Annotated in this window: 55 protein-coding genes (2 of these 55 only partly in view); 29 read left to right on the top strand and 26 right to left on the bottom strand. The window is 72.6% G+C overall.

Annotated elements, in window-relative coordinates; translation table 11 throughout:
• Both ACXNSR_RS31515 and ACXNSR_RS31520 read left to right on the top strand, forming a co-directional pair.
• Positions 1-698, top strand: the end of a protein-coding gene (locus tag ACXNSR_RS31515) for an MDR family MFS transporter (protein ID WP_458638741.1). 1363 nt of this gene lie to the left of the window's left edge; only the last 698 of its 2061 coding nucleotides appear in the window; its start codon lies off the left edge, out of view; the stop codon is at positions 696-698.
• 95 nt (positions 699-793) lie between these two features.
• Positions 794-1456, top strand: a complete 663-nt coding sequence (locus tag ACXNSR_RS31520; protein WP_458638742.1) for a GOLPH3/VPS74 family protein — start codon at positions 794-796, stop codon at positions 1454-1456.
• A gap of 36 nt (positions 1457-1492) precedes the next feature.
• Here the strand turns inward: ACXNSR_RS31520 and ACXNSR_RS31525 are convergent, their stop codons facing one another.
• Together ACXNSR_RS31525 and ACXNSR_RS31530 are read right to left on the bottom strand one after the other, a co-directional pair.
• Positions 1493-2002 carry a nucleotide triphosphate diphosphatase NUDT15 gene (locus ACXNSR_RS31525; protein WP_458638743.1) on the bottom strand — a complete coding sequence of 170 codons (510 nt, stop codon included), beginning with the start codon at positions 2000-2002 and terminating at the stop codon, positions 1493-1495.
• The gene (locus ACXNSR_RS31530) at positions 1999-2616 is read right to left on the bottom strand and encodes a helix-turn-helix domain-containing protein (protein WP_458638744.1); all 618 of its coding nucleotides are present in this window, start codon (positions 2614-2616) and stop codon (positions 1999-2001) included. Before ACXNSR_RS31530 ends, ACXNSR_RS31525 begins: the two co-directional genes overlap by 4 nt.
• Before the next feature lie 66 nt (positions 2617-2682).
• Between ACXNSR_RS31530 and ACXNSR_RS31535 the strand changes: the two genes are divergently transcribed.
• Complete coding sequence (locus ACXNSR_RS31535; protein WP_458638745.1) at positions 2683-3660, top strand: NAD(P)/FAD-dependent oxidoreductase; 978 nt, start codon at positions 2683-2685, stop codon at positions 3658-3660.
• 112 nt (positions 3661-3772) lie between these two features.
• Complete coding sequence (locus tag ACXNSR_RS31540) at positions 3773-5173, top strand: NAD(P)/FAD-dependent oxidoreductase (protein WP_458638746.1); 1401 nt, start codon at positions 3773-3775, stop codon at positions 5171-5173.
• 7 nt (positions 5174-5180) lie between these two features.
• Here ACXNSR_RS31540 and ACXNSR_RS31545 read toward each other — a convergent pair whose 3' ends face one another.
• Positions 5181-6263, bottom strand: a complete 1083-nt coding sequence (locus ACXNSR_RS31545) for an ATP-dependent DNA ligase (RefSeq protein ID WP_458638747.1) — start codon at positions 6261-6263, stop codon at positions 5181-5183.
• Positions 6264-6338: 75 nt separating this feature from the next.
• Here ACXNSR_RS31545 and ligD point away from each other — a divergent pair, with 75 nt between their 5' ends.
• On the top strand, positions 6339-7358 hold the full coding sequence (gene ligD / locus ACXNSR_RS31550) for a non-homologous end-joining DNA ligase (RefSeq protein WP_458638748.1): 1020 nt from the start codon (positions 6339-6341) through the stop codon (positions 7356-7358).
• A 50-nt stretch (positions 7359-7408) separates the two neighbouring features.
• Here ligD and ACXNSR_RS31555 read toward each other — a convergent pair whose 3' ends face one another.
• Both ACXNSR_RS31555 and ACXNSR_RS31560 read right to left on the bottom strand, forming a co-directional pair.
• Complete coding sequence (locus ACXNSR_RS31555; RefSeq protein ID WP_458638749.1) at positions 7409-7816, bottom strand: hypothetical protein; 408 nt, start codon at positions 7814-7816, stop codon at positions 7409-7411.
• Positions 7813-8247 (bottom strand): MarR family winged helix-turn-helix transcriptional regulator, encoded by a 435-nt coding sequence (locus tag ACXNSR_RS31560; protein ID WP_458638750.1) that lies wholly within the window; start codon positions 8245-8247, stop codon positions 7813-7815. The genes ACXNSR_RS31555 and ACXNSR_RS31560 overlap by 4 nt, the downstream gene beginning before the upstream one ends.
• 144 nt (positions 8248-8391) lie before the next feature.
• On the opposite strand from ACXNSR_RS31560, the gene ACXNSR_RS31565 reads away from it, so the two are divergent.
• Entirely contained in the window at positions 8392-9276 is an 885-nt protein-coding gene (locus ACXNSR_RS31565; protein ID WP_458638751.1) for an alpha/beta hydrolase, read from the top strand.
• Positions 9277-9285: 9 nt separating this feature from the next.
• Here ACXNSR_RS31565 and ACXNSR_RS31570 read toward each other — a convergent pair whose 3' ends face one another.
• Positions 9286-9948 (bottom strand): TetR/AcrR family transcriptional regulator, encoded by a 663-nt coding sequence (locus tag ACXNSR_RS31570; RefSeq protein ID WP_458638752.1) that lies wholly within the window; start codon positions 9946-9948, stop codon positions 9286-9288.
• Positions 9949-10082: 134 nt separating this feature from the next.
• Here ACXNSR_RS31570 and ACXNSR_RS31575 point away from each other — a divergent pair, with 134 nt between their 5' ends.
• Both ACXNSR_RS31575 and ACXNSR_RS31580 read left to right on the top strand, forming a co-directional pair.
• The gene (locus ACXNSR_RS31575; protein WP_458638753.1) at positions 10083-10877 is read left to right on the top strand and encodes a VOC family protein; all 795 of its coding nucleotides are present in this window, start codon (positions 10083-10085) and stop codon (positions 10875-10877) included.
• A gap of 57 nt (positions 10878-10934) precedes the next feature.
• Positions 10935-11183 (top strand): WhiB family transcriptional regulator, encoded by a 249-nt coding sequence (locus ACXNSR_RS31580; RefSeq protein WP_458638754.1) that lies wholly within the window; start codon positions 10935-10937, stop codon positions 11181-11183.
• Here the strand turns inward: ACXNSR_RS31580 and ACXNSR_RS31585 are convergent, their stop codons facing one another.
• From ACXNSR_RS31585 to ACXNSR_RS31620, 8 genes are all read right to left on the bottom strand, one after another.
• Positions 11184-11765 (bottom strand): hypothetical protein, encoded by a 582-nt coding sequence (locus ACXNSR_RS31585; protein ID WP_458638755.1) that lies wholly within the window; start codon positions 11763-11765, stop codon positions 11184-11186.
• Positions 11762-13513: a hypothetical protein gene (locus tag ACXNSR_RS31590; protein WP_458638756.1), complete on the bottom strand. Its 1752-nt coding sequence runs from the start codon at positions 13511-13513 to the stop codon at positions 11762-11764. Before ACXNSR_RS31590 ends, ACXNSR_RS31585 begins: the two co-directional genes overlap by 4 nt.
• The gene (locus tag ACXNSR_RS31595) at positions 13506-13808 is read right to left on the bottom strand and encodes a hypothetical protein (RefSeq protein WP_458638757.1); all 303 of its coding nucleotides are present in this window, start codon (positions 13806-13808) and stop codon (positions 13506-13508) included. Before ACXNSR_RS31595 ends, ACXNSR_RS31590 begins: the two co-directional genes overlap by 8 nt.
• Positions 13809-13880: 72 nt before the next feature.
• Entirely contained in the window at positions 13881-14852 is a 972-nt protein-coding gene (locus ACXNSR_RS31600) for an acyl-ACP desaturase (protein WP_458638758.1), read from the bottom strand.
• A 256-nt stretch (positions 14853-15108) separates the two neighbouring features.
• Entirely contained in the window at positions 15109-15501 is a 393-nt protein-coding gene (locus ACXNSR_RS31605) for a hypothetical protein (RefSeq protein ID WP_458638759.1), read from the bottom strand.
• Entirely contained in the window at positions 15494-17137 is a 1644-nt protein-coding gene (locus ACXNSR_RS31610; RefSeq protein WP_458638760.1) for an ABC-F family ATP-binding cassette domain-containing protein, read from the bottom strand. The genes ACXNSR_RS31605 and ACXNSR_RS31610 overlap by 8 nt, the downstream gene beginning before the upstream one ends.
• 180 nt (positions 17138-17317) lie before the next feature.
• Positions 17318-17734 carry a spore wall synthesis regulator SsgD gene (gene ssgD / locus ACXNSR_RS31615; RefSeq protein ID WP_458638761.1) on the bottom strand — a complete coding sequence of 139 codons (417 nt, stop codon included), beginning with the start codon at positions 17732-17734 and terminating at the stop codon, positions 17318-17320.
• Between the two features lie 229 nt (positions 17735-17963).
• A complete protein-coding gene (locus ACXNSR_RS31620; protein WP_458638762.1) occupies positions 17964-19412 on the bottom strand; it encodes a purine-cytosine permease family protein in 1449 nt (482 codons plus the stop codon).
• 71 nt (positions 19413-19483) lie between these two features.
• Between ACXNSR_RS31620 and ACXNSR_RS31625 the strand changes: the two genes are divergently transcribed.
• The 3 genes from ACXNSR_RS31625 to ACXNSR_RS31635 all read left to right on the top strand — a co-directional run bounded on the left by ACXNSR_RS31625 (position 19484) and on the right by ACXNSR_RS31635 (position 23351).
• Complete coding sequence (locus ACXNSR_RS31625) at positions 19484-20197, top strand: TetR/AcrR family transcriptional regulator (RefSeq protein WP_458638763.1); 714 nt, start codon at positions 19484-19486, stop codon at positions 20195-20197.
• A gap of 356 nt (positions 20198-20553) precedes the next feature.
• Positions 20554-22185: an amidohydrolase gene (locus ACXNSR_RS31630; RefSeq protein ID WP_458638764.1), complete on the top strand. Its 1632-nt coding sequence runs from the start codon at positions 20554-20556 to the stop codon at positions 22183-22185.
• Positions 22186-22241: 56 nt separating this feature from the next.
• Positions 22242-23351 (top strand): WD40/YVTN/BNR-like repeat-containing protein, encoded by a 1110-nt coding sequence (locus ACXNSR_RS31635; protein ID WP_458638765.1) that lies wholly within the window; start codon positions 22242-22244, stop codon positions 23349-23351.
• Here ACXNSR_RS31635 and ACXNSR_RS31640 read toward each other — a convergent pair whose 3' ends face one another.
• Positions 23352-23897, bottom strand: coding sequence for a GNAT family N-acetyltransferase (locus tag ACXNSR_RS31640; protein ID WP_458638766.1), 546 nt, complete (start codon positions 23895-23897; stop codon positions 23352-23354).
• 942 nt (positions 23898-24839) lie between these two features.
• The gene (locus ACXNSR_RS31645) at positions 24840-25139 is read right to left on the bottom strand and encodes a YciI family protein (RefSeq protein ID WP_458638767.1); all 300 of its coding nucleotides are present in this window, start codon (positions 25137-25139) and stop codon (positions 24840-24842) included.
• Positions 25140-25165: 26 nt separating this feature from the next.
• Between ACXNSR_RS31645 and ACXNSR_RS31650 the strand changes: the two genes are divergently transcribed.
• Positions 25166-25843, top strand: a complete 678-nt coding sequence (locus tag ACXNSR_RS31650) for an endonuclease V (protein ID WP_458638768.1) — start codon at positions 25166-25168, stop codon at positions 25841-25843.
• 90 nt (positions 25844-25933) lie between these two features.
• On the opposite strand, the gene ACXNSR_RS31655 is transcribed toward ACXNSR_RS31650, so the two are convergent.
• A complete protein-coding gene (locus ACXNSR_RS31655) occupies positions 25934-27133 on the bottom strand; it encodes a saccharopine dehydrogenase family protein (protein WP_458638769.1) in 1200 nt (399 codons plus the stop codon).
• Positions 27134-27476: 343 nt separating this feature from the next.
• Here ACXNSR_RS31655 and ACXNSR_RS31660 point away from each other — a divergent pair, with 343 nt between their 5' ends.
• The 5 genes from ACXNSR_RS31660 (at position 27477) to ACXNSR_RS31680 (ending at position 34309) form a co-directional block, all read left to right on the top strand.
• Entirely contained in the window at positions 27477-28628 is a 1152-nt protein-coding gene (locus ACXNSR_RS31660) for a CaiB/BaiF CoA transferase family protein (RefSeq protein WP_458638770.1), read from the top strand.
• Entirely contained in the window at positions 28628-29653 is a 1026-nt protein-coding gene (locus ACXNSR_RS31665) for an LLM class F420-dependent oxidoreductase (protein ID WP_458638771.1), read from the top strand. Before ACXNSR_RS31660 ends, ACXNSR_RS31665 begins: the two co-directional genes overlap by 1 nt.
• A 9-nt stretch (positions 29654-29662) precedes the next feature.
• Positions 29663-30805 carry an acyl-CoA dehydrogenase family protein gene (locus tag ACXNSR_RS31670; RefSeq protein ID WP_458638772.1) on the top strand — a complete coding sequence of 381 codons (1143 nt, stop codon included), beginning with the start codon at positions 29663-29665 and terminating at the stop codon, positions 30803-30805.
• A 64-nt stretch (positions 30806-30869) separates the two neighbouring features.
• Entirely contained in the window at positions 30870-32084 is a 1215-nt protein-coding gene (locus ACXNSR_RS31675; RefSeq protein ID WP_150260391.1) for an acetyl-CoA C-acetyltransferase, read from the top strand.
• Positions 32085-32137: 53 nt separating this feature from the next.
• Positions 32138-34309 (top strand): 3-hydroxyacyl-CoA dehydrogenase NAD-binding domain-containing protein, encoded by a 2172-nt coding sequence (locus ACXNSR_RS31680; protein ID WP_458638773.1) that lies wholly within the window; start codon positions 32138-32140, stop codon positions 34307-34309.
• A gap of 143 nt (positions 34310-34452) precedes the next feature.
• On the opposite strand, the gene ACXNSR_RS31685 is transcribed toward ACXNSR_RS31680, so the two are convergent.
• Together ACXNSR_RS31685 and ACXNSR_RS31690 are read right to left on the bottom strand one after the other, a co-directional pair.
• Positions 34453-35127, bottom strand: a complete 675-nt coding sequence (locus tag ACXNSR_RS31685) for a maltokinase N-terminal cap-like domain-containing protein (protein WP_458638774.1) — start codon at positions 35125-35127, stop codon at positions 34453-34455.
• Between the two features lie 10 nt (positions 35128-35137).
• The gene (locus ACXNSR_RS31690; RefSeq protein WP_458638775.1) at positions 35138-35911 is read right to left on the bottom strand and encodes a MerR family transcriptional regulator; all 774 of its coding nucleotides are present in this window, start codon (positions 35909-35911) and stop codon (positions 35138-35140) included.
• 85 nt (positions 35912-35996) lie between these two features.
• On the opposite strand from ACXNSR_RS31690, the gene ACXNSR_RS31695 reads away from it, so the two are divergent.
• Complete coding sequence (locus ACXNSR_RS31695) at positions 35997-37838, top strand: AMP-dependent synthetase/ligase (RefSeq protein WP_458638776.1); 1842 nt, start codon at positions 35997-35999, stop codon at positions 37836-37838.
• A 174-nt stretch (positions 37839-38012) separates the two neighbouring features.
• Here ACXNSR_RS31695 and ACXNSR_RS31700 read toward each other — a convergent pair whose 3' ends face one another.
• The 4 genes from ACXNSR_RS31700 to ACXNSR_RS31715 all read right to left on the bottom strand — a co-directional run bounded on the left by ACXNSR_RS31700 (position 38013) and on the right by ACXNSR_RS31715 (position 40392).
• Complete coding sequence (locus tag ACXNSR_RS31700) at positions 38013-38141, bottom strand: hypothetical protein (RefSeq protein ID WP_458638777.1); 129 nt, start codon at positions 38139-38141, stop codon at positions 38013-38015.
• 13 nt (positions 38142-38154) lie between these two features.
• The gene (locus tag ACXNSR_RS31705; RefSeq protein ID WP_458638778.1) at positions 38155-38673 is read right to left on the bottom strand and encodes a glycine-rich domain-containing protein; all 519 of its coding nucleotides are present in this window, start codon (positions 38671-38673) and stop codon (positions 38155-38157) included.
• Between the two features lie 240 nt (positions 38674-38913).
• A complete protein-coding gene (locus ACXNSR_RS31710) occupies positions 38914-39123 on the bottom strand; it encodes a hypothetical protein (protein WP_458638779.1) in 210 nt (69 codons plus the stop codon).
• Between the two features lie 93 nt (positions 39124-39216).
• Positions 39217-40392, bottom strand: a complete 1176-nt coding sequence (locus tag ACXNSR_RS31715; protein WP_458638780.1) for a helix-turn-helix domain-containing protein — start codon at positions 40390-40392, stop codon at positions 39217-39219.
• A 115-nt stretch (positions 40393-40507) separates the two neighbouring features.
• On the opposite strand from ACXNSR_RS31715, the gene ACXNSR_RS31720 reads away from it, so the two are divergent.
• Positions 40508-41041, top strand: coding sequence for a flavoprotein (locus tag ACXNSR_RS31720; RefSeq protein ID WP_458638781.1), 534 nt, complete (start codon positions 40508-40510; stop codon positions 41039-41041).
• A gap of 71 nt (positions 41042-41112) precedes the next feature.
• Here ACXNSR_RS31720 and sph read toward each other — a convergent pair whose 3' ends face one another.
• A complete protein-coding gene (gene sph / locus ACXNSR_RS31725; RefSeq protein ID WP_458638782.1) occupies positions 41113-42102 on the bottom strand; it encodes a sphingomyelin phosphodiesterase in 990 nt (329 codons plus the stop codon).
• A 131-nt stretch (positions 42103-42233) separates the two neighbouring features.
• Between sph and ACXNSR_RS31730 the strand changes: the two genes are divergently transcribed.
• Positions 42234-43130, top strand: a complete 897-nt coding sequence (locus ACXNSR_RS31730; RefSeq protein WP_458638783.1) for an oxygenase MpaB family protein — start codon at positions 42234-42236, stop codon at positions 43128-43130.
• A gap of 57 nt (positions 43131-43187) precedes the next feature.
• Here the strand turns inward: ACXNSR_RS31730 and ACXNSR_RS31735 are convergent, their stop codons facing one another.
• Positions 43188-44735, bottom strand: coding sequence for a M1 family metallopeptidase (locus tag ACXNSR_RS31735; protein ID WP_458638784.1), 1548 nt, complete (start codon positions 44733-44735; stop codon positions 43188-43190).
• A 342-nt stretch (positions 44736-45077) separates the two neighbouring features.
• On the opposite strand from ACXNSR_RS31735, the gene ACXNSR_RS31740 reads away from it, so the two are divergent.
• From ACXNSR_RS31740 to ACXNSR_RS31770, 7 genes are all read left to right on the top strand, one after another.
• Positions 45078-45941 (top strand): SCO6745 family protein, encoded by an 864-nt coding sequence (locus tag ACXNSR_RS31740; RefSeq protein WP_458638785.1) that lies wholly within the window; start codon positions 45078-45080, stop codon positions 45939-45941.
• Positions 45942-46025: 84 nt separating this feature from the next.
• Positions 46026-48455 carry a Tex family protein gene (locus tag ACXNSR_RS31745; protein WP_458638786.1) on the top strand — a complete coding sequence of 810 codons (2430 nt, stop codon included), beginning with the start codon at positions 46026-46028 and terminating at the stop codon, positions 48453-48455.
• A gap of 270 nt (positions 48456-48725) precedes the next feature.
• A complete protein-coding gene (locus tag ACXNSR_RS31750) occupies positions 48726-49226 on the top strand; it encodes a hypothetical protein (RefSeq protein ID WP_458638787.1) in 501 nt (166 codons plus the stop codon).
• On the top strand, positions 49216-50391 hold the full coding sequence (locus ACXNSR_RS31755) for an MAB_1171c family putative transporter (protein ID WP_458638788.1): 1176 nt from the start codon (positions 49216-49218) through the stop codon (positions 50389-50391). Before ACXNSR_RS31750 ends, ACXNSR_RS31755 begins: the two co-directional genes overlap by 11 nt.
• A gap of 7 nt (positions 50392-50398) precedes the next feature.
• Positions 50399-51178: an SDR family NAD(P)-dependent oxidoreductase gene (locus ACXNSR_RS31760; protein ID WP_458638789.1), complete on the top strand. Its 780-nt coding sequence runs from the start codon at positions 50399-50401 to the stop codon at positions 51176-51178.
• A gap of 59 nt (positions 51179-51237) precedes the next feature.
• A complete protein-coding gene (locus ACXNSR_RS31765; protein ID WP_458638790.1) occupies positions 51238-51474 on the top strand; it encodes a hypothetical protein in 237 nt (78 codons plus the stop codon).
• A gap of 54 nt (positions 51475-51528) precedes the next feature.
• Positions 51529-52086, top strand: coding sequence for a hypothetical protein (locus ACXNSR_RS31770; protein ID WP_458638791.1), 558 nt, complete (start codon positions 51529-51531; stop codon positions 52084-52086).
• Positions 52087-52100: 14 nt separating this feature from the next.
• Here ACXNSR_RS31770 and ACXNSR_RS31775 read toward each other — a convergent pair whose 3' ends face one another.
• Positions 52101-53738 (bottom strand): ABC-F family ATP-binding cassette domain-containing protein, encoded by a 1638-nt coding sequence (locus ACXNSR_RS31775; protein ID WP_458638792.1) that lies wholly within the window; start codon positions 53736-53738, stop codon positions 52101-52103.
• 100 nt (positions 53739-53838) lie between these two features.
• Here ACXNSR_RS31775 and ACXNSR_RS31780 point away from each other — a divergent pair, with 100 nt between their 5' ends.
• Both ACXNSR_RS31780 and ACXNSR_RS31785 read left to right on the top strand, forming a co-directional pair.
• The gene (locus tag ACXNSR_RS31780) at positions 53839-54810 is read left to right on the top strand and encodes a GlxA family transcriptional regulator (RefSeq protein ID WP_458638793.1); all 972 of its coding nucleotides are present in this window, start codon (positions 53839-53841) and stop codon (positions 54808-54810) included.
• A gap of 80 nt (positions 54811-54890) precedes the next feature.
• On the top strand, positions 54891-55307 hold the 5' portion of the coding sequence (locus ACXNSR_RS31785; RefSeq protein WP_458638794.1) for a DJ-1/PfpI family protein. 213 nt of this gene lie beyond the right edge of the window; only the first 417 of its 630 coding nucleotides appear in the window; the start codon lies at positions 54891-54893; the stop codon falls past the right edge of the window.

Below are 55307 nucleotides of genomic sequence, written 5' to 3' on the forward strand. Positions count from 1 at the left end.
CCGCGTCCACCCCGGAAGGGGTGCACCGGCTCGATCCGGCGGTCGCCGCCCCGGTGATCGACGCGTACGCGCAGGCCCTGCAGACGGTGTTCCTGTACACCGTTCCGGTCGCCGCGTTCGGTTTCGTCGTGGCGCTCTTCCTCAAGCAGGTGCGGCTGCGCGACAGCGCCCGGGCCGGCTCCACGGACATGGGCGACGGGTTCGGCTCCCCGGCGACGGCCTCGGGGGACTCGGCCAAGCTGCTGGAGCTGGCCGTCGGCAAGCTCGTCCGGAACATGGGCGCGGACACGGCCCGGGGGATCGTCCAGGGCTCCGACACCCGGCTGGACATCGCGGGCGCCTGGGCGGTCATGCAGGTGGACCTGATGACACGAACCGTCGGACACGCCCCCCTCGCACTGATCGCCGGCCGCCGGTCCCTGCCGCCGGAGGTGCTGATCCCGGTCTACGAGCGGATGGCGGACGAGGGCTTCGTCAGCCGCCAGGACGGCTTCCTCACCCTCACCGCGGCCGGGCAGCGGGAGGCCGACGTGATCTCGAAGGCCTGGGGCGAGTGGCTCAAGGACCAGTTGGAGAAGGACCGGGGCCGGCCGCGGAGCGCCGAACTGCGAGTGGCGGCGGACGCCATCGCCAAGCGGTTGCTCGCGGAGGACCTGGAGGAGGGCAACTTCGCGCCAAAGGTGGTGGTGCGGCGGTAGAGCCCGGTACGGAAGGGAACCTCGCGGGTCGGCCGCTCGTCATCCCCTACGAGGCGGTGGGACGGACCGTCAGGCGGACGACGGGGGGCGCGCTCGTGAGGATCACACTGGCCGAGGAGATCATGCTGCTCTCCCTGGACGACGAGTCCGGGGCGGCACGGCAGCGGCAGGCGGTGGGCTGGGCCGTGGCCGGTGCGCTCCTGCTCGAACTCGTCCTGGCGGAGCGGGTGTCGGTGTCGGGCAAGTACCTGGAGCTCAGGAGCACCGAGTCCACCGGAGAAGAACTCCTCGACAGCCGGATCAGGCTGATGGAGGCCTGGCTGCGGGGCCGCGCCAAGCGCCGGGTGACGGACTGGCTGACGAAGGACCAGCCCAAGGCGGTCGGTGCCGCCCTGGAGCGACTGACCGGGCGCGGGCTGGTGGTGGCGCAGGTGCACAAGGTGTTCGGGGTGTTCCCGCAGCGCCGCTACCCCGAGGCGGACGGAACGGTCGAGCGCGCCCTGCGCGAGCGGCTGCGCGAAGTCGTCCTCGGCGGCGCCGAGCCGGACGAGCGCACGTCGGGCCTCATCGCCCTGATCCACTCCGCGAAGATGCACCGGCTCGCCTTCCCCGACCGGCAGCCCGACGAGGTGACCGGGAGGACGGCGGAGATAGCCGCCGGCCAGTGGGCCGCCGAGAGCGTCCGTGAGGCCATCCGGGACATGCAGGCCGCGATGGTGGCCGTGACCGCGGTCACGGTCCTGACGGCCACCAGCTGAGGCCGACCACCAGCTGAGGCCGGGCACGGCGGATGCTCAGGCGCTCGGCGCGGACCCCGTGGTCGGGTAGGTGTACGAGGGGACGTGCGGCAGCGTGGTGAGGTCCGGGCGCCAGGCGCGCAGCACGGCCGCCGACGGGACGTAGAGGGACGAGGGGATCTCGGCGGGGGCGAACCACTGCCAGCGGGCGATCTTGTGGGGCTCGGTGACGGCCGGGACACCCTCCGCCGAGGTGGTGACGGCGGCTGCCGTCAGCCGGGTCAGGCCGGACTGCGCCTCGATCTGCACGGACAGGATCCGGACCGCCTCGGGGGCCGCCCGCAGGCCCGTCTCCTCGGCGAGTTCGCGGGCTGCGGCCTGCTCGAAGCCCTCCCCGGGGTCGACCTTGCCGCCCGGCAGCTCCCAGCGGCCGTCGTGCGCCTGGCCGAGCAGTACCCGGCCGTCCGCCGCGAGGACGACCACTCCGACGCCGACGACGGCATGGGGCTGCGGCACGGCCCGCTCGGGGCGCTGCCGGCCCTCGGGGTGCTCGTGGGGGGTGCTCATGGACGTCCTTCCGACGGAGGGGTGGGCCTGGCCCGGACATGGATCCGCTCGCCCTGGGGGCCGAAGAGGCTGAGGAACTCCGCGGGCTGCGGACCCGCGTTGAAGAAGGCGTGCGGGGTGCGCGTGTCGAACTCGGCGGCCTCACCGGGACCGAGGACGAGGTCGTGCCCACCGAGCAGCAGCCTGATGCGTCCGGAGAGCACGTACAGCCACTCGTAGCCCTCGTGGACCTGCAGCTCGGGCTCGGGCGGCGGAGCGCCCGGGGCCGGGAGGATCTGCTTGAAGGCGTGGACCCCGCTGAACTTCCGGGTCAGCGGCACGTAGGTGCTGCCGTGCCGGACGAAGGGGCGCGGGCGGACCCGGGGGTCCCCGGTCTCCGGGGCGCCGACCAGCTCGTCGAGCGCCACCCGGTGCGCCCTGGCCAGCGGCAGCAGCAGCTCCAGCGTCGGCCTGCGCTGCCCGGACTCCAGCCGGGAGAGGGTCGAGAGCGAAATGCCGGTGCTCTCGCTGAGCTGGGCCAGCGTGGTGCCGCGCTGCCGGCGCAGGGCGCGCAGCCGCGGGCCCACGGCGGTGAGCACGCCCGCGAGTTCCTCGTCCTGTTCCTCGGTGGCCATGGATCCATTTGCCGCTTCGGCAACAACATTTGTCAAGCGGGCCGCCGTGGGCGGACCCTCGCAGGTATGGACAACGCAAGGGACAGCTCGTTCGACGTGGTGGTCGTGGGCGGTGGGGCCGCCGGGCTGGCCGGGGCGCTCACCCTGGTCCGGGCCCGCCGTACGGTACTGGTCATCGACTCCGGGAGCCCGCGCAACGCCCCGGCCGCGCACATGCACGGGTACCTGGGGCAGGACGGGGAGAGCCCCGCCGCACTGCTGGCCGGGGGGCGGGCGGAGGTGACCGGCTACGGCGGGGAGATCCGGCGGGGCACGGCCGTCGCCGCGGACCGGCTGCCCGACGGGGGTTTCCTGGTCCGCTGCGGGGACGGCAGCACCGTCCGGGCCCGCCGGCTGCTGGTCGCCACCGGCCTGGTGGACGAGCTCCCCGCGGTGCCGGGCCTCGGGGCGCGTTGGGGGCGGGACGTGCTGCACTGCCCGTACTGCCACGGCTGGGAGGTCCGCGACCGGCCGATCGCGGTGCTGGCCGACGGGCCCCTCGCCGTGCACCAGGCCGAGCTCTGGCGGCAGTGGAGCGAGCGGACCACCCTGCTCGCGCACACCTGGCGGCTCACCGCGGAGGACCGGGAACTGCTGGCCGCCCTCGGGGTCCGGGTCGTCGAGGGCGAGGTGACCGGCCTCGTGGTCCGGGGCGAGGAGCTGACCGGGGTGACCCTGGCGGGCGGCGCCGCGGTGGAGTGCCGGGCCCTGGTGGTCGCCCCGCGGTTCAGCGCCCGCTCGGGTGTCCTGACCGGCCTCGGCCTGCCGACGACCGTGGTGGAACGGGACGGCATGGCGATCGGCACCTGCGTCGAGTCGGACCCGGCCACCGGAGCCACCGCCCTGCACGGGGTCTGGGTCGCGGGCAACGTGACCTCCCCGCTGGAGAAGGTCCCGGGCGCGGCGGCCCAGGGGGTGCGGGCGGCGATGGCCGTCAACACCGACCTGATCGAGGAGGAGACCCGGCGGGCCGTTCGCGCCCACCGCGCGGGCGCCGGGGTGTGAGCCGGTACACGAGCGATTCTCGGACATCTGTGCGGGTTTCGGCCGACTCCCGTTCGCGCAGGCTCTGAGCGGTGTGATCGTCGTACGGTCCAACGGCTCGGGGGGACGCTCCATGGCACATGTGCTGGTCATCGGCGGAGGTGTCGCGGGAGCCGCCACCGCGCTGCTCGCGGCGCGGCGCGGGCACACGGCGGAGGTCTTCGAACGCGATACGCGGGCCCCGGGCACGGCACTCGACCGGGACTTCTTCGGCTGGCGGCGGCCGACCGTACCGCAGGCGGCCCAGCCGCACGTGCTGCTCGGGGCCGCCCGCAACGTGCTGCGCGGTGATCTGCCCGACGTCCACGCGGAGATGCTCCGGCTCGGCGCCCGCGAACGGCACGAGCTGGACTGGTTCGAGGTGCGTCCGCCCGATCGGCCGGGCGACGAGGACCTGGTGATGCTGCAGGCCCGGCGCATCGTGCTGGAGAGCGCGCTGGCCACGGCGCTGCGCGCGGAAGCGGGGGTCGTCGTCCGGTACGGGGAGCCGGTCACCGGGCTGATCACGGTCCCGGAGACGTCCGAGGGTGCCGGGATCCAAGTCACGGGAGTGACCACCGAGATCGGGAGTTACCCGGGGGACCTCGTCGTGGACGCCTGCGGGCGGCGCGGCGGCACCGAGCGCAGGCTGGCCGAGGCGGGCTGCCGACCGCCCGTCGTGGAACGGCACCGCACCGGGCTCGCGTACTTCTGCCGCTGGTACCGGCTGCCCGCGGGCATGGACGAGGGGCCGCGCCGGCCATGGGCGGTGACCGGCGGACCCTTCGCCGGATGCGCCGTCTTCCCGGCCGACAACCGGGTGTTCGCCGTGACGCTGTTCGTGCACACCGCCGACTCCACGCGCTCGGCGCTGCGCGCCCCGGCCGTCTTCGAAGCGGCGGCGCGCACCTTTCCGCCCGGCGCGGCCTGGCTGGGACTGGGCGCCGAACCGCTGTCGGGCGTCCTGGCCACGGCGAGCCTGGACAACCGGTGGAGCGCGCTGGTCGACGAATCGGGTCCGGTGGTGACCGGGCTGGTACCGGTCGGGGATTCGATCACGCACACCAACCCGACGCTGGGGCAGGGCACCTCGCTCGCGCTGTGGGCCGCGCGCAGGGTGGCCGGTACGGTGCACCGGGACCCGGGATCGGCGCGGTACGCGGCCGATCACCACGCCTGGGCGGAGCGCACCCTGAAGCCGTGGTTCGACTTCCAGGTCGTCGCGGACGCTGCCATCGGGGAGCGCTTCGCGACCCGGGCGGTGCGCGGCGGGACGGCGCGCGAGGTGTCCGCGCTCTTCGACTGCGCGCTGGAGGATCCGGAAGTGATGCGGGCGCGGGCGAGGGTCCGTCACCTGGCCGAGCCGCCGGGGCGGGCGTACGCGGATCCGGAGATCCGCGCCCGCGTGGAACGCTGGCTGGCGGCCCGGCCCGACTACGCACCGAACGCGGCGGGGCCGGACCGGGAGGAGTGGGAGAAGCTGACGGCGGGCTGACGGCGGCTCAGCCCGGCCGGCCGCCCGCGGTGGAGCCGAGTACTTCGGCCAGGTCGTAGCCGACCACCTCTTCGAGTTGGGCGTAGGTGCAGCTCTCGGGTGTCCGGTCGGTCCGCCAGCGGTGGAACTGGGCGGTGTGGCGGAAGCGGTCGCCCTCCATGTGGTCGTACTTCACCTCGACGACCCGCTCGGGTCGCAGCGGCACCCAGGACAGGTCCTTCTTGCCGGTCCAGCGGCTCTGCGCGCCGGGCAGGCGGGCACTCTCGTGGGCGGACTCCTCGGCCCAGGCGGCCCACGGGTGGCCCGTGGGGTCGGGCATCCGCAGGGGTTCGAGTTCCTCCACCAGCTCGGCGCGGCGCTTCATGGGGAAGGCGGCGCACACGCCCACGTGCTGGAGGGTGCCGTGGACGTCGTACAGGCCGAGCAGCAGCGATCCGACAATCGGACCGCTCTTGTGGAAACGGAAACCGGCCACGACGACGTCGGCGGTACGTTCGTGTTTGACCTTGAACATGAGGCGGGCGTCGGGCCGGTAGAGGAGATCGAGGGGTTTGGCGATCACCCCGTCGAGTCCGGCGCCCTCGAACCGCTCGAACCACTCCTGCGCGAGCGCGGGATCGGTGGTCGCGGGCGCGAGATGCACGGGGGGCCGAGCGGTGGAGAGGGAACGGACGAGGGCGGCACGGCGGTCGGCGAGCGGGGTGTCGAGCAGCGCGTCGTCGCCGAGGGCGAGCAGGTCGAAGGCGACGAAGCTGGCGGGGGTCGTCTCGGCCAGCAGGGCGACGCGGGACTGCGCGGGATGGATCCGCTCGGTCAGCCGGTCGAAATCGAGGCGCCCGCCATGAACGATGACGATCTCGCCGTCCATGACGCAACGGCTCGGCAGATTGTTCTTCAGGGCCTGCGCCAGCTCGGGGAAGTACCTGGTCAGAGACTTCCCGGTGCGGCTGCCGAGCTCGATCTCATCGCCGTCGCGATGCACGATGGCCCGGAAGCCGTCCCACTTGGCCTCGTACTGCATCCCCGGCGGGATCTTCGCGACGGACTTGGCGAGCATCGGTTTCACGGGCGGCATCACTGGCAGATCCATGCCTTCGATTCTGCGGTGGTACGGCCGGACCTGCCCGGCATGCGGGCATGACCGGGCCCGCCTACCGTGGCGCACATGGGTGCTGCCGGTAGTGCTATCGAGCTGGACGCGGGCGGGCGGACGGTACGGCTGTCCAGTCCGGACAAGGTGTACTTCCCGGAGCGCGGCCTCACCAAGCGGCACGTGGCCGAGTACTACCTGGCGGTCGCACCCGGCATCACGCGCGCCCTGCGCGACCGGCCCACGACCCTGGAGCGCTTCCCGGACGGGGTGGAGGGCGAGTCCTTCTTCCAGAAGCGGGCACCGAAGAACCTTCCCGACTGGATCCCCACCGCCCACATCGCCTTCCCGAGCGGCCGCACGGCCGACGAGATCTGTCCGACCGAACCGGCCGCCGTCCTGTGGGCGGCCAACCTGGGGTGCCTCACCTTCCACCCCTGGCCGGTGCGGCGCGGGGACACTGACCGGCCCGACGAGCTGCGGATCGACCTGGACCCGCAGCCGGGCACCGACTACCACGACGCGGTGGCGGCCGCCCATGAACTGCGGGCCCTGCTGGAGGAGCTGGGTCTGCGCGGCTGGCCCAAGACCTCGGGCGGCCGCGGCCTGCACGTCTTCGTGCCGATCGAGCCGCGCTGGACGTTCACCGAGGTCCGGCGGTGCGCCATCGCACTCGGCCGGGAACTGGAACGCCGGATGCCGGGCAGGGTCACGACGGCCTGGTGGAAGGAGGAGCGCGGCGAGCGGATCTTCGTCGACTACAACCAGACGGCACGCGACCGCACGATCGCCTCCGCCTACTCCGTGCGCCCCCGCCCGCACGCCCCGGTATCGGCTCCGCTGCGCTGGGACGAGGTGGACGACGTGGAGCCCCGCGACTTCGACATCGTGACGATGCCGGCCCGCTTCGCCGAACTGGGCGACCTGCACGCGGACATGGACGAGCACGCCTTCGCCCTGGACGCCGTACTGGAGCTCGCGGCCCGCGACGAACACGAGCACGGCCTGGGGGACATGCCCTACCCCCCGGACTACCCGAAGATGCCGGGCGAGCCCAAGCGGGTCCAGCCCAGCCGGGCGAAGCACGAGGACTGACGGGCGCGGGACGCGGGGCGCAGGGCGCGTGGGGCGCAGGGCGCCGGGCACTACGCGGCGGCGCCCGGCCCGGGGAAGGGGGCGAGGTCCGGCTCCACCCAGCCGTCCTTCGCCCGCGGGGCGGCCAGCGTGGCCGGACGGTAGTAGTGCGTCAGCAGGCGCTTGTCGAGCAGCGCGGGGTGACGGTCGGCGAAGGCGGCGAACTCGTCGTCGCCGGACTCGGCCGCGTAGTACCCGACCAGCTCCACCCAGGCACGGCTGACGGTCGCGTGGTACTTCTGCGGCGCACCCGCATAGCGGGCGGTCCGCCGGATTCCGTCGCTGACCAGGTCGATCGCCGCGGGTATGCCGCAGCGGCGCACGGCCAGCCAGGTCAGGTGGACGTGCTCGCGGTGGCCGAACCGCTCGGCGGTCGTCATCACCTCGGCCATGAGCGCGTCGAAGGCGGGCTCTGTCATCGGGTCACCTCGGTCAGTGCTTGCAGTGCTGCGCGCAGCCCGGCGACGGCCTCGGCGGACAGCTCGCCGAGGGCGCGGCCTTCCAGGTCGGCGATGACCCGTCGGATCCTCGCGGCGGCCTGCCGTCCGGAGTCGGTGAGCTCGACGAGCACCGCCCGGCGGTCCCCGGGACGGGTGCCGCGGGTGATGTGACCCCGCCGCTCCAGGCGGTCCAGCACGCTGGTCAGCGTGCTGGGCCGGGTCCCCACGGCCGCTCCCAGCTCGGACACGGTGCGCCCGTGGCCGTCGGCGAGATTGGCCAGCGCGTTGATCTCGGAGGCGGTCAGATCCAGGTCGGCCAGCTCGGTGGCGAGGACCTGGAGGGTGGCATGGGTGGCCCGCTGGAGCGCCAGCAGGGCCGACCACTCGGATGGCACGGTTTCGGACTTCACGTTTTCGGAATATACGAGATCGCAGTATCTGCTCGCAAGGGCACTCATAAACAACACGAACGGTCGTGCTAATATTCCGTCGTCGGCCGCCATCGGTATCCGGCTGCCCTGAGGAGAATTCCGGAGGACCCGCACATGCATCTCATGGCTTCACTCCTGAGCACGACCCTCGACGTCACCGCCCGGATCGCCCCGGGACTGGCCGGGCCCCGGGCCTTCGCCCTCTTCGTCCGGCCCCTCGGGCGCGCGCGACTACGGTCGGAGGAGGTGGAGGTGATGGCGCGGGCGGAGAGCGGGCGGATGGTCGTGCGCGGCACGGAGGTGACCACCTACCGGTGGGGGGACGGGGACCGGCCCGTGCTGATCGTGCACGGCTGGTCCTCGCGCGCCTCGCGGTTCGCCGGGTTCGTGGAGGCCCTGCGCGCCCAGGGCCGTACCGTGATCGCCTTCGACGCGCCGGGGCACGGCGAGTCGGACGGCCGCGCCTCCACGATCCTCGACTACCGCGCGATCATCGGCCGACTGCACGCGGAGCACGGTGACTTCGCGGCCGTCGTCGCACATTCCTTCGGTGTGCTGGCCACCTTCTCCATGCTGCACGACGGCATACGGGCCGAGCGGGTCGTCGGCATCGGGGGCGTGGCCCAATTCGACTACCTCGTGGAGCGATTCCGGGCCGGGCTGAACCTCGGCGAAGGAGTCGGGCGCGCCCTGCGCGCCCATGTCGAGCGCCGCCTCTTCCCCGGCGACCCCGACATCTGGCAGCGCCTCGACGCCCGCCGTCGCCGCTCCGGCATGCGGGCGCCGATCCTCCTCGTCCACGACACCGAGGACGACGTGATCGATCCCGCCCAGTCCCGCGCCATCGCCGCCGCCTACGGCCCGCAGGCCCGTCTGATCGAGACCACGGGCCTCGGGCACCGCCGCATCCTGGCCGACCCCGGCATCATCGCGACGGCGGTCGAATTCGCGCTGTCCGAGCCCGAGCCCGAGCATGAGTCCGCGTCCGTCACCGTGCGACGGGCGTGAAGATCAGGATCAGGCAGAAGGGCCGAACGCAGGCGGTCGTTCCGGGAGTTCGTCCGGAGCGGCCGCCACCGCGCGCAGCCGGCGCAGGATCCCCCGGCCGGCCCGCTCGTACGCCAGCGGATCACCGTGCAGGACGGAATGCGCGTTGGCCAGTTCCATCATTGCCGTCAGCTCGAACGCGAGCTGCGCAACCTCGTCCGCGTCGGACGCGTCGTGGAAGCCGCCCGTCAGCCGGGCCTCCTCCAGCAACCGCTCGATGTAACGCGTCCAGTCGGACCGTGCCCCGGCGATCTCGTCCCGTACCGGGCCCGGGCGCGCGTCGAACTCGGCGGAGACGGAGTAGAAGAAGCATCCGCCGGGGAAGACCCGGCGTCCGGAGTAGTCGAGCCAGCGCTCGCACAGCCGCCACACCTTGGCGAGACCGTCCGGGTCCCGGCGTACGGGCTGCACCACCTCGTCCTTGAACACGTCCACGGCGGCACGGACGGTGGCGAGCTGCAGGTCCTCCTTGGAGCCGAAGAGCGCGAACACCCCGCTCTTGCTCAGGCCGAGATCGGCGGCGATCTTCCCCAGGGACAGCCCTTCGAGACCGTCCACGGAAGCGATGTCCATCGTCCGGTCGAGGACGGCCCGCCGCGTCTGGTTACCGCGTTCCACACGTCCGTCAGCCATGGCGCCATCTTACCGAACGCACGGTCGTTCACCCGGGGGAGCGGGGGAGGAAGGGGGCCGCTGTCAGTGGCGGGTGCGATGCTCGAAGAGGACGGACAGGGCTCGAAGGACCGAGGTCGGAAGGAGTGCGCGCCATGCTCACCACTGACTACAAGGACGGCTCCCCGAACTGGGTGGACCTCGGCACACCCGACATCAGCGGCGCCGCCGACTTCTACGGGGCACTGTTCGGCTGGGACTTCCAGGCGGGCAGCGAGGAAGTCGGCGGGTACGGGATGTTCCACCTCGACGGCAAGACCGTCGCGGGCGGTATGGCCGTTCCGGCGGAGCAGGGCCCCTGCGCCTGGCAGGTGTACTTCCAGAGCGCGGACGCGGACGCGACGGCCGAGGCCGTGACGAAGGCGGGCGGCACGGTGACCTTCGGGCCGATGAGCGTCCTGGAATTCGGCCGGATGGCGATATGCGCCGACCCGGCGGGCGTGGGCTTCGGGGTGTGGCAGCCCAGGATGAACACCGGCCTGGGCGCGGTGACGGACGTGGGCACCTTGTGCTGGACGGAGCTGTACACGGGCGATGTGGCCGGGGCCGCCGATTTCTACCGCGCGGTCTTCGGCTGGGAGATCGGCGCGATGCCCTACGAGGGCGGTACTTACACGATGACCAGGCCGGCCGGCACGACGGACGAGGCGGTCTTCGGCGGCCTGGTGCCGATCTCGACGGACCCGGTGGAGGACGCCGAACGGCCCTACTGGACACCGTACTTCGAGGTGGCCGACTGCGATGCGGCCGCGGCGAAGGCGGAGGAGGCGGGAGGCAAGGTACGTCTCACCCCCGAATCGATGGAGGGAGTCGGCCGGTTCGCCAAGCTGGCGGACCCCTTCGGGGCGCGGTTCGCGGTCATAGCCAGCACGCCCGCACCCGGGTCATGACGAGGTGTTGATCAGTCGTTGATCGGACGTCCATCGGCGGCGGTCAGTATCTGCGGCATGTCGATTAACACCACTGCCGCAACCACTGACACCGCTTGGTACGACCTCGCCCTGTGCGCCCAGACGGGCCCCGGCTTCTTCTTCCCGGAGCCCGGATCCTCGCTGCGCGACGCGAAGCGGCTGTGCGGGGCCTGCGAGGGGCGGGTGGCGTGCTTGGAGTACGCCCTGGCCAATGACGAACGCTTCGGAGTCTGGGGAGGCCTCTCCGAGACCGAGCGCCAGGCCCTGCGCCCCCGCCGCAGCTGATCAGGTGCGCGTCCCCTTCCCGCTCCCACGCACCAGCCCCACCCGCCGCGCGAGGTCGAACCCCTCACCACCGCACTCCTCGCGGCGCGGCGTGTGGGGCACGACGCGCACGGGATAGTGCCCCCCGACGGGCGACACGACGCCACCGAAACGGGGGTCTCCGGCGAACCAGATCCGGTCCGGGTGGCCATCCTCCAGCGTCGCGAGCGGGACGGGGAACGGGATGATCCGGAAGATGGCTGTGAAGTCTTCCCGGAAGGGGACGGCGATGGTCCTGGGGCTTCCAGGTGGCCTGCGTGGGTGTCGGCACGGCAATTCCCGCCAGGGATAGGCCTGGAGCACAGCAACGATCCGGCGCCGACGGAAATAGGCGACGATCACCCAGGGCAAATAGGGCGTGACGAGAATGATCATGAAGGCGAGGGTCATTCCCACGTAGGGAACGCGGTCGATGCAGGCCAGGACGGCCAACGGAGGAACACCGAGGCTGAGCACCCAATTGAATCGGCGGACGACCAACCGTTTGTAGCCGACGACCGTCGGAGGGTGGTCCCAGGCCGTCTTGGTGAGCGTGACGCTCATAGGAGTACCTCCAAGATGCGTGAGGTGCCGATGGCCTTCGGCGCACCGAGGTTGGGATCGGTGAACTGGAGGGTGTGTGCGACCGCTTCGAGGATGTCCGTGTAGGCGGCCGCATGCTCGGTAGAGGCGCTGGTCAGATCGAGCACGAGTAGGTGGAGTCCATCGGGATGCACTGTTGCAACCCTGGCCTGAAACAGATGATGCTCGATATCCGGGATGGAAATGATCCCGGCGACCAGGCAGCCGGGAAGAGCCGATGGCAGGTCGATGAACCTGCGGACCGAGCTGGTCCACAGCGTCGAGCGGGCGATGGCCAGAGCCGTACGTGCCACGGCAAGCCGGAAGTTGGGCTGCTCGGCCCGCCGGATCGTGAGGGAGAACAGTGAGGTGGTGACACCAGTCGGCTCCTCGGGATGGAAGCCGAGCGAGGTGTGTACGACATCGTGCCCCGCCAGTTCCTCAAGGCCGTCCATGAGCTGGGACAGTTCCACTTGGGCCGCCGGGCTGTCCAAGGCCTCCGCGAACGCGTCCAAGGTAGCTGCGTCGCCAGGGCCGATGTCATGGAAGCCAGGGGGTAGCCGGAACCAGACCGGTGGGATGCTGCTGCCTTGAGTCATGGCCGCAACACCGACCAGACGTGGCCCGACTTCCTGACGGCCGAGGGGGCGTCGTCGAGGACCCCCCCGGGTGCCGTCCACTGCTGTTGAGCCCTGTTCGACCGCTTCGTTGTCCGGGCCGTAGTCTCCAACGGCGGTCAACGCGCCAGTGGCTGCCACGGCCACACCCACCCGGTCTCTGGCGTCCTGACTCGATGAACGCATAGCCCACCCGGTGAGTGGACTGTCCAGCTGACGCAGATCGTCCGACGTGCTCCATGCCGCCTGCCTGAACGCAGTTGCCCCCGGTGCGAGGCCCGTGACAGCGCTGGCTTCGGGGGCGGCGGCCATTGCTGCTCGGGCGGCTGCCGTGCCTGCCTTGGCGCCGGAGGCGACCGCTGCGACACCCGGGACCGCGCCGACCGTGTCGCCGAGGAGTGTCACGCTGCTCTTCCAGAAATCCGCGTCGAACTGGCCCTTCGTGAAGCCGTCGGACAGGGATTTGCGGAACTTCGGGTCCGAGGTGTGCATCGCCAGGGCCGCCAAGGAAAGGCCGCTCCCGACGAGCATGATCGCAAGACCGGCCGGCGGGCAGACCAAGGCGACGCCCGCCCCGATCGCGCCCAGGATGGCCGACGCGTTCGACATCGCGTCCGCCGGGTCGTCGACGATCTTGTTCCAGATCGAGGCCAGCAGGCCCGGTTCCTTCGGGGCCAGTCGGTCCGTCGCCGCGTTCAGGGTCTGGGCCACCCGGCGGGCGGCCGTGCCGTGCTCGGTGGCGAGTTCGCGGGCCAGGCGGCGGGCGTCGGCAAGACCCTCCTCCGTCTTGGCCGCCGCGGCCTGGGCCTCGTACCGGGAGGCGAGAGCGCGGTGCGAGACCAGGGTGTCGTGCCACCCCGTGAGCCGGCGGGCCGCCTCCGCGAGGGAGGTGTGGGCCGCGCCGAGGTAGCGGGGGAGGTCCTGCGAGAGGGAGGCGCGGAAGGCGGTGGCGGCCTCGCCCTGCCAGGCCGAGCTGTGGGAAACCAGGTCCTTCACCACCCGGGAGGCCTCCCCGAGGGAGGTGGCCGAGGCGCTGAGCTTCTTGGTCAGGGCCAGGACGGTCGCGGGGTTTCCGGGGGCCGGGTCGAAGCCCAGCGCCGCGTACTCAGTCACGCGCGGCCGCCGCCCGGAGGAAGGCCGCACGGACCGCCTGATCGAGCTCCGCGTACTCCGCGGCGCTGCGGTCCACGCCCTCCCGGACGTCCTTGACGCGTTTGGTCAGCTCCTGCGTTCCGTAGGCCCAGCGTTCCTGGAAGCCGTCACACGCCGTGTCGAGGTCCGCCGTGCCCAGCTGGTCGGGCCGTACGTGGTCCAGTGCGCGCCGGGCCTCCCGCAGGGAGACCAGCGAGGAGTCCAGGGCGCGTGTCAGACGGGTCAGCTGGTCGATGTCCACCTGGAGCGAGGTCATGACGCGAAACCCTGGCAGAGCGGGGCTCTGCCAGGGCAATCGGTATCACTCGCCCGAGCGAGCGGAAATCGGTCAGCCCTTGCGGGCGGCGAGGCGGGCCGCGCGGGCGGCCAGCTTCTCGTCGAACTTGCGGGCCTCGGAGTCCAGGCCGCCCATGAACAGCGCGAGCTCCTCCTGGGCCTTCTGGCCCTCGGGGCCGAGGCCGTCGATGTCCATGATCTTGAGGAAGCGGATCACGGGGCTCAGTACGTCGTCGTGGTGGATCCGCAGGTTGTAGACCCCGCCGATGGCCATCTGGGCGGCCATCCGCTCGAACCCGGGCATGCCGTGTCCGGGCATCCGGAAGTTGACGACGACGTCCCGCACGGCCTCCATGGTCAGGTCGGGGGCGATCTCGAAGGCCGCGCCCAGCAGGTTGCGGTAGAAGATCATGTGCAGGTTCTCGTCCTGCGCGATGCGGGCCAGCATCCGGTCGCAGACCGGGTCACCGGACTGGTGGCCGGTGTTGCGGTGCGAGATGCGGGTCGCGAGCTCCTGGAAGGCGACGTACGCCACCGAGTGCAGCATCGAGTGACGGTTGTCGGACTCGAACCCCTCCGACATGTGCTGCATGCGGAAGGCTTCCAGCTTGTCCGGGTCCACGGCGCGCGAGGCCAGCAGGTAGTCGCGCATCACGATGCCGTGGCGGCCCTCCTCGGCGGTCCAGCGGTGCACCCACGTGCCCCAGGCGCCGTTGCGGCCGAAGAGCGTCGCGATCTCGTGGTGGTAGCTGGGGAGGTTGTCCTCGGTCAGCAGGTTCACGACCAGCGCGATCTTGCCGATGTCGGTGACCTTGGACTGCTGCGGGTCCCAGGCCTCGCCGTCCTCGAAGAAGCCCGGGAAGTTCCGGCCGTCGCTCCACGGGACGTACTCGTGGGGCATCCAGTCCTTGGTGACCTTCAGGTGGCGGTTGAGCTCCTTTTCGACCACTTCTTCCAGCGCGAACAGCAGCTTGGCGTCCGTCCACGCCTCCGAGCTGCCGAGGTGGGGAGAGGTGATCGTCACGGGTACTCCTGGGTGTAAAGCGAACTACCTACGGTTCCGTAGCCTACGGAGTCGTAGGTTAAGCGTGACATCAAGGCCAGCCAACCCCCGGGCAGGTGTATGTCCAGTTACATCCAGTTATCAATGCAGTTTATGGTCGGCCTGAGGGGGGTTCGAGGGGCCAAAATCACGCCAGTAGGTGGTTTGCCGGCCCCCGGTTTGACGAAAGAAATGGGTTCCGCTTGACCGGGGGGCGCGGCGATCCGGCCCTCGCCGCTCACACGCAGGCAGGCCGATGGGGGTCGAGTGCGGGTGCGGGGCCCAGCTCGAAGGCGCAGATCTCCATCCCCGAGAACGAGGTGTGACCGCGGTCGAGCTGAAGCAGGACGAGCGGGGTGTCCCCGTCGTCGAGGTGGAGCCAGGTGCTGCCGACGCGGTCCGCGGGGGCCGTGCGGAGGTAGGCGCAGGTCCGGCGGCATGTGCACCAGCCGTGGAACCGCAACCGCGCCACCGCCTGTGCCAGGGCCGGCTCGCCCTCGGCCGTCAGCTCCGAAGCCAGGAACGACACCAGCGCGGGGTAGACGTCGGCGAGCAGCGGCGGCGGCAGTGCTGCCGCCGTCCCCGCCGCCCCCGCTGCCGCTGGTACCGCCGCCGGCCCGCTCTCAGTCACTCGACCACAGCCGCTCCCGGACCTCCTCGGCGGTCGTCGGCCGCAGCTCGCCGTCCAGCAGGAACCATCGTGTGATGCCGATCGACTCCAGGAACGGCACGTCGTGGCTCGCCACCACGAGTGCGCCCTCGTACGACTCCAGCGCGCCGCCCAGCTGCCGCACGCTCGACAGGTCGAGGTTGTTCGTCGGCTCGTCCAGCATCAGCAGCTGAGGAGCCGGCTCCGCCAGCAGCAGGGCTGCCAGTGCCGCCCGGAAGCGTTCGCCGCCCGACAGTGTGCCGGCCGGGCGGTCCGCCCGGGCGCCCCGGAACAGGAAGTGCGCGAGCCGGGCCCGGATCAGGTTGTTCGTGGCCTGCGGGGCGAACCGCGCCACGTTCTCCACGACCGAGCGGCTCTCGTCGAGGACGTCGAGGCGCTGCGGCAGGAACCGCGTCGTCACGTGCGCCTCCACCGCCCCGGACACCGGCGGGAGCTGCCCCGCGATCGTGCGCAGCAGGGTGGTCTTGCCCGACCCGTTGCGGCCCACCAGGGCGATCCGCTCCGGACCCCGCAGTTCCCATTCACCCGGTACGCAGGCCCCGTGGGCCAGGTGCAGATCGCTCAGGGTCAGCACGCGCCGCCCCGGCGGGACCTGGGTGGCGGGCAGCTGGATCCGGATCTCGTCGTCGTCGCGCACCGCCTCCACCGCCTGGTCCAGACGCTCCTTCGCCTGTGCCAGCTTCTCGGTGTGCATGATCCGGTGCTTGCCCGCCGACTCCTGGGCCGCGCGCTTGCGCGCACCCATCACGATCTTCGGCTCGCGCTTGTTCTCGTACATCTTCTGCCCGTACCGCTTGCGGCGGGCCAATTTGACCTGGGCGTCGGCCAGTTCGCGCTTCTGCCGCTGAACGTCGGCCTCCGCGACCCGGACCAACCGCTCGGCGGACTCCTGCTCCGCGGCGAGCATGTCCTGGTAGTCCGTGAAGTTGCCCCCGTACCAGCGGACTTCGCCGTCGCGCAGATCGGCGATCTGGTCGACCCGCTCCAGCAGTTCCCGGTCGTGGCTGACCAGGAGCATCACCCCGGACCAGGACTCGACCGCCGCGTACAGGCGGCCCCGGGCCCGTAGGTCCAGGTTGTTGGTGGGTTCGTCCAGCAGCAGGACGTCGGGGCGGGCGAGCAGCAGGGCGGCCAGCCGCAGCAGTACGGACTCGCCGCCCGAGAGCTCGCCGACGGTGCGGTCCAGGCCGATCCGGGCGAGACCGAGCTGGTCGAGCGTGGCCAGGGCCCGCTCCTCCACGTCCCAGTCGTCGCCGACGGCGGTGAAGTTCGCCTCGGTGGCCTCGCCCGCCTCGATGGCGTGCAGCGCGGCGCGGGCGGTGTGGATGCCGAGCGCCTCGTCCACGCGCAGCGCGGTGTCGAGGGTGACGTTCTGCGGGAGGTAGCCGACGGAGCCGGTGATGGAGGACTGGCCTCCGGTCGGGGTCAGTTCGCCGGCGATCAGCTTCAGCAGGGTGGACTTCCCGGAGCCGTTGAGCCCGATCAGGCCGGTGCGACCGGGGCCCACGGTGAGCTGGAACCCGTCGAAGACGGGAGTGCCGTCGGGCCAGTCGAAGGACAGTGCGGAGCAGGTGATGAACGTAGGGGCGTTACTCATGGAGGCCTCCAGGTTGCGTGAGTGGTGCGTGCAACGCGGGGAGACAGCCGACGGCTCAGCCGCAGGGCGTGGTGGTCGGTGTCTCGAACCTCAGACGAGCAATGTCCTGCTCCGTTTCGACGGTGATGGGCCGTCTTCGAAGCTACGGGCGGCCGCGGCCGCCCGCAAAGCATTTTTGTTTCAGCAGGTGTCGCGCATCAGCTCGGCCAGGTTGTGGTCCATGTCCAGGTAGAGGTGTTCGAGGCCGGGCGGCACCACGGTCGCCGCCCGCTCCAGGAAGCGGTGCAGCTCGGCCGTCAGCATCAGCACGATCGCGACGCCCTCCGTCGCGTGGAACTCGATGGTGGTCCGGTCGTCGTCGTGCGGGCGCACGCGTACGTCGCCGTAGCCCGACGGGCGGTCCAGCCCGGATTCCAGCAGCTCGCGCGAGAAGGTCCACGAGACCTCGACGCCTTCCAGCGTGGCCGGGGCGGGGAAGGCCATGCGCACGGCGAATGGATCCGCACGGTCGTAGCAGAGGGTGACGGGCACGGTCTCGACCTTCGGCGCGGTGGCGACCAGACGGGCCTGTGCGGCCTGCTCGATGACAGTGATCAAGGCTCACTCCCTTGCGGCGGATCTGCTGCCGGACTGTTGGGGTGGAGCCCGGCAACCCGATAGACGCCGGAATCGGCAAATCCGTGCATGGGCCGTTGCGTGAGCTGTGTCACCGATTGGCTTGAACCAATCCGTGCGATCGCACAGAGTGACCGGATGGTGGATGTGCCCGAAGGGGGACCTGGTCCGCAGCGGGTCCGAGGGGCCCCGGAGAAGGGCTGGTTACCGATCACTCCACCGGCGTAAGGGTCCGCATCACGGCCGCGTAGAGGGCGGCGGAGACGGCCATGCCGACGGGCAGGGAGAGGTCGATGCCGCCCAGGGCGGAGGCGACCGGGCCGGTGTAGAGCGTGTCGACGCAGAGGGCGGCCGCGCCCACCCCGGCCACGAGCGCGAGGGCGCCCGCCGGGCTGACGCCCCCGGTGTACCAGAAGGGGCTGCCGGGGGTTTCGTCCGCCAGCGCCCGGCCGTCGTAGCGGAACCGGCGCAGCAGGATGTCGGTCGCGTAGATCGCCATGACGGGGCCGATCAGGACGACGATCAGCTGGAGGGAGTTGCTGACGGTGTCCAGGAGGTTGGAGACGAGCAGGCCGTAGAGGGTCAGGGCGACGGCGACGGACCCGTCGAACAGGACGCTGACGGAGCGCCGGATGCGGACGCCGACGGCCTGCAGGGCGAGTCCGGCGCTGTAGGCGGTCAGGGCGTTGACGGAGATGGTGCCGAGGATCAGGGCGAGCAGGAAGACCGGGTAGAACCACCCGGGCAAGATCTTCTGCAGTGCGGCCTGGGGGTCGCTCATGTCGACCGAGGTCGCCGCGAACGCGCCCAGGGAGCAGACGACCACACTGGGCAGGAAGGCACCGAGGGCGGTCCAGCCGATGATCGCCTTGCGTGAGGACGTGCGGGGCAGGTAGCGGGAGAAGTCGGCGCTGGTGGTGTACGAGAGCGGGCCCGAGGCGATGAGTGTGATGCCGGCGAGCAGCGCCGCCCACAGGCCGGCGCCGGTCAGGGGCGGGGCGGGCCGGTAGGAGAAGTCCGTGTGGCCGAGCACGGAGAAGCCGACGACGGCGAAGGCGGCGGCCAGGGCGAGGGTCATCGGGAGGTAGAGCTTCATGATCATCGCGTGGCCGTAGACGCTGATGGCCAGGGTGAGCGCGGCGATGGTCACGATGACGGCGGCCTTGATCCCGGTGTTCGCCGTGATCCCGGCCCGTTCCACGAGGGCGAAGGCGGCGGCCGCGGCGGCGGCCAGGTTGAGGGCGAAGTAGCAGACGGAGACCAGCCAGCCGCCGACCGCGTTCATGACGCGGTTGCCGATGACTCCGTACATGGCCCGGGTGATCACCTCGCTGGGTGCTCCGGCGGCCGGGCCCGAGGTGGCGAGCAGGCCGGTGAGCAGCCAGAACAGATTGCCGACCACGATCACGGCGACGGACTGCCACAGGCTCAGACCCATGAGGACCAGCGCGCCGCCGATCACCAGGCTGAGGTAGTTGACGTTCGCCGCCGCCCAGACGGCGAAGAGGTCCCGGGGGCGGCCGTGGCGCTCGGAATCGGGGATGCGGTCGATGCCGTGGGCCTCGATGCGGGTCGCCCGCTCCGGGGTCGGCGCGGTCGGCCCGAGCACTCCGGGGGCCGGGTGCGAACCGGGAGACGGGTCGGGGATCGGGGACGCCATGGGGGACCTCCGGGGGCTGGGCGTGTCCGCCTCGCTTGCTTATTGGTCGCACACTCAATAGCATCCCCGGTATGTCGTCAAGCGTCCAGCGCAAGCGGATCCGCAAGTCCCCGGAGGCCCGGCGGGCCGAGATCGTCGACACGGCAGCAGCCGTCGCCCTGGCCGAGGGGCTGGAGTGCCTCACGCTGCGCCGGATCGCCGAAGAGCTCGCCGTCCGGCCGGGTCTGATCAGCCACTACTTCCCCTCGGTGGAGGACCTGGTCGCCGAGGCGTTCGGGACGGCCGCCGGAGCCGAACTGGAGGTCCTGCTGCCGGCCGGAGCGGCGGAATCGGCCGGATCGGCCGGGGCTGCCGGATCGGCCGGATCGGCAGGGGCTGCCGGGCCGGAGGCGGGCGGCCCGACCCCGACCGGGCGGCTGGCTCGGTTCTTCGCCCGCACGTCCGGCGAGGCCTACGACTCCATCAGCCGGCTCTGGATCAACGCCCGCCACCTCAGCCGCTACCGGCCCCTCCTGCGTGACCGGGTCGCCGAGCAGGAGGCCGCCTGGCGCGGCCGCCTGGAGGGGGTGATCCGCGAGGGCGTCGAATGCGGCGAGTTCCGAACGGAGGACCCGCACGTGACGGCCATTCAGATCCTCGTCGTCCTCGACGGCCTCGGCGCCCACGCCAACACCGAGGACCGCGGCCGTCCCGAGGCCGTGACCCGGATGCCGGTCACCACCGCGGAACGCGAACTCGGCCTGCCCCGCGGCGCCCTCACCGCCGACGCCACCGCCGACGCCTGACCCCTGGGCGGCCTGTCGTCGAAATCCCGTCTGCCCCGCGGCCCCGCGCCGGACGCCGCGGGGCCGCCCTCCGGGCGACGACGGGAGTTTGACGACAGGCCCAGGGCCGGCTCTTCCGGATCCTGCCGGGCCCGCGGCGTCCGGTACCGCACCCGGCCGCGCTGTCGGGGCGCCCGAGTGCGTCCAGTACGCAGGGCGCGCCTCCGCCCTGCCGGGTTACGGACGCCGGACGCCGCGGGCCCGGCCGACAGGATCCGAAAGAGACGGCCCGGCTCCGGGCCGCCCCCCCCCCGCCCTGCCCTTGCCCCCGCCCGCCCCGCCCCGTCCGACGTTCCCCCGCCCCTGCTGGAGGCTCCGTGCGTACCTCGCTCGTCCTGCTCAACGCCCGCCTGCTCGACCCGGCCACGGGCGGGTTCCTGCCGGACACCGCCCTGGCCGCCTCCGGCGGACTGATCACCGCACTGGGCGACGACAGCCACGTCCGTGCCCTCGCCGACGCCTCGACCACGGTGGTCGACCTCAAGGGAGCCGTCGTGACCCCCGGCCTGGTCGACGGCCACATCCACCCCGTCTCCGGCGCCGAACTGACCCACGGACTGGACCTGTCGGGCTGCACCGACCTGGAGCAGGTGCGCGCCGCACTCGCCGCCGGCGTACGCGGCCTCGCGCCCGGCGCCTGGCTGAGCGGCTGGGGCCTGGACCCGAACGCCTTCGGGGACCGGCCCGTGGAGACCGCCCCCTTCGACTCCGTGCTCGACGGCGTCCCCGCCACGCTCCTGCTCTTCGACGCCCACTCCATGCTGGCCAGCAGCCGCGCCCTCGAACTGGCGGGCGTCGACGGGCCGCGGACCTTCGACCAGGCGTCCGCCGAAGTGGTCTGCGACGCGGACGGCCGGCCCACCGGCCTGCTCCTCGAGGACGCGGCCTGCGAGCTCGTCGAACGCGTCGCCCCGCAGCCCACCCGCGAGGAACGCCGCGACCGGCTCGCCGCGGCGCTGCGCAGGATGGCCGCCGCCGGGCTGACCGGCGGCCACGCCATGGACGCGAACGGCGACAGCCTCGCCTTCTACGCCGAACTCGACGAGGCCGGGGACCTGCCGCTGCGCCTGCGCGTCGCGCCCTGGTGCCAGCCCGGTACCGACGCCGACGCCGTCCGCGCGCTCATCGCCCAGCAGGGGGCCGGAGGCAGGCTCTGGCGCACCGAGGGCGTGAAGATCTTCATGGACGGCACGATCGACAACGGCACCGCCTGGCTGGAGCACCCGGACCGCAACGGCGAGTCCACCCACGCCTTCTGGCCCGACCCCGAGGTCTACACGAGGATCGTCGGCGAGTTCCACCGGGCCGGAGTGCCCACCGCCACCCACGCGATCGGCGACGCCGCCGTACGGCACGTGCTCGACGCGGTCGAGAAGGCCCAGGTCTCCGGCGGGCCCGGGCCCCGGGTGCGCCACCGGGTCGAGCACATCGAGACCGTCCCCGACGACACCCTGCGCCGGTTCGCCGAGCTCGGCGTCATCGCCTCCGTACAGCCCACCCACTGCTGCGACTTCACCCGCGCCGACCACACCGACAACTGGTCCCGCCGGCTCGGCGAGGAGCGCGCCTCGCGTGCCTGGCGCTGCCGGGACCTGTGGGACTCGGGAGCCACGGTGGTCCTCGGTTCGGACTGGCCGATCGCCCCGTACCCGCCGCTCGGCGTCATGGGCGGCGCCCGCCACCGCCGCCCGAGCCGCGACCTCACCCAGGCCCCGCACGGCCCCGAGCAGGCCCTCACCGCCCTGCAGGCCCTCCAGGGCATGACCGTCAACGCCGCCCGTGCGGCGGGCGAGGAGCACCGGGCGGGCCGGATCGCCCTCGGCCACCGAGCCGACCTGACCGTCCTCGCCGACGACCCGCTCACCGTCGCCGCCACCGAACTGCCGGACCTGCCCGTGCTCCTCACCGCCGTCGACGGCGGTGTGACCCACCGCGACGCGAGCCTGTGACCGGGGCCGGAAGGCGCTCTGGACGGGGCATCCGGGGTGCGTTAGCTTCCGGCGCCATGAGACTTCTGGAACTCGGAATCGGCATGTGCGCGGCAGCCCTGGTCGTGGGGGTACTGGCCGCTCCCGCCCAGGCCGATGGGGCCCCGGCGCCCGACCCGGCCCCGGTGGCGCAGGACTTACGCGGCGCCGGCTGGGCGCTGAAGGACACCGGGAAGGACGTGCGCTTCCGCGGGCTCGCGGCGGTCGGCCGGACCACGGCCTGGGTGGCCGGTTCCAAGGGGACCGTGCTGCGCACCGTGGACGGCGGCCGCAGCTGGCGTGACGTTTCGCCGCCCGGCGCGGTCGCGGAGGCCCTGGAGTTCCGGGACATCGAGGCCTTCGACGCCCGGCGGGCGGTGGCGCTGTCCATCGGCGAGGGCGAGGCGTCCAGGGTGCTGCGCACCGAGGACGGCGGAGCCACCTGGACGGAGACCTTCCGCAACCCCGACCCGCGCGCCTTCTACGATTGCCTCACCTTCTTCGACGCCCGCCACGGTCTGGCCATGAGCGATCCGGTGGACGGGAAGTTCCGCATCCTGGCCACCGACGACGGCGGCCGGAACTGGCGGGTCCTGCCCGGCGAGGGCATGCCCGAGGCACTGCCGGGCGAGGCGGGCTTCGCCGCGAGCGGCCAGTGCCTGGTGAGCTCCGGCCCGCGCGATGTCTGGCTGGCCACCGGCGGCGGTGCCCGCGCCCGGGTGTTGCACTCGGCGGACCGCGGGCTGACCTGGCGGGTCGCCGAATCCACCGTCCCGGCGGGCGATCCGGCGCGCGGGGTCTTCGCCCTCGCCTTCCGGGACCGTACGAAGGGACTCGCGGTCGGCGGCGACTACCGCACCGGGCAGGTCTCCCCGCAGGCCGCGGCCGTGTCCGCCGACGGAGGACGCACCTGGCGCCAGGCGGCGACGCCGCCGCCGGCCTACCGCTCGGGCGCGGCCTGGTTCCCGCACAGCGGGGGGACGGCTCTCGCGGTGGGTCCCACGGGCACCGATGTGACCACCGACGGCGGCCGCAGCTGGCGGTCCCTGGACGCGGGATCCTTCGACACGGTCGACTGCGCGGCCGACACGGGCTGCTGGGCGGCGGGGGAGAAGGGACGGGTGGCGCGGCTGGAACGGCGGCGCTGATCAGATCCCGGGAGCGGGCGCCGGGGGCGCCGGGGGCGCCGCGGCAGTCGCGGGAGTCGCGGGAGTCGAGGGCGCCTGGGTGGTGACGAGGTCCATGCCCGGGTAGCGCCCGGCGGTGAAACCCGCGGCCCGGTAGACGGGCTCGCCGTCGGCGCTCGCGTGCAGCTGCACGTAGTGGATGCCGATGCCGTCGAGCCAGGCGACCAGCGCGTCGACGATCCTGCGGCCGTGGCCCCGCCCGCGGGCGGGCGCGTCGGTGACGATCCCGTCGAGGTAGCCGCGCCGGCCGTCGGTCCAGAGGGGGCTGGGCAGGTGGTAGGTGACCCAGGCCATGCCGGTGGCGAGCAGCGGTTCGCCGGGAGCTCCGCCGACGACGAGGCAGCGCATGTCGGGGCGTTCGCCGACGCGTTCGAGGAACCAGGCGCGGGCGGCCTGTCGCCAGGCGGCGTCGGCGGGCCCGGGGTCGACCCCGAGGGCGTCGAGGGCGACGGCGCGCAGGCGTATGAGCTCGGGGACGTCGGCGGGAACGGCGGTGCGGGGCTGCATGAACACTCCTACGGGCGGATGAGGTCTGGGAGCCTGGGGGCCTGGGGGACGTCCGGCCGGTCGGGCCGGATCAGGGAGCGGGGTCGGGTGCGGCGGGTCTCCCGGGGCCCGCCCGGCGGACGAGGGAGTTCGTACGGAGCACCGGACGGAATCCGGGGGACGGCGCCGCCCGCGGGCCCGGCCCGGCCCGCCCGGCCCGCCCGGCACGGCACCGGACGGTCCGGGCCCATCCGGCCGATCCGAGGGCCCTGGCCGGGTCGGCGCCGTCCCGGTGCGGCTCGGACGTACTGCACGTGTTACGGCGAAGCGGCCAGGGGCGGTGCAGGACGCCGCGGGCCTCGCAACCCGGTGAACGGATCCTGCCGGTCCGGCCCGCGCCGTGTGTCTGCCCCGGCTACTGCGGGGAGGCGCCCCGGCGACCCGGGACGATGCGTGCGCGGTGCCGTCCGCTGCGTCAGGCCGGGCCCGCGGCGTCCGGCACCGCACCTGGCCGCGTTGGTCCCGGTCGGCGACCTTCCGCGTCGCCTCCCTCGGCGCCCTGCGTTCCTTCCCCTCGGCCCCGGCGGGCCCGGGGAGGCCCCGTGACACCGGACTCCGCTCCCTGATCCGGCCCGACCGACAAGGCGCAACCCGGGCCGTCTCTTTCGGAGCCGGCCCGGCCGAGCCCGCGCTGTCCGGTGCCGTGGGGCCTCCTCAGGCCCGCCAGGGCCGAGGGGGAGCCTCGCAAGGCGGAGGGGATCCCGCGTACTGAACGTCCTTGTGAGGCCCGACAACGCGGCGAGGTGCGGTGCCGGGCAGTGGGGCCCGGCAAGATCCGAAAGAGACGGCCCAAGGGGCGCCCCGCCGATCAGGCCGCGCCCGCGGCGTCCGAGTACGTCCAGTACACGGCGCGTCCCTGCGCCCGGGGCACCTCCCGGCCGACGGGATCCGGAAGGGAGGAGCCTAGGTGACCGGGTTCTCCCGGACCGTCGACAGGTCGGACGAGGTCTTCGTGGCGATGAACTCGGTGATGGTGTAGGCACAGACGCCCGCCACCGTGAAGGGGTCCTCGGCCGCGATCCGCTCGATCTCGGCCCGGGACACCCCGCCGGCCAGGATCACGCCCCCGTCGCGCGGGACCTTGCGCCCCGACGCGAGGAAGACGCCGGCGGCGTAGTGGCCGTCCAGCCAGGCGATGTGAGCGTCCATCTGCTCTTCGACGGACTCGATGGGGGCGGTGTAGGTGAGCTCCATGACGAACATGATCGCCAGGCTACTCTCGCTCCATCATGACGAGTGTGAAGACCCCCGCCGACGAGGCCGAGGCCCGGGCGATACAGGACGAACTACGCCATCAGGTCGTGCTCACCGAGCCCGGCCCGCCGCCCGGCCGCGGCCTCGTCGTGGGAGTGGACGTCGCCTACGACGACGCGCGCGACCTGGTCGCCGCCGCGGCCGTGGTGCTCGACGCCGCCACCCTGGAGGTCGTCGAGGAGGCCACCGCCGTCGGGCACGTCAGCTTCCCGTACGTGCCGGGACTGCTCGCCTTCCGCGAGCTGCCGACCGTACTGGCCGCCCTCGACTCCCTGAAGGCCCGGCCCGGCCTCGTCGTCTGCGACGGCTACGGCCTCGCGCACCCCCGCGGCTTCGGCCTCGCCTGCCACCTCGGGGTGGTCACCGGGCTCCCGGCCGTCGGCGTCGCGAAGAACCCGTTCACCTTCACCTACGAGGAACCGGGCACCCGGCGGGGCGACGTCGCCGCGCTGCTCACTGCCGACGGGTCCGAGGTGGGCCGGGCGCTGCGCACGCAGGACGGGATCAAGCCGGTCTACGTCTCCGTCGGGCACCGGGTCTCGCTGGACAACGCCTGCGCCCACGTCCTGGCACTGAGCCCGCGCTTCCGGATCCCCGAGACCACCCGCCGCGCCGACTCCCTGTGCCGCAGGGCGTTGCGCGAGGCTTCCTGACGCACCCGCCCGACGGGCCCGCACCCGCCCGACGGGCCCGCACCCGGCCGGCCGCCCGGCCCGCACCCGCCCGCCCGACGGGCCCGCCCGTCAGCGGGCGTCCGCCACCCGGAAGGTGATCCCCGCCTTCTGGAGCCGGGCGATCAGGGCGTCGCCCATCGCCGCGGCCGTCGTCAGCTGCCCGGCCGCCTCCGGCAGGGCGTCATGGGCCAGGCAGAGCGCCGACTCGGCCAGCATCTTCGCGGTCTCGCCGTAGCCGGGGTCGCCGCCCGCCACCTCGGTGAGCACGCGCTTCCCGCCGCCCTCGCCCACGAACCGCACGGTGAACCAGCTGCGCGCGCGGCGTTCCGCGTCCGGCCCCCGGCCCGGCTCCCAGCGGTTCATCAGCCACCGCCGGGCCGGCGGCACCTGGGCGAGGGCCACCGTCGCGCCCAGTGCCGCCGTACCGCCCACCGCGACGGGCAGGTGCTTGACGGAGGCGTAGTGCCGGTAGCGGAAGTCCGGGCCGTACCGTTCCAGCGCGGCCGCCGACCGGGCCACGATCCGCGGGTCCAGCGAGGGCAGCGGCAGCGCCCAGGTCCCGGTCTCCCGGCTGAACCGCGGTGCCCCCACCGGCCCGCGCGCCCGCCGCCCCAGCAGGCGGGGTTCGTGCAGCCGGCGGGCGTGCGCGGCCGCCAGGGTCTGGGGGCCGCGGCTCAGCGCGGTCAGCGCGGAGGCCAGGGTGCCGCCGGAGAAGAAGGCGTTGGACCGCATGAACCCGTCGACCGTCAGCGGGACCCCCTGCGGCAGCTGCCGGACCGTGAAGTACGCCCCGAGGTCGGCCGGGATCGAGTCGAAGCCGCAGGCGTGCACGATCCGCGCCCCGCTCTCCCGCGCCCGGGCGTCGTGCTCGACGTACATGCGGTCCACGAACTCCGGCTCCCCGGTGAGGTCCACGTAGTCCGTGCCCGCCTCGGCGCAGGCGGCCACGAGCTCCGCCCCGTACCAGATGTACGGGCCCACCGTCGTGGCCAGCACCCGGGTGGACGCGGCGAGCTCGCGCACGGCCGCGGGGTCCTGCGCGTCGGCCCGCAGCAGCGGCAGCCGCGCGCACGCCGGATCGATGGAGGCCAGCCGTTCGCGCAGCCGCTCCAGCTTCGCGGTGTCCCGGCCGGCCAGCGCCCACCGGCAGCCGGCGGGCGCGTGCGCGGCGAGGTACTCGGCGGTGAGCGCGCCCACGAACCCGGTGGCGCCGAACAGCACGATGTCGTGGGCGCGTTCCGGCCGGTCGTGCGGGACAGTTGCGTTCATGAACGGCTCCTCCCAGGGGGTTTCGGTGGCCGAGGCTAGCGTGATGCTCGACCGCCAGTACGAGCGGGTACGGCGCGCCGGGCCGGTGGGAAGGGTGCCCCGGGCCGGTGGGAAGGGCGCGCCGGGCCGGTGGGAGCGGTGCCCCGGGCCGGTGGGAGCGGTGCCCCGGCGCCGGTCCGCAGGCCCGTTGCCGGGGCGCGGCGCGGCCGGACGAACCGCCGGGAGCCCCGCCCGGGGGCTTGTGTTCGATGGAACACGTTCCTAGCATCACTGGTGTTACATCAGTTGTGTCACATAGCCGCACACCATGCACACCATGCACACCAGAGCCGCTGGGGGCCCGATGGCAGTGACAGGGAACGGGAACCGGGACGCGAGCGGGCCCGGCCCGCTCGCCGGGGTGCGCGTCGTCGAACTTGCGGGCATCGGCCCCGGACCGTTCGCCGCCATGCTCCTCGCCGACCTGGGCGCCGACGTCGTCCGGGTGGACCGGCCCGGCGGCGGCGGGCTCGCGGTCGATCCGGCCTACGACATCACCAACCGCGGCAAACGGTCCGTCCTGGTCGACCTCAAGTCCGCCGGAGGCCCCGCCCGCGTCCTGGACCTGGTCGAGCGGGCCGACGTGCTCGTCGAGGGGCTGCGGCCCGGGGTGGCCGAGCGCCTCGGCGTCGGACCGGCCGAGTGCCACGCCCGCAACCCGAAGCTCGTCTACGGCCGGATGACCGGCTGGGGCCAGGACGGTCCGCTCGCCGAGACCGCCGGGCACGACATCGCGTACATCGCCGTCACCGGCGCCCTCGGCATGATCGGGAAGCCGGGAGAGCCGCCGGCCGTCCCCGCCAACCTGGTCGGGGACTACGCGGGCGGCTCGCTCTACCTGGTCGTCGGGGTCCTGGCCGCCCTGCACCACGCCCGTGCCACCGGCACCGGCCAGGTCGTCGACGCGGCCATCGTCGACGGCACCGCCCACCTCACCGCCATGATCCACGGGATGATGGCGGCGGGCGGCTGGCAGGACCGGCGCGGTGCCAACCTCCTCGACGGCGGCTGTCCCTTCTACGGCACCTACGAGACCTCCGACGGCGGGTACATGGCGGTCGGCGCGCTGGAGCAGCAGTTCTACGACACCTTCACCGAGCTCCTCGGCATCGGGGACCGGGCCCCGGCCCGCAAGGACCTCGCCCGCTGGGGCGAGCTGCGCGAGGCCGTCGCCGCACGCTTCCGCACCCGTACGCGCGAGGAGTGGACGGCGGTCTTCGAGGGCACCGACGCGTGCGTGGCCCCGGTGCTGTCGCTGCGCGAGGCCCCGGACCACCCGCACCTCGCCGCCCGCGGCACCTTCACCGACTTCGGCGGGATCGTCCAGCCCGCGCCCGCGCCGCGCTTCTCGGCGACCCCGGCCGCCGTCACCACGGGCCCCGCCCAGCCGGGCGCCCACACCGAGTCGGTGGCCGCCGACTGGGACGTACCGGCTCTGCTCCCGAAAGAGGCCTGATGGAACTGTCGATGATGCTCGACTACGCCGGGGACCCGCGCCGGGCCGCCGACCAGGCCGCCGCGCTGGAGTCGGCCGGGCTCGACGCCGTGTGGGTGGCGGAGGCCTGGGGGTTCGACTCCCCGACGATCATGGGCTATCTCGCCGCCCGCACCGAGCGGCTGAAGATCGGCTCGGCGATCATGAACGTCTACTCGCGCACCCCCGGCCTCATCGCCCAGACGGCCGCCGGCCTGGACGCCCTCTCGGGCGGCCGGGCGCTGCTCGGCCTCGGCGCCTCCGGCCCGCAGGTCGTCGAGGGCTGGCACGGGAAGCCGTACGACAAGCCGCTCGGCCGCACCCGCGAGACCGTCGAGCTGTGCCGGCGCATCTGGCGCCGCGAGACGATCGACCACCACGGCATCACCGACATGCCGCTGCCCCCCGAGCGGGGCGGCCGGCACGGCAAGCCGTTGAAGATCCTCACCCGACCGGTCCGCCCCGCGATCCCCGTCTACATCGCCTCGCTCGGCCCGGCCAACGTCCGGATGACCGCCGAGATCGCGGACGGCTGGCTGCCCACGCTCTTCGTCCCGGAGAAGGCCGCCGCGGTGTGGGGCGGCCCGCTCGCCGAGGGGACGGCCAAGCGCGCTCCGGAGCTCGGCCCGCTGCAGACCGTCGCGGGCGGACTGCTCGCCATCGGCGACGACGCGGCCGCCGCCAGGGACCTGGCCCGCCCGCAGATCGCCCTGTACGTCGGCGGGATGGGGGCGGTCGGCAAGAACTTCTACAACGACCTGGCCGTCGCCTACGGGTACGGGGAAGCGGCCCGGGAGATCCAGGAGCTGTACCTCGCCGGGCGCAGGCGCGACGCGGCCGCCGCGGTCCCGGACGAGTTCTGCGAGCTGATGACGCTGTGCGGGCCCGAGGGCTACGTGCGCGAGCGCGTCGAGGCCTTCCGCGAGGCGGGCGTCACCATGCTCAACGTCACACCGGTCGGCCCCGACCCGGCCAAGCTGATCGAAACCGTCAAGAGCTGGCTCTAGGGGGCCCCGATGCAACGACGCATCTTCGACGCCGACCACGAGGCGTTCCGCGAGACCGTGCGCACCTTCCTCAGCAAGGAGGTGCTGCCGCACTACGAGCAGTGGGAGAAGGACGGCATCGTCAGCCGTGAGGCCTGGCGGGCCGCCGGCCGGCAGGGGCTGCTGGGCCTGGCCGTCCCCGAGGAGTACGGCGGCGGCGGGAATCCCGACTTCCGCTACGCCGCCGTGATCGCCGAGGAGTTCACCCGCGCAGGCGCCCCGGGGCTGGCCATCGGCCTGCACAACGACATCATCGGGCCCTACCTGACCTCGCTCGCCACCGAGGAGCAGAAGCGCCGCTGGCTGCCCGGTTTCTGCTCCGGCGAGACCATCACCGCCATCGCGATGACCGAGCCGGGCGCGGGCTCCGACCTCCAGGGGATCCGGACCACCGCCGAGGACCACGGCGACCACTGGGTGCTCAACGGCTCCAAGACCTTCATCTCCAACGGCATCCTCGCCGACCTGGTGATCGTCGTCGCGAAGACCACCCCTGAGGGCGGGGCGCACGGCCTGTCGCTGCTCGTCGTCGAGCGCGGCGCGGAGGGCTTCGAGCGCGGCCGCAACCTCGACAAGATCGGCCAGAAGTCCCAGGACACCGCCGAGCTGTTCTTCAACGACGTACGCGTCCCGAAGGAGAACCTGCTCGGCGAGCTGAACGGCGCCTTCATCCACCTGATGACCAACCTCGCGCAGGAGCGGATGGGAATCGCGATGGCCGGCATCGCCGCCGCCGAGCACCTGCTGGAGATCACCACCCAGTACGTGAAGGAGCGCGAGGCCTTCGGCCGTCCGCTGGCCAAGCTGCAGCACATCCGGTTCGAGGTGGCGGAGATGGCCACCGAGGTCGCCGTCACCCGGACCTTCCTCGACCGCTGCATCGAGGACCACGCCAACGGCGAACTGGACCACGTGCACGCCTCCATGGCCAAGTGGTGGGCCACCGAACTGCAGAAGCGCGTCGCCGACCGGTGCCTGCAACTCCACGGCGGCTACGGCTACATGACCGAATACCGGGTCGCCCGGGCCTTCACCGACGGCCGCATCCAGACCATCTACGGCGGCACGACCGAGATCATGAAAGAGATCATCGGCCGTTCGCTGCTCGGCTGACCTCCTTCCCGGACACCTCCCCCGTGGAGACCTCCCCCTTGGACACCTCCGAAAGGCTTGACCAGTGAGCACCGAAGCTTACGTATACGACGCGATCCGCACCCCGCGCGGCCGCGGCAAGGCCAATGGCGCCCTGCACGGCACCAAGCCGATCGACCTGGTCGTCGGACTCATCGACGCCCTGCGCGAGCGCAACCCCGGCCTGGACCCCGCCACCATCGACGACATCGTGCTCGGCGTCGTCGGTCCCGTCGGCGACCAGGGCTCCGACATCGCCCGGATCGCGGCCATCGCCGCCGGGCTCCCGGACACCGTGGCCGGCGTACAGGAGAACCGCTTCTGCGCCTCGGGCCTGGAGGCCGTCAACCTGGCCGCCGCGAAGGTCCGTTCCGGCTGGGAGGACCTGGTCCTGGCCGGTGGCGTGGAATCCATGTCCCGCGTCCCGATGGCCTCCGACGGAGGTGCCTGGTTCGCCGACCCGATGACCAACTGGGACACCGGCTTCGTCCCGCAGGGCATCGGCGCCGACCTGATCGCCACCATCGAGGGCTTCTCCCGGCGCGACGTCGACGAGTACGCGGCCCTCTCCCAGGAGCGCGCCGCCGCAGCCATCAAGGACGGCCGCTTCGCGAAGTCCGTGGTCCCGGTCACCGACCGCAACGGCCTGATCGTCCTGGACCACGACGAGTTCGTCCGCCCCGGCACCACCGCCGACACCCTCGCCAAGCTCAAGCCCTCCTTCGCGGACATCGGCGAGCTCGGCGGCTTCGACGCGGTGGCGCTGCAGAAGTACCACTGGGTCGAGAAGATCGACCACGTCCACCACGCGGGCAACTCCTCCGGCATCGTCGACGGCGCCTCGCTCGTCGCGATCGGCTCCCGCGAGGCGGGCGAGCGCAACGGCCTGACCCCGCGCGCCCGGATCGTCTCGGCGGCCGTCTCCGGCTCCGAACCCACCATCATGCTCACCGGCCCCGCCCCGGCCACCCGCAAGGCCCTCGCCAAGGCCGGCCTGACCATCGACGACATCGACCTCGTCGAGATCAACGAGGCCTTCGCGGGTGTCGTCCTGCGCTTCGTCAAGGACATGGACCTGTCCCTCGACAAGGTCAACGTCAACGGCGGCGCCATCGCGCTCGGCCACCCGCTCGGCGCCACCGGCGCGATGATCCTCGGCACGATCGTCGACGAGCTGGAGCGCCAGGACAAGCGCTACGGGCTCGTCACCCTCTGCGTCGGCGGCGGCATGGGCGTCGCCACCATCGTCGAACGCCTCTGATCAGACCTGTTCCCCCCCTGCCCACCGGACCTTCCGAAACGAAAGCAGTGACCATGAGCGAGTCCACCACGATCCGCTGGGAACAGGACGAGACCGGCGTCGTCACCCTGATCCTCGACGACCCGGACCAGTCCGCCAACACGATGAACCAGGCCTTCAAGGACTCCATCGCGGCGATCGCCGACCGCGCCGAGGCCGAGCAGGACTCCATCCGCGGCATCATCTACACCTCCGCCAAGAAGACCTTCTTCGCGGGCGGCGACCTCAAGGACATGATCCGGCTCCGCCCGGCCGACGCGCAGATCGCCTTCGACACCGGCACCGAGATCAAGCGCTCCCTGCGCCGGATCGAGACCCTCGGCAAGCCCGTCGTCGCCGCCATCAACGGTGCGGCCCTCGGCGGCGGTTACGAGATCGCTCTGGCCTCCCACCACCGCGTCGCCCTCGATGCGCCCGGCTCCAAGATCGGCCTGCCCGAGGTGACCCTCGGGCTGCTCCCCGCCGGTGGCGGTGTCACCCGTACCGTGCGCCTGATGGGCATCGCCGACGCGCTGCTCAAGGTGCTGCTCCAGGGCACCCAGTACACCCCGCAGCGCGCCCTGGACAACGGCCTGGTGCACGAACTGGCCGCCACCCCCGAGGAGATGCTGGCCAAGGCCCGCGCCTTCATCGACGCGAACCCCGAGTCGAAGCAGCCCTGGGACGTACCCGGCTACAAGATCCCGGGCGGTACGCCGTCCAACCCGCGGTTCGCCGCCAACCTCCCGGCCTTCCCGGCCAACCTGAAGAAGCAGCTGAACGGGGCCCCGTACCCGGCCCCGCGCAACATCCTGGCCTGCGCCGTCGAGGGCTCCCAGGTGGACTTCGAGACCGCGCTGACCATCGAGGCCCGCTACTTCACCGAGCTGGTCACCGGGCAGACCGCCAAGAACATGATCCAGGCGTTCTTCTTCGACCTCCAGGCCGTCAACGCGGGCCGCAGCCGCCCGCAGGGGATCGAGCCGCGCCGGGTCCGGAAGGTCGCCGTCCTCGGCGCCGGGATGATGGGCGCGGGCATCGCGTACTCCTGCGCCCGCGCGGGCATCGAGGTGGTGCTGAAGGACGTCTCGCTCGAAGCCGCCGCCAAGGGCAAGGCGTACTCCGAGAAGCTGCTCGACAAGGCGCTCTCCCGGGGCCGGACCACCGAGGCGGGGCGCGCCGAGCTGCTCGCCCGGATCACCCCGACCGCCGACGTGGCCGACCTCGCGGGCTGCGACGCCGTCATCGAGGCCGTCTTCGAGGACACCTCCCTCAAGCACAAGGTGTTCCAGGAGATCCAGGACGTCATCGAGCCGGACGCGCTGCTGTGCTCCAACACCTCCACGCTGCCCATCACGGGCCTCGCGGAAGGGGTCGCGCGGCCGGTCGACTTCATCGGGCTGCACTTCTTCTCGCCCGTGGACAAGATGCCGCTCGTGGAGATCATCAAGGGGGAGCGGACCGGCGACGAGGCCTTCGCCCGCGCCTTCGACCTGGTCCGCCAGATCAACAAGACCCCGATCGTCGTCAACGACTCGCGCGGCTTCTTCACCTCGCGCGTCATCGGTCAGTTCATCAACGAGGGCGTCGCGATGATCGGCGAGGGCGCCGAGCCCGCCTCGATCGAGCAGGCCGCCGCCCAGGCCGGGTACCCGGCGAAGGTGCTCTCGCTGATGGACGAGCTCACCCTCACCCTGCCGCGCAAGATCCGCAACGAGAGCCGCAAGGCCTTCGAGGCCGAGGGCAGGGCGTGGACCGAGCACCCCGCCGACGCGGTCATCGACCGCATGGTGGACGAGTTCGGCCGCCCCGGGCGCAGCGGCGGGGCCGGCTTCTACGAGTACGACGAGTCCGGCAAGCGCGCCCGCATCTGGCCTGGCCTGCGCGAGCACTTCGCCAAGCCGGGGTACGAGATCCCGTTCGAGGACATGAAGGAGCGGATGCTCTTCTCCGAGGCCCTGGACACCGTCCGCTGCCTCGACGAGGGCGTGCTCACCTCGATCGCCGACGCCAACATCGGCTCCATCATGGGCATCGGCTTCCCGGCCTGGACGGGCGGCGTGATCCAGTACATCAACGGCTACGAGGGCGGCCTGCCCGGCTTCGTGGCCCGTGCCCGCGAGCTCGCCGACACCTACGGCGAGCGCTTCATCCCGCCGGCCTCGCTGGTCGCGAAGGCGGAGCGCGGCGAGACCTACGCGGACTGATCGGGCGACCGCCCCCGGGCCGCCCGGGGCCGCCACGCGCTGCCCCGGCCGCCCCGGGCCCGCCCGTGAGCGGCCCGGGGCGGTCCTCCCGGTTCTTTTCGGTTCCCTGCCGGTTCCTTCCGGTTCCTTCCGGTTCTTTCGGGTCAGCCCTCGGACGGGGCGAGGCGGGCGAACAGCCCGTGTCGCGGCGCCCCGTCCGGGGCGGACCAGCCGGCCAGCACCCGTCGCCCCGCGCCGTCACCGGCGGGAGCGGGACCGTCGTGCAGTACCCGGCACACGGTGAGGGCCGCCCCCGTGCCTTCCCGGCCCGCCGGGCCCACGGTGACCAGGCTCGCGTCGGCGGTGTCCGTCACGGTCCCGCGGCCGGTCAGGTCCTGCGGCAGCCCGGCCCCCTCGCCACGGACCTCGACCGTCGGGTCGGGGACGCCGCTCTCGTTCTGGTCCTGGGCCGTCGTACGTCCCGCCAGCAGGGCCAGCAACTGCCCGACCAGGACCACGTCGTGGGTCCCGTCGTAGATCCAGCGACGCCCCAGCACGCCGTGCTCGGAGGTGCCGATCAGGCCGTCCTCGGCCCCTTCCAGCGGAGCCCCGCGGTAGGTCAGCGGGACCAGGTAGGTCACCGGCCCGTCCCCGGCGGCATCGGTGACCACCATGAACTCGATGCCCACCTCGCCCTCGGGGTCGTCGAGCCGGAAACCGCCGGCCTTGGCGAGTGCCGGGGCACCGGTGCCGCCCCGGTACCAGGGGCGCAGGGGCAGCCAGGCGGCCAGGAGTTCGAGCTTGCCGGGCGACATGGTGGTGCGGTGGATGACAGCCATGATCCACAAACTACCCGGGCGGCAGCGGTGCCGACCGTTCGCGCGACCCGCCGCCGGCTTCCGGTTCCGAGGCGAAGGCCGCCCGCAGTTCCTCCCGCAGCGACCGCTGGAAGGCCGTCACCAGCGCCTGGACCACCATCGGCTGCATGTGCGCCGACAGCGCCTTCATCGACTCCACCCGCTCCGGATCGCTCTCGCCCTCCGTGAACGGCCCCCACACCTCGTCCCGGAACAGCGCCGTCAGCTCGTGCGCCGCCGATCTGGTGTGCTCCATCAGCACCCGGCGCGCCGCCAGGATCGTCTCGTGGGCGATCGGTACGTCGAGCAGCGCGACCCCGAGCCGCAGCAGCCCCACGTCCACCCGGAACCCGTCCCCCGAGGCGGCGAGCACGTTCATCGCCGTCAGCCGCCGGACATCGGTGTCCGACAGGCTCCGCCCCGCCCGCTTCTCCAGCTCCTCCCGCGACACCTCCTGGGCCGCGTCCGGAGCCCAACTGGCCACCATCGCCCGGTGGATGGCCAGGTCATGGGCGCTCAGGTCGTCGGGCAGCGCGTCCAGGTAGCGCTCGATCGCGGACAGGGTCATGCCCTGGTGCTGCAGCTCCTCGATCAGTGCCAGCCGGGACAGGTGCTCCGGCCCGTAGTGCCCCACCCGACGAGGGCCGATCACGGGAGGGGGCAAAAGCCCGCGGGTGCTGTAGAAACGAACGGTGCGCACGGTGACGCCCGCCCTGGCCGCCAGCTCGTCGACGGTGAGCATCGGCTCGGGTGCCTGGTCGGCCATCGTCTGCGCCTCGCTCTCTGCTCCACAGCTTGGGTTCAACAGTATTGCTGTCGCACCAACGATGTGAAACGGCCAGGAGCTGCCCATGACCACGAACCTGCGACTGCCCGGACGACCCGAAGAGATCACCCTGCCGGCCCTGCTGGCCCGCAACGCCGCCGAGTACGGGGAGCTGCCCGCCCTCTCCTGGCGGGCCGGCCCCGACGCAGCCGGGTGGACGACCCTCACCTGGAGCGAGGTGCGCCGCAAGGTCGCCGTCCTCGCCTCCGGATACGCCGCCCTCGGCGTCGAGCGCGGCGAACACGTGCTGATGATGATGGGCAACCGCCCCGAGCACTGGCTCAGCGACCTCGCCCTCGTCCACCTCGGCGCCGTGCCCGTCACCGTGTACGGGACCTCCGCCCCCGAGCAGATCGCCCACATCGCCCGCCACAGCCGGGCCCGGGTCGCCGTCGTCGAGGGCGTCCGCGAACTCGCGCGGTGGGAGCCGCTGCTGGCCGACCCGGACGTGCCCCTGGAGCGCCTCGTGGTGGCCGAGGCCGCAGAGGCCGGCGGGCACTCCACGTACGGCTCGCTCTACTCCGGCGGGGCCCGGCTGCACCGCGCGGACGCCTTCGAGAAGGCCTGGCAGGAGGCCCGCCCCGAGGACCCGCTGACCGTCGTCTACACCTCGGGCACCACCGGCGACCCCAAGGGCGTGCGGCTGACCCACCGCAACCTCATGCTCCAGGCGATCCGCCTCGACGGGCACGTGGACCTGCCCGAGCACGCAGAGCACATCTGCTACCTGCCCTTCGCGCACATCGCCGAGCGGGTCCTCGGCATCTACCTGCCCCTGCTGCGGGCCTCGCACGTCCGGCTGTGCGCCGACCCCGCCGCCGTGTCGGGGGCGGTCCGCGAGCTGCACCCCGTGCAGTTCTTCGGCGTACCCAGGGTCTGGGAGAAGCTCGCCGCCTCCGTCCGCGCGGTCCTCGCGCAGCTCCCCGAGGCGCAGCGCGCGGCCATCGAGGCCGCCAACGACCTGGCCCGCGCCCGGGCCGCCCACCGGGAGCGGGGCGAGGAGGTCCCGGCCGCGCTCGAAGCCTCGTACGCCGGTGCCAAGGAGCAGGTGCTGGACCCGCTGCTCGGGCTGGCGGGCATGGACCGGCTGATGTGGACGGCCAGTGCCACCGCGCCGATGCCGATCGACGTGGTCCGCTTCTGGGCCGGCTGGGGCATCACCATCATGGACGCCTGGGGGCTCACCGAGACCTCGGGCGTGTGCACGGTCAACAGCCCGGACCGCTTCCGGCTCGGCTCGGTGGGCCGCCCGATCGAGGGGCTGGAGCTGAGGCTGGCGGAGGACGGCGAGATCCTCACCCGCGGGGCGACCGTCTTCGGCGGCTACCTGCGGCCGGACGGCTCGGTGGACAGCGCAGCCGACGACGAGGGCTGGTTCCCGACGGGGGACATCGGCCGGCTGGACGAGGACGGGTTCCTCTGGCTGACCGACCGCAAGAAGGAACTGATCATCACCTCGAACGGCAAGAACGTCTCGCCCGCCCTGGTGGAGAACACGGTCAAGGAACACCCGCTGATCGGCCAGGCGCTGGTGCACGGCGACGGCCGCTCCTACCTCGTCGCCCTGCTGGTCCTGGACCCGGAACTGGCCCCGGTCTGGGCCGCCGCCCGGGGCATCGAGGCGGCTTCCCCGGCCGAGCTCGCCGCGCACCCAGCCGTCCGGGAGGAGATCGCCCGCGCGGTGGAGACGGCCAACGCCCGGCTCAACCGGACCGAGCAGATCAAGCGGTACCGGCTGCTGACCGAGGAATGGGGCCCCGAGACCGGCGAACTCACCCCCTCCCTCAAACTCCGCCGCCGGGTGGTCCGCGACAAGTACGGCGCACTGATCGACGGCCTGTACGAGGAACCGCACGAACCGGCGTGAATCGATGGTCCCCGGTGGGGTGGCCGGCGGGCGGACCCCCGCCCGCCCCGCTGGGGCGCGCGCCCATCTCCGGCTCCGTGCCGGGGTTGTTGTCCACTAAGGTCGCGCGGACGTCGTTGAACTGGGCGTCGGTGAGAAGGGTGCGGGGGTTGCCGGCAGGGGCAGTTCTGGAGTTCAGCTCTCGTCGGGATCCGGAACGATGAATCCGCGTACCGGCTGAAGGCCCTGCCGGTCCGGGCCTTCCTGGCGGTCACGCAGTTCGGCGACGAGTTCCACGTACCTGGGGTCGATCCACTCAGTCATGCCCGGAGCCTACTCAGCGCTTGGGCTTCGGGATGATGACGATCGGCCCCTCGGGGGGCGAGTGTTGGCAGTTCGCAGCGACAGGAACGAGGGAGTCCTCAGGGCTGCCCCACAGGTCCCGGTCGACGGCGTAGCCGACCGCCTCGATCGCGGCGACGGTCCGCTCGATGTCTTCGTGGGAGCGCCGACCGGGGGCCGGGCGTTCCGGGACGTGATGTACGAAGCCGCCCAGCTGGGCACACAGGGACTGGTACAGGCCGGTGTGCAGGATGAGGGCGTGCCAGCCCTCGTCGACGACCCGCGACGGCACGAGGGGCTCCGTGCTGGCGGCCGCGGTCGCCAGGAACGCGAGCGCGTCCACCACGATCCGACTGGCGATTCCGGACTCCATCCCAGGGTTGTTGTCCAGGACGGTGTGCATTACCGCGTTGAAGCCGGCGTCGCTGAGCAGGGCGCGCGGGTTGGTCGGCGTGAGGGCCGGGGTTCCGGGCGGGGGCGGCTTCTGTGGGCCGGTGGCGCATGCAGCGGTCATGGTGTGCTCCTCGGTGGTGAGTTCCGATGGTGCGATGGGCCCACCCCGAGGTGCGGCGTTCGCCGCCGACCCGGAGCGGGAGTCTGATGAGGGATCAGCGGATCCCGGTGCGGCCGCCGCGCGGGCAGCCCTTCACGTGGACCGTCGCCCCGCCCTCCGGGCCGCCGCCCGGTACCGGCGTGGCCCCGCACGTAGCGCAGCCCCTCGCCGGCCTGAGCCTGCTCGGAGGCGGTACGGCGGTCATCCGGTGGCCTCGATGTTGGCGACGGCCGTGGTCAGCTCGACACCGCCGCCGGCGGGACGGATGTAGGCGATCTCCGCCCACCGGTCTCCGACGTCCTCGTGCAGGACCGCCATCAGGGTGCCCTCGGTGCCGGACGCGATGTCCCGGACCGTCTGGTTGAGCAGGGCGTGCGGTAGGTGTTCGTTCGCGTCGTGCGGGGTGGCCATGCCGGGGCTCCGTACGGTCGTCAGCGGGTGGTAACGCCAGCCTGACGGACCGAGAGGGCCAGAACGCTCACAGGATTGTGAGCGCCCCGAGTCCTACAGACCGATCCAACGCGCCATCCCACCCAAGTTGTCGGGCGCACGCCGGGACATGTGGACCAGACCGCGGATCGTCGTCCGCGTCCCCGGCAGATGGCGCGTCTGCTCCGGCGCGACCCGGCGGGCCTGCGTCAGGAACCGCAGGGACGTCTTCGGGGAGCCGGCCTCCATCTCCACGAGCGCCCGGTCCACCAGGTAGCGGGCCCGCCGCGACGTCGGCGTGCTGTCCGGCACCGTCAGCGCCCGCGCCTGCCCGAGTGCGTCATCGAACCGGCGCATCGTGATCGACGCCCCGAGCTCGTGCAGTGCGACGTTGACCCGGCCGAACGACAGCCAGTGCACGTCGCCCGCCTCGCCACCGACCTGCTCCGCGAGTGCCCGGGCCGCCGCGAGATGTCCTGCGACGGCAGTGGCGTCGCCGTTCTTCGCGGCTACCGTGGCCAAGCCGAGGTGGAGCTGACCGGTCACCGCCAGGGCCTCCCGGCTCGTCCCTCCTGCGAGCAGCGCCTGCCCGGACGTGATGAGCGGCGCCGAGGAAGCGCACCGCCACAGGGTCGCCCGTTTGTACCGCTGTACCGCCTCGAAGCACGGGTCCGATGCCCGGCCCGCGGCCCACCCCATCCGGTCCAGGGCGACCCGGGCCAGATCCGGGTGGTCCAGCTTCAACGCCACGTCATGGGCGGTCCGGTACGCCGAGGCGAGGGCTCGCCACGCCTCCGTTGACGGCCTGGTCCACACGATGTGCGTCAGTTCCGCGATCAGCGAGGGGAGTGCCCGAGCGGCGGCACGAAGGTGGGTGGCGCGCACCTGCCGGCACAGCGAGTCGGCCGTCGTCACCAGGACCGGCATCGGCCGGACGCTGTGCACGTCAGGATTCCGGCCGAGGTCGTAGCGGTCGAGGGCCTCCCGGATGGGGGCAACCAACGTGACCAGGCGGTCGGGCGGCAGCGATGTCACGGCGGGCGGTCCGGTCAACGCGGACGTCTCCACTCCGAGAACCTGCGCCACCGCGGCCACGAGACCGGCGGAGGCGCGACGGGCGCCGCACTCGACCTGATTGAGGAGGCTGAGGCTGTACGGGATGCGGCTGGCCAACTCGCGTTGGGTCAGACGTTTGAGGCGTCGCTGTTCCCGGATCCGGGAACCGGTGTGGTGATCCTCGGGCAGGTCCATACTGGTCTCCGTCCACGACGCGTCGTCATGGACGGTACCCGTGCCGGGCCGGCGCGGCGTGGGGCTTCGCCCCGACTCCACACGCATCGGGGGCGATTGCATAGGCTCGGGCGCCATGACGACGAGGACCCTGTACCTGCTCTGCTCGGCCGCCCCGCCCGTCTTCGAGATCGCCGGGGTGGTGGAGGAAGCTCAGCGCCGGGGCTGGGACGTATGCCTCGGCCTGACGCCGACGGCCGCCGACTGGCTGGAGGACAGCCTGCCGGGACTGGCCGCTCTCACCGGGCACCCGGTCCGGAGCCGCTACAAGAGGCCCGGAGACCCCGACGTCTGGCCGAAGGCGGACGCGATCCTCGTCGCGCCCGCCACCTTCAATACGGTGAACGCGTGGGCGCTCGGTCTCACCGACCGGTTCGTCGTCGGTGTCGTGGCCGAGGGTATCGGCAAGGAGATCCCCATGGCCGTGATGCCGTGCGTGAACTCGGCCTACGCCCGGCACCGAGCCCTGGACCGGTCCCTGGCGGAGCTGCGGGAAATGGGCGTGGCGGTGCTGTACGGGCCGGGTGGGTTCGAGCCGAACGAGTCCGGGGAGAAGCGGCCGTACCCGTGGGGCCTGGCGCTGGACGCGGTCGACGAGCTCGGCCGATAGGCGGTCCAGGGGACGCGAAAGCGCCCCGTCCCGGCCCCGGAGGGCCGGAAGGGGGCGCGCGGTGGCAGGGGCTAGCGGCCGATCAGGGGGTAGTGGTCGCTGAGGTTGGTGTAGGTGTAGGAGGTGCCCCAGCTGGAGACCGTCCAGGGCGCCGACTGCTCCTTGACCACGTTGTTCTCCCAGCCCGCCGGGCGGGCGTTGCCCTTGCGGTAGAGGACGTAGTCCAGGTCCTCGCGCGGGTCGGTCGGGTAGCGGTAGTTCGCTATCGAGTTCAGCGCGGTGTCGAAGGAGTACGGGTGGCCCGTGCGGCTGTCGGAGTCCGCCAGGTCGGCGTTGGCGAGCAGGCTCGCGTACTCGGGGGTGCGCGAGTCGACGTTCAGGTCGCCCGCCACGATGACCTGCTCGTTCGCCGGGATGTTCTTGCCGTCCAGGAAGGCGTCCACGGCCCGGAACTGACGGGCGCGCATCTCCGCGGCCTCGCCGGCGCCGCAGCCGGGGTCGGTGGACTGCGCGTGCGTGCCGACCACGTGCACCTTGGTGCCGTTCACGTTCAGGACGACGTAGGCGAAGCCCTTGTTGGACCACCAGTCGGCGCCGCAGGCGTCCTTGTAGACGACCTGCTCCTTGCGGACGATCGGCCACTTGCTGAGGATCGTGACCCCGCCGTCCTCCGGGGTGGTGGCGGAGTACGCGCCGCCCGTGGCGTCCCAGCCGCTCTTGCTGCGGCCGACGACCGGGGTCTGGTACGGGTACTGCGTGGCGGAGTTGGCCTTCAGCGCGTCCGAGGAGCTGTTGTCGAAGGCTTCCTGGAGCACGACCACGTCGTGGCCCTTGTAGAAGGAGGTCTTGGGGATCTCGGCGGACCGGTGGTCCTGGCCCCAGTTCGGGTACAGGTTCTTGCTCATCAGGAACACGTTGTACGACAGGACGCTGAGCCGCGGGGCGGCGGCGGTCTCCGCGGCCGAGGCGGCGGGGGCGGTGGCGGCGGCCAGCGCGCTCGCGGCGACCGCCGCGACGGCCGTGGCGGCGGCGCGACGCGAGCGGGGCGAGGAAAGCAGCATGAAGGTCTCCATCATTCCTGCGGGGGAAGATCGACGCCCGTCATACAAGCAGCAGCAGTTACCTCTGGGTAACACCCGTGCAGAGACTTTCTGTCCGTGAGACGGCCGTCCGGTGCTCGCATACTTGTCGTATGACGAAGACGGACTCCGCACACCCCGCCGGACCTGCGGCCACGCGCCGCACCGACCCCGAGCCGCCCCCGCCGGGCGGGGTGCTGTGGACCATCGCGGGCGACGTACGCGCCCTGCTGATGCTGCCCGCCGCCTTCACCATGCAGGTCGCCCACCCCGCCATCGCGGCCGGCGTCGACGAGTACTCCGTCTTCCGCACCGACCCCTGGGGCCGCGGCGAGCGCTCCCTGCGCTCGGTCCAGCTGTGGGTGTACGGCGGCGAGGAGGCCGCCGAGGAGGGCCGCCGGGTGCGCCGCCTGCACAAGGACATCCAGGGCACCGACACCCGCGGCCGCCGCTACCACTCCCTCGACCCCGCCTGTTACGCCTGGGTGCACGCCACCGGCTTCCCGGTCTACCTGTACGCCGGGCGCTACCTGCTGCGCCGTTTCACCCCCGCCCAGGAGCAGCAGCTCTACCGGGAATGGCTCCAGGTGGGCCGGATCCTCGGCCTGCGCGACCGCGACATGCCGCAGAGCATCGAGGAGTACTGGACGTACTGGGGCCGGATGCTGGCCGAGGAGATCGAGTCCACCGCGGTCGCCCGTGAGCTGATCTCCACCGAGGTACGGCTGCCCCGGCCGGAGGCCGGCTCGCCCGCCGTGCGCCTGCTGCTGCGGCTCACCTGGCCGGTGCTGCGGGCGGCGTTCCTGCGCCTGCGCGCCTTCGTCACCGTCGGCTACATGCCGCCCGAGGCCCGCGCCGCGATCGGGCTGGAGTGGAGCCCGGCCCAGGAGCGCACGCTCCGCCGGTTCAGCACGGCCGTACGGCTCCTCGTACCGCTGCTGCCGGAGCGGCTGCGGTACCTGCCCCTCGCCTACCGGGCGCGCGCCGCCTGGCACGCGGGCCGCCGCTGACGACCCCCGGTGCGCACGCGGCCCCCGCGGGATGCGGGGACCGCGTGCCGCGCGGACTCAGTGCCGGTGGCCGGGCCCGGAGCCGTGCTCGGTGTCGTGGATCGTGTTCGTCTCCGCGATCTTCTTCCAGGACCTGGGCTCCGCGGCGGGCTTCGCCGGGGCGGCCTGCTGCGGCGTACGGGCCGACGGCCCCGCCGCCGACGGGTTGAGAGCGGAGGCCGCCGGCTTGCCCGGGGTGTACAGCCAGGTCTCGAAGAGCTGCGCGAGGGGCTTCTTCGAGACCTTCTCGGCGTACCGGACGAAGTCCCCGACCTTGGCGTTGCCATAGGCCCGCTCGGTCGGCCAGCCCTTGAGGATCTCGAAGAACTTCTCGTCGCCGATCTCGTTGCGCAGAGCCTGCAGGGCGATGGCACCACGATCGTAGACAGCCCCGTGGAACTGGTTCTCCGGGCCCGGGTCACCCGGCTTGACCTGCCAGAACGCGTCCTCGGCCGGGCGCAGCGCGTAGGCCCAGTCGGCCAGCTCCTGCGCCGTGCCCTCGCCCTCCTTCTCCGACCACAGCCACTGGCTGTAGCGGGCGAAGCCCTCGTTGATCCAGATGTCCTTCCAGCCCTCGACGGACACGCTGTCGCCGTACCACTGGTGCGCCAGCTCGTGCACGACCACCGAGACGTTGGCGCCGTTGCGGAACTGGGCCGGGCCGTAGAACGGCCGCGTCTGGGTCTCCAGGGCGAAACCGGCGGTCACGTTCGGCACGTAGCCGCCGAGCGCGTTGAAGGGGTACGGCCCGAAGACGCCCTCCAGCCACTCGGTCACCTCGCCGGTCCGCTCCACGCTGGCGCGCGCCGCGCCCGCGTTGTCGCCGAGGTCCTTGCTGTACGCGTTGAGGATCGGCAGTCCGCTCGCCGTCCTGTCGGTGGTGATGTCGAACTTGCCGACGGCGAGGGTGGCCAGGTAGGTGGCCTGCGGCTTGTTGGAACGCCAGTTGTACCGGGTCCAGCCGAGCCGCGACGTCTGGGACTGCAGCACACCGTTGCTGATCGCCTGGGTGCCGTCGGGCACGTTGACCGAGATGTCGAAGGTGGCCTTGTCCAGCGGGTGGTCGTTGCTCGGGAACCACCAGACCGCCGAGTCCGGCTCCTGCGCCGCGACCGCGCCGTCGGGCGTGCGCTGCCAGGCCGTCCAGCCGTCCACCTTCAGCTCGGAGGGCTTCCCGGCGTACTTGACGACGACCGACAGCGGGGTGTTGCGCGCCAGCGGCTTCGCCGGGGTGACCTCCAGCTCGTGGGAGCCGGACGTCGCGAACTTCGCCTTGACCCCGTTGACCCGGATCTCGCTGACCTGGAGGCCGAAGTCCAGGTTGAAGCGGGACAGGTCCTGCTTGGCGGTGGCCAGCAGGGTGGCCGTGCCTTCCAGCAGGTCCGTCTTCGGCTGGTACTGCAGGCGCAGGTCGTAGTGCGACACGTCGTATCCGCCGTTGCCGCTGGCCGGGTAGTAGGGATCGCCGATACCCGGGGCGCCCGATGCCGACCCCGCCGCCGACGCCGGGATCACCAGCAGGAGGGAGGCGGCGAGCACGCTCGGGGCGATGACTTTGCGGTGCACGAATGGCTCCAAGTGGTAGGGGAGACAGATCGGTTCACTCAGTGGTCCAAGGCCTTGTCGCTCGACCGTATTCACCCTTGACCGCTCAGGTCATGTCCATGGCCCCTGCTGTCACACGATCGCCATTCGGCCGTCACGCGTACGCGCGCGGAACGCCGCTCGCGCGTACGTGCGGGTCTGCCCGCCCCCGCCCGGACCCGTTCCGGCCTGCGGCCCGACCGCTCGGAGGCTCCGACCCGCCGCCACCGCGGACCGTCCGGTCTCCGCCGACGGATCGTCCGGATCGGCACGACGCCCGCCCGCCCCTACCCGGCATACCGAACAGTCGGTAACCTCCGCGGCATGACCCTTCATCCGCTTGCCGCCCGTCGCTGTTGGCACACTGCGATCAACCCGCTGCACTCCACCGTCTACTTCTCGCCGGACATCGCCGAGGAGTTCGCCGTCCTCGGGATAACCGACCCCGTCGCCGTCAACCTGGCGCACCGTTCCGCCGCGATGGGGGCCGTCGGGGCCGGCGCGGTCACCGCCGCCTTCTACAACTACGGGTACGACGTCGTCGCCCGGCACCTGCCCGCCGTCTGGGACACCATCACCCCCGAGCAGGCCCTCGCCGCCCGGCTGCGTGCCGCCGACGCCACGCTGACCCGGCTCCTCGGCGCCGACACCCTGAAGTCCCCCGAGGTGGCCGAAGCCGCCGACCTGGCCATGCGCGCCACCGAGGGCTGCACCCGGCACGCCCGCACCCTCTACGCCGCCCACGCCGATCTCCCCGTACCCGAGGCCCCGCACCTGCGCCTGTGGCACGCCACCACCCTGCTGCGCGAGCACCGCGGCGACGGCCACCTCGCCGCCCTGCTCCTCGCGGGCCTGGACCCGGTCGAAGCCCTGGTCAGCCACACCGCCACCGGCAAGGGCATGACCCCGAAGCGGATCAAGGGCATACGTGGCTGGACGCAGGACGACCTCGACGCCGCGGCCGACCGGCTGCGCGAGCGCGGCGTCCTCGACGCCGGCGGCGATCTGACCGAGGAGGGCACGGCCCTGCGCGAGCGGCTGGAGAGCGAGACCGACCGCCTCGACGCCGCCCCCTACGAGCACCTCGGCGCGGACGGCCTGGCCCGCCTCACCGAGCTCGGCGGCGCCCTCGTCGTCAAGGCCGTGACCGCCGGGGCCTTCCCGAAGGACCTCATGGGCAGGGCCTGACGGGCAGGGCTCCCGCCGTCCGCCGCCGCCACCTGCCACAATTGGCAGCCTTCCAGTGCAAACGAAGGCAGGCGGGACCCGATCGTGACGACGTCCATCGAAGGCAGGATCGCCGAGGAGCTCGGCGTACGGGAGCGGCAGGTCAAGGCCGCCGTCGAGCTGCTCGACGGCGGCTCCACCGTGCCGTTCATCGCGCGCTACCGCAAGGAAGCGACCGAGATGCTCGACGACGCCCAGCTGCGCACCCTAGAGGAGCGGCTGCGGTACCTGCGGGAGCTGGAGGACCGCCGCGCGGCGGTCCTGGACTCCGTACGGGAGCAGGGCAAGCTCACCGACGAACTGGCGGCGCGGATCGCCGCGGCCGACACCAAGGCCCGGCTGGAGGACATCTACCTGCCCTTCAAGCCCAAGCGGCGCACCAAGGCGCAGATCGCCCGCGAGGCCGGTCTGGAACCGCTCGCCGAGGGCCTGCTGGCCGACCCGTCGGTGGAACCGGCCGCGGCCGCCGCCGCGTTCGTCGACGCCGACAAGGGCGTCGCCGACCCGGCCGCCGCCCTGGAGGGCGCCCGGGCCATCCTCACCGAGCGGTTCGGCGAGGACGCCGACCTGATCGGTGAGCTGCGCGAGCGCATGTGGGGCCGCGGCCGGCTCGCGGCGAAGGTCCGTGAGGGCAAGGAGGAGGCGGGCGCCAAGTTCGCCGACTACTTCGACTTCGCCGAGCCGTTCACCGCGCTGCCCTCGCACCGCGTACTCGCCATGCTGCGCGGCGAGAAGGAGGACGTCCTCGACCTCACCCTGGAGCCGGAGGAGCCGAGCGAGGTCCCCGGCCCGTCCACGTACGAGGGCATGATCGCCCGTCGCTTCGGTGTGGGCGACCGCGGCCGTCCCGGCGACAAGTGGCTCGGCGACACGGTCCGCTGGGCCTGGCGTACGAAGATCCAGGTCCACCTCGGCATCGACCTGCGGATGCGGCTGCGCCAGGCCGCCGAGGACGAGGCGGTACGGGTCTTCGCGTCCAACCTGCGCGACCTGCTGCTCGCGGCGCCCGCCGGCACCCGGGCCACGCTCGGCCTGGACCCGGGTTTCCGCACCGGCGTGAAGGTCGCCGTCGTGGACGCGACCGGCAAGGTCGTGGCCACGGACGTGATCTACCCGCACGTGCCCGCCAACAAGTGGGACGAGGCCCTCGCCAAGCTCGCCCGCCTCGCGAAGGAGCACGCCGTCGAGCTGGTCGCCATCGGCAACGGCACGGCCTCCCGCGAGACCGACAAGCTGGCCGGGGACCTCATCACGCGCCACCCGGAGCTGGGGCTCACCAAGGTGATGGTCTCGGAGGCGGGCGCCTCCGTGTACTCGGCCTCCGCCTTCGCCTCGCAGGAACTGCCCGGCATGGACGTGTCGCTGCGCGGTGCGGTCTCCATCGCCCGCCGCCTCCAGGACCCGCTCGCCGAGCTCGTCAAGATCGACCCGAAGTCGATCGGCGTCGGCCAGTACCAGCACGACCTCTCCGAGGTGAAGCTCTCGCGCTCGCTCGACGCGGTCGTCGAGGACTGTGTGAACGGTGTCGGCGTGGACGTCAACACCGCATCCGCGCCGCTGCTTTCGCGGGTCTCGGGCATCAGCGGCGGCCTCGCCGAGAACATCGTGGCCCACCGCGACGCCAACGGCCCCTTCCGCAGCCGCAAGGGCCTCAAGGACGTGGCCCGGCTCGGCCCGAAGGCGTACGAGCAGTGCGCGGGCTTCCTGCGGATCCGCGGCGGGGACGACCCGCTGGACTTCTCCAGCGTCCACCCCGAGTCCTACCCGCTGGTCCGGGGCATGGCCAAGACGGCCGGCAGTGACGTGGCGGCCCTGATCGGCAACACCGGCGTGCTGCGCTCGCTGCGCCCGGAGCAGTTCGTCACCGAGTCCTTCGGCCTGCCGACCGTGACGGACATCCTGCGCGAGCTGGAGAAGCCGGGCCGCGACCCGAGGCCGGCCTTCAAGACGGCCAGCTTCAAGGAGGGCGTCGAGAAGATCGGCGACCTGGCGCCCGGGATGATCCTGGAAGGTGTGGTCACCAACGTGGCGGCCTTCGGCGCCTTCATCGACATCGGCGTCCACCAGGACGGGCTGGCCCACGTCTCGGCGCTGTCGAAGAACTTCGTCAAGGACCCCCGGGACGTGGTCAAGCCGGGCGACATCGTCCGCGTGAAGGTCATGGACGTGGACATCCCGCGCAAGCGGATCTCGCTGACCCTGCGGCTGGAGGACGAGGCCGGGGCGGAGCGCGGCGCGGGCGCTCCGCGGCAGCGCGAGGACCGGCGCGGCGGCGGTGGCGGCGGTGGCCGGCCGCCGCAGCAGCGCGGCGGGTCCGGTGGCCGCGAGGGCGGCCAGGGCCGGGGCGAACGCGGTCAGGGCGGCCAGGGTCGCCGGCAGGGCGGCGGCAGCGCCCCGGCCCCCGCCAACAGCGCGATGGCCGACGCCCTGCGCCGTGCGGGCCTCACCGCCCCCGAGGAGCGCCGCAAGAAGTAGGAGCCGTCAAGGGTGTGTTGCGGCCACCCGGCGTGTGCCGGTCTTCGTGCAGAGTGGCCGAATAGCTTCCCCACCTGGGGACTTGTCTTGCCAACTCCCGTACAAGATCTGTAGGCATGGTGGAACGCCCGTTCGTCACTCGGCGGACGGGCTTCCGCGTTTCCCCTCAGGACCGCATTCCCCGAGGCCGCCTCGAAGGCACAGGACGTCATGCCCATGCCCACACACGCCTACCACCGTTGCCCCGGAAAGGGTCCGAAGAGGGATCACATGCCCCACCGGCAACTCAGCATTCGCAAAAGGTGCGAGCAGATTCTCGGCCATCTGGATCTGACCCACCCCTTCTCCCTCGACGACCTCTGCCGACGGATAGCCGAGCGGCGCGGCCGTCCCATCCGGCTCCATCCGCTCCCCAAGGAAGCGGCGGAGTCCGGAGTCTGCGGACTGTGGGTGGGCACGGCCAGCGTCGACTACGTCTTCTACGAGGCGCAGACCACCCCGCTGCACCGGGAGCACATCGTCCTCCACGAGCTGGGCCACATCCTCTTCGGCCACAACTCCCTGGAAGGGGAGGAGACCGACGGGAACGCCCCCGTGGTGCTCGGCCGCACCAACTACACCACCCGGCAGGAGCAGGAGGCGGAGATGCTCGCCAGCATGATCCGCATCCGCACGGCGAACGCCGGCCCGCGGTCCGCGAACCGCCCGCGCGGCACCCTGGCCCGCCTGGAGTCCGCCATGGGGTACGAGCGGGGCAACGATGGCAAGTGACCTGACCGACTTCGGCAACTGGCTCGCCGTCCCCAGCGTGGTGTTCCTGTGGACCGCCGTCCTGCTCCGCGCCCCCGGAGCCCTGCGCTCCCCCCAGCAGCGCGGCCTGTGGCTGGCCGTCGCCACCGCCGCCGCCGCGATGACCCTCAACCTCCCGGACGTCGTCTCGTACGCGATGAGCCGCGGCCCGGGCTACGCCCACACCATCGGCCTCGTCCGCAACCTCATCGGGGTGCTGTCGGCCGGCGCCGTCCTCTACTTCGTGGCCGCCACCACCCGCGGCCGCCGCCTCCAGCTCACCGCCTGCGTCGCCACCGTGGCCTGGCTCGGCGCCCTCCTCGCCCTGGACGCGGCCGCGCCCGCCCACGGCACGCACACCATGCCGCCGGTCGGCGACCCGGTGCCCTCCCTCGCGTACTGGCTGGTCCTGATCTCCGCGCACGTGAGCGCCAACATCGTGTGCGTGGCCCTGTGCTCGCGCTACAGCTGCCGCACCGAGAGCCGGGGCCTGGCCGCCGGGCTGCGGCTGTTCGGCCTCGGCACCGCGCTCGCCGGGCTGTTCTGGCTGGCGTACCTGGTCAAGGCCCTGTTCGGCAGCACCTGGGCGATGCCCGCCCTCCCGCTGCTCATGAACCTGCACGGCCTGCTGCGCGCCGCAGCCATCCTCGTGCCCACCCTGTTCACCCTCCGGCGCACCTGCACCGACATCGCCACCACCTGGCGGCTGTGGCCGCTGTGGCGCGACCTGGTCGAAGCGGTGCCGCACGTGGCGCTCAACAAGCCGCGCGCCTGGCGGGTGATGGAGCTGCTGTGGCCGCCGGTCCCGCGCAACCTGCTCGTGTACCGCAAGGTCATCGAGACGCGCGACGCGATCCTGATCCTGGGCGAGTACGTGGCCCCGGGCGCCCTGGAACAGGCCCGCGACCAGGTCGCCGGACACGGGGTCCCCGAGCAGCGGGCCACCGCCGCCGCGCTGGCCCGCGTACTGAAGGAGGCCCGGCAGGCCAAGCTCGACGGGGCGCCCGGGCAACCGGGCGAGGCGGCGGCACTGGAACTGCCCGCCGCGATCCACACCTCGCAGGAGGGCGGAGACCTGGCGGACGAGGCCCGGTTCCTCGTCGACGTCGCCCAGGCGTACGCCGCGCCCGCCACCACAAGGAAGTGAAACGCTCTTGACCACCGTACTGATCACCGGGGCCAGCGCCGGACTGGGCGCGGCCTTCGCCCGCGGCTTCGCGGCCAAGGGCTGCGACCTGGTCCTCGTCGCCCGCGACAAGGACCGGCTCGACGCCGTCGCCGCCGAACTGGCCCGGGAGTACGGCACCGCGTCCGAGGTGCTGCCCGCCGACCTGCTGGACCCGGCGCAGTGCGCGGCCGTCGCGGAGCGGCTCGCCGACCCGGTCCGGCCCGTGGACATCCTGGTCAACAACGCGGGCTTCGGGCTGCCCGCGCCCTTCCCTTACAGCCCGGTCGCGGACGAGGAGCGGATGCTCGACCTGCTGGTCAAGGTCCCGCTCCGGCTCACCCACGCCGTGCTGCCGGGCCTGCGCGCACGCCGCCGGGGCGCGGTCCTCAACGTCTCCTCCGTGGCGGGACTCCTGCCGACCGGGACCTACGGGGCCGCCAAGGCCTGGATCACCGCCTTCAGCGAGTCGCTCCGGGTGGACATGGCGCCGTACGGGGTCCGGGTGCTGGCCGTGGTCCCCGGCTTCACCCGCACCGAGTTCCAGGAACGGGCCGGCATGGACGTCAGCGCGCTGCGCGACGCGGTCTGGCTGGAGCCGGAGGCCGTGGTCGCGCGGGCCCTGAAGGACCTCGCCCTGCGCCGCCCGGTCAGCATCGCCGGCCGCCGCTACCGCGCCTACGCCCTCGCCGCCCGCCACCTCCCGCGCACGTTCGTGGCCACCCGGATGGCCCGCAAGCGCCGGGCCCCGGCGGACCGGGTGGCCTGAGCGGTACCGGTTTGGCCGGCCGCGTCCCGGGCAGCCGCCGGGGGAGAGGAGGACGCGCCATGGACGAACAGGGTGGAGCCGGAGGAGGCCCGCTGCACGGCAGGCACGACGACGGGAAGGAGCGGCACGTCCCGCAGCCCGACGAGCGCCCGAAGCCGGACCCGAAGCCCGGTCCGAAGCCCGGTCCGAAGCCCGGACCCGGGCCCGTCCGAGCCGCGGACACGGACGAGGCGAGCCGCCTCGACCGCCCGGGGCAGGACCACGGGTACCGGGGCCGCCGAAAGGGCCCCGAATAGACGATCTCGCGCAGACGGTCCCCCGGCGGGGCGGCCGCGGGAGAAGATGCCCGGGTGATCTTCGACCTGCTGTTCGACGGTGACCGCGTCCGCTTCCCGGAAGGCGACGGTGTGCTCCCCGACGCCGCGCACGGGGGCGTCCTGTGCGCGTCGGCCGTCCGCGAGGCGGATCCGGACGCCGTTCCGCCGGAGATCCGCACCCGCTCCGGGGAGATCGTCTTCGTGACGTCCGTCCTGCGGGCGGAGCTGGAGCGGTTCTGCACCCACAACGGGATCCCGTCGCGCTCCCGGCCCGACGTCTGGGGCGACCTGCTCGAACCCTTCCTCGACACCGAGTCCGACCGCCGGACCCGGGCGGCGACCCTGGACCGGCTGGCGGCCGCCGGGGCCGGCGCCACCGAGGCGGACGCGATCCGGCAGCGGGTCGGGCCGCTCATGGCGGCCTACAACTCGGTGCACCAGGACTGGTTCCACCTCGGCCTGGCCGACCTCCTCGACGCGGCCCGCTCCGGCCTCGTCCCCGAAGAACTCCGCATACCGGCCGGGGAGCTGCGCGCCTTCCGCACCTGGGCCACGGAGATCGCCTCCCGCCCGGACCGGCTTCCCCGGTGACTGCCTGAGACGGCCTAGAGCTCGGTGACCCTGCCGCCCGAGACCTCCAGGCGGCGGGTCACGTGCACCGCGTCGAGCATGCGGCGGTCGTGGGTGACCAGCAGCAGGGTGCCCTCGTAGGCGTCCAGGGCCGACTCCAGCTGCTCGATCGCCGGCAGGTCGAGGTGGTTCGTCGGCTCGTCCAGGACCAGCAGGTTCACCCCGCGGCCCTGGAGCAGGGCCAGCGCCGCACGGGTGCGCTCGCCCGGGGAGAGGGTGGCCGCCGGGCGCAGGACGTGGGCCGCCTTCAGGCCGAACTTGGCCAGCAGGGTGCGGACCTCGGCCGGCTCGGTCTCGGGGACCGCCGCGCAGAAGGCCTCGAGGAGCGGTTCGTCCCCGAGGAACAGGCCGCGCGCCTGGTCCACCTCGCCGACCAGGACGCCGGAGCCGAGGGTGGCGGAGCCGGAGTCCGGGGTCAGCCGCCCCAGCAGGACGGCGAGCAGGGTGGACTTGCCGGCGCCGTTGGCCCCGGTGATCGCCACCCGGTCCGCCCAGTCGATCTGCAGGCTCGCCGGGCCGAAGGCGAAGTCCCCGCGCTTGACCGCGGCCTCGCGCAGGGTGGCCACCACGGAGCCGGAGCGCGGCGCCGCCGCGATCTCCATGCGCAGCTCCCACTCCTTGCGGGGCTCCTCGACGACGTCCAGCCGCTCGATCGCCCGCGCCGTCTGGCGGGCCTTGGCGGCCTGCTTCTCGCTCGACTCGCCCCGCAGGTTCTTGCCGATCTTGTCGTTGTCGGAGGACTTTCGGCGGGCGTTGCGCACGCCCTTGTCCATCCAGTTGCGCTGCATCTGGGCCCGGCCCTCGAGGGCCGCCTTCTTGTCCGCGTACTCCTCGTAATCCTCGCGGGCGTGGCTGCGGGCCCGGGCCCGCTCCTCCAGGTAGGAGTCGTAGCCGCCGCCGTAGAGGTTGATCTGCTGCTGCGCGAGGTCGAGTTCGAGGACCTTGGTGACCGTCCGGGTCAGGAACTCGCGGTCGTGGCTGATCACGACCGTGCCGGCCCGCAGCCCCTTGACGAACCGCTCCAGCCGCTCCAGACCGTCCAGGTCGAGGTCGTTGGTGGGCTCGTCGAGCAGGAAGACGTCGTAACGGGACAGGAGGAGCGAGGCGAGGCCCGCACGGGCGGCCTGACCGCCGGAGAGCGCCGTCATCGGCAGGTCGAGACCGACGGCGAGGCCGAGCTCGTCGGCGACCTCCTGGGCCCGCTCGTCGAGGTCGGCGCCGCCGAGGTTCAGCCACATGTCCAGCGCGGTCGCGTACGCGTCGTCCGCGCCCGGCGTCCCGTCCACCAGACCCTGCGTCGCCGCGTCGAGCTCGGCCTGCGCGGCCGCCACGCCCGTACGGCGGGCCAGGAACTCCCGGACCGACTCCTCGGGCCGGCGCTCCGGCTCCTGCGGGAGGTGGCCGACGGCCGCGCCGGGCGGGGAGAGCCGCAGCTCCCCGGTCTCGGGGGTGTCCAGCCCGGCGAGCAGCCGCAGCAGGGTGGACTTCCCGGCGCCGTTCACGCCGACGAGGCCGATGACGTCGCCGGGGGCGACGACGAGGTCGAGATCGGCGAAGAGGGTGCGCTCACCGTGCGCGGCGGTGAGCTTCTTGGCGACGAGGGTTGCAGTCATGATGTGCCGATCCTATCCGCGCGCGGAAGGCACCCGGGATGGCCGGATAGGTGGGAAGCCCGTCATTGCGGCCCTCGCTGGGGCGGAACACCATGAAGCCATGTCGTCATCGCCGCGCACCGTCCTCGTCCTCCTCTACGACGGGGTCCAGAGCCTGGACGTGACCGGGCCCGTGGAGGTGTTCGCCGCGCTCGCCCGCTTCCCGGGGCGGACCGGGTACGCGATCCGGACCGTGTCTCCCGCGGGAGGGCCCGTCCGCACCGGCAGCGGGCTCACGCTGGTGCCGGACGGGGAACTGGCGAGCGCACGGCCGGGGCCCGGGACCACGGTCCTGGTGCCCGGGGGACGGTTCTCGGGGGACTTCGATCCCCGGCTCACCGACTGGCTCCGTACCCACGGCGGCGGCGCGCAGCGGCTGGTCTCCGTGTGCACGGGAGGACTGCTGCTGGCCGAGGCGGGGCTGCTCGACGGGCGGCGGGCGACGACGCACTGGGACGCCTGCGAGCGGATGGCGCGGGACTACCCGGCCGTCACCGTCGAGCCGGACCCGATCTACGTACGGGACGGACCGGTGGCGACCTCGGCGGGGGTCACGGCGGGGATCGACCTCGCCCTGGCGCTGGTGGAGGAGGACCACGGGCGGGACGTCGCCCTGACGATCGCCCGGCACCTGGTGGTGTTCCTGCGCAGGCCCGGCAACCAGGCGCAGTTCAGCGCGCAGCTGGCCGCCCAGACGGCCCTCCGGGACCCGCTGCGGGACGTGCAGCAGTGGATCACCGAGCACCCGGGGGAGAAGCTCGGCGTCGAGCACCTCGCCGCCCGGGCCCGGCTGTCGCCGCGGCACTTCGCCCGGGCCTTCCAGGCGGAGACCGGGGTCACGCCCGGCCGGTACGTCGAACGGGTCCGGGTGGACCACGCGCGCAGGCTGCTGGAGGAGAGCGGGGAAGGGATCGCACAGATCGCCCGGGCCTGCGGGTACGGGAACCCGGAGGCGTTGCGCCGGGCCTTCGTGCGGACCCTCGGCCAGCCGCCGGCCGAGTACCGCCGCCGGTTCGGCACGCCCCGCCCCTGACGGCGGGTCCGGCGCGCCCAGGAGAAAGAGCCGCCCCGTGCGGGGCGGAGCCGTGTTCCGACCAGAGCTCCGGAGGAGCCATGCAGATCGCCGTACTTCTCTACGACCACTTCACCGCCCTGGACGCCATCGGGCCCTTCGACACCCTGGGCCGGCTGACCGGTGCCGAGGTCGTCTTCGTCTCCGAGCGGCCGGGGCCCGTACGGACCGACAACGGGTCGCTCGCGCTCGTCGCCGACAAGGGACTGGACGAGGTCACCCGGCCGGACATCGTCATCGTGCCCGGCGGGCCGCATCCCGAGCGGGAGATGGCCAATCCCGTGGTCCTGGACTGGCTGCGCACGGTCGACGCCACCAGCACCTGGACCACTTCGGTGTGCACCGGATCCCTGCTGCTGGCCGCCGCCGGACTGCTCGACGGCCGACGGGCCACCAGCCACTGGCTGTACCTGGAGCAGCTGCCGGAGCACGGGGCGGAGCCCACCGGGGAGCGCGTG

The sequence above is a fragment of the Streptomyces sp. NC-S4 genome (genome assembly GCF_054353315.1).

Coding starts and splice junctions, on each gene's coding strand:
- ACXNSR_RS31545 (WP_458638747.1), bottom strand. CDS start 6,263: ATGGATCTGCCAGTGATGCCGCCCGTGAAACCGATGCTCGCCAAGTCC.
- ACXNSR_RS31625 (WP_458638763.1), top strand. CDS start 19,484: ATGTCGTCAAGCGTCCAGCGCAAGCGGATCCGCAAGTCCCCGGAGGCC.
- ACXNSR_RS31755 (WP_458638788.1), top strand. CDS start 49,216: ATGGCAAGTGACCTGACCGACTTCGGCAACTGGCTCGCCGTCCCCAGC.
- ACXNSR_RS31730 (WP_458638783.1), top strand. CDS start 42,234: ATGACGAAGACGGACTCCGCACACCCCGCCGGACCTGCGGCCACGCGC.
- ACXNSR_RS31620 (WP_458638762.1), bottom strand. CDS start 19,412: ATGGCGTCCCCGATCCCCGACCCGTCTCCCGGTTCGCACCCGGCCCCC.
- ACXNSR_RS31635 (WP_458638765.1), top strand. CDS start 22,242: ATGAGACTTCTGGAACTCGGAATCGGCATGTGCGCGGCAGCCCTGGTC.
- ACXNSR_RS31665 (WP_458638771.1), top strand. CDS start 28,628: ATGGAACTGTCGATGATGCTCGACTACGCCGGGGACCCGCGCCGGGCC.
- ACXNSR_RS31580 (WP_458638754.1), top strand. CDS start 10,935: ATGTCGATTAACACCACTGCCGCAACCACTGACACCGCTTGGTACGAC.
- ACXNSR_RS31685 (WP_458638774.1), bottom strand. CDS start 35,127: ATGGCTGTCATCCACCGCACCACCATGTCGCCCGGCAAGCTCGAACTC.
- ACXNSR_RS31670 (WP_458638772.1), top strand. CDS start 29,663: ATGCAACGACGCATCTTCGACGCCGACCACGAGGCGTTCCGCGAGACC.
- ACXNSR_RS31640 (WP_458638766.1), bottom strand. CDS start 23,897: ATGCAGCCCCGCACCGCCGTTCCCGCCGACGTCCCCGAGCTCATACGC.
- ACXNSR_RS31765 (WP_458638790.1), top strand. CDS start 51,238: ATGGACGAACAGGGTGGAGCCGGAGGAGGCCCGCTGCACGGCAGGCAC.
- ACXNSR_RS31525 (WP_458638743.1), bottom strand. CDS start 2,002: ATGAGCACCCCCCACGAGCACCCCGAGGGCCGGCAGCGCCCCGAGCGG.
- ACXNSR_RS31530 (WP_458638744.1), bottom strand. CDS start 2,616: ATGGCCACCGAGGAACAGGACGAGGAACTCGCGGGCGTGCTCACCGCC.
- ACXNSR_RS31610 (WP_458638760.1), bottom strand. CDS start 17,137: ATGAGTAACGCCCCTACGTTCATCACCTGCTCCGCACTGTCCTTCGAC.
- ACXNSR_RS31680 (WP_458638773.1), top strand. CDS start 32,138: ATGAGCGAGTCCACCACGATCCGCTGGGAACAGGACGAGACCGGCGTC.
- ACXNSR_RS31575 (WP_458638753.1), top strand. CDS start 10,083: ATGCTCACCACTGACTACAAGGACGGCTCCCCGAACTGGGTGGACCTC.
- ACXNSR_RS31720 (WP_458638781.1), top strand. CDS start 40,508: ATGACGACGAGGACCCTGTACCTGCTCTGCTCGGCCGCCCCGCCCGTC.
- ACXNSR_RS31775 (WP_458638792.1), bottom strand. CDS start 53,738: ATGACTGCAACCCTCGTCGCCAAGAAGCTCACCGCCGCGCACGGTGAG.
- ACXNSR_RS31705 (WP_458638778.1), bottom strand. CDS start 38,673: ATGACCGCTGCATGCGCCACCGGCCCACAGAAGCCGCCCCCGCCCGGA.
- ACXNSR_RS31585 (WP_458638755.1), bottom strand. CDS start 11,765: ATGAGCGTCACGCTCACCAAGACGGCCTGGGACCACCCTCCGACGGTC.
- ligD (WP_458638748.1), top strand. CDS start 6,339: ATGGGTGCTGCCGGTAGTGCTATCGAGCTGGACGCGGGCGGGCGGACG.
- ACXNSR_RS31780 (WP_458638793.1), top strand. CDS start 53,839: ATGTCGTCATCGCCGCGCACCGTCCTCGTCCTCCTCTACGACGGGGTC.
- ACXNSR_RS31595 (WP_458638757.1), bottom strand. CDS start 13,808: ATGACCTCGCTCCAGGTGGACATCGACCAGCTGACCCGTCTGACACGC.
- ACXNSR_RS31655 (WP_458638769.1), bottom strand. CDS start 27,133: ATGAACGCAACTGTCCCGCACGACCGGCCGGAACGCGCCCACGACATC.
- ACXNSR_RS31750 (WP_458638787.1), top strand. CDS start 48,726: ATGCCCCACCGGCAACTCAGCATTCGCAAAAGGTGCGAGCAGATTCTC.
- ACXNSR_RS31535 (WP_458638745.1), top strand. CDS start 2,683: ATGGACAACGCAAGGGACAGCTCGTTCGACGTGGTGGTCGTGGGCGGT.
- sph (WP_458638782.1), bottom strand. CDS start 42,102: ATGCTGCTTTCCTCGCCCCGCTCGCGTCGCGCCGCCGCCACGGCCGTC.
- ACXNSR_RS31645 (WP_458638767.1), bottom strand. CDS start 25,139: ATGTTCGTCATGGAGCTCACCTACACCGCCCCCATCGAGTCCGTCGAA.
- ACXNSR_RS31715 (WP_458638780.1), bottom strand. CDS start 40,392: ATGGACCTGCCCGAGGATCACCACACCGGTTCCCGGATCCGGGAACAG.
- ACXNSR_RS31710 (WP_458638779.1), bottom strand. CDS start 39,123: ATGGCCACCCCGCACGACGCGAACGAACACCTACCGCACGCCCTGCTC.
- ACXNSR_RS31555 (WP_458638749.1), bottom strand. CDS start 7,816: ATGACAGAGCCCGCCTTCGACGCGCTCATGGCCGAGGTGATGACGACC.
- ACXNSR_RS31540 (WP_458638746.1), top strand. CDS start 3,773: ATGGCACATGTGCTGGTCATCGGCGGAGGTGTCGCGGGAGCCGCCACC.
- ACXNSR_RS31690 (WP_458638775.1), bottom strand. CDS start 35,911: ATGGCCGACCAGGCACCCGAGCCGATGCTCACCGTCGACGAGCTGGCG.
- ACXNSR_RS31565 (WP_458638751.1), top strand. CDS start 8,392: ATGGCTTCACTCCTGAGCACGACCCTCGACGTCACCGCCCGGATCGCC.
- ACXNSR_RS31650 (WP_458638768.1), top strand. CDS start 25,166: ATGACGAGTGTGAAGACCCCCGCCGACGAGGCCGAGGCCCGGGCGATA.
- ACXNSR_RS31570 (WP_458638752.1), bottom strand. CDS start 9,948: ATGGCTGACGGACGTGTGGAACGCGGTAACCAGACGCGGCGGGCCGTC.
- ACXNSR_RS31695 (WP_458638776.1), top strand. CDS start 35,997: ATGACCACGAACCTGCGACTGCCCGGACGACCCGAAGAGATCACCCTG.
- ACXNSR_RS31740 (WP_458638785.1), top strand. CDS start 45,078: ATGACCCTTCATCCGCTTGCCGCCCGTCGCTGTTGGCACACTGCGATC.
- ACXNSR_RS31660 (WP_458638770.1), top strand. CDS start 27,477: ATGGCAGTGACAGGGAACGGGAACCGGGACGCGAGCGGGCCCGGCCCG.
- ACXNSR_RS31700 (WP_458638777.1), bottom strand. CDS start 38,141: ATGACTGAGTGGATCGACCCCAGGTACGTGGAACTCGTCGCCGAACTG.